This window comes from Planctomycetia bacterium, from assembly GCA_034440135.1.
Classification (GTDB): domain Bacteria; phylum Planctomycetota; class Planctomycetia; order Pirellulales; family JALHLM01; genus JALHLM01.
Genome location: JAWXBP010000072.1, coordinates 1 through 57,671 on the forward strand (window position 1 = coordinate 1; position 57,671 = coordinate 57,671).

Consider the following 57,671-nt stretch of genomic DNA (forward strand, 5'->3'; position numbering starts at 1 on the left):
CGCTCAGCTAGCGAGTTTGACGCGTCGGTCGACCGTATACCGGTCGTCAGACGTGTGGTATTCTCGAATTATGGGGAAAATGAAGCCTAGGGCGGTCGCGGGCGTTGACGAATATCGCCAAGCGTTGCGCGGAGCCGGGCTGCGCAGCACCGCCGCCCGAATTGCCGTGCTGGAGCATCTCAGTCAGGCGCGAGCACCGAGAAGCCACGCCGAGATCGCGGAGATCCTGGAACCGATGGGCTTCGATCGGGCCACCGCCTATCGCAACCTGATCGATTTGACCGAAGCCGGGTTGGTTTCGCGCACCGAACTGGGCGACCATGTCTGGCGCTTCGAGATGCGCCGACCCGGCCACGATCACGACAACGAGCACCCGCATTTCGTGTGCGTCGATTGCGGCGAGGTCTCCTGCCTCCCGGACGTGCAGGTGAATATTTCTCCGTCGCCCGGCACCAAGCGTTCAGGGATCAGCGACGTGACGGAAGTTCTCCTCCGCGGGCACTGCGGGCGCTGCTCGTAGAATTTCTGAAGGAACGGCCGAATCTCGAATCCGGCCGTGGCTGGCAACCGTAATTTTGGCGATAGCGCTGCGCCTTGAAAGGCGCTCCCGCCACTGGTTTGGCGAACTGCCCCCTCTATTCACCAGGAGTTGCCCCATGAAACGCATGATGTCGCTGGCGTGCGCCGTCGTAGCGTTGTTGACTTGGTCGACCCACGGCCAGGCCGCCATTGTGAAATATGAGGTGCTGCTCGACGGCCATCAGGAAGTCGACTCCAGCGGCAATCCGGACAAAGGCGATCTCGACGGCACCGGTTTCGCGCAACTGTGGGTCGATTCCGAAGCGCTGTCGATCGATTGGAACATCACTGCCGAAAACATCGAGTTCCCGCTGATCGGAGCCCACATCCACGAATCTCCGGCTGGCACAAATGGCTCGGTGAAGATCGATTTCGATGCACAGCTGACTGGCAGCGGAAAAGTTGATGCTGACCTGGCGAACCTGTTGGCCAACCCGACCGGGTTCTACGTCAACCTGCACAACAACTCCTTCACCGGCGGCGCGATTCGCGGGCAAATCGGCCAGCCTGTGCCGGAACCAACCTCGCTTGTCTTAGCTGGTTTAGGCTTCGTGGCGCTCGCGCTCTGGCGCAGGAAATAGCGATCCTGCGCTGTGACTACCTGCTGGTCACTTTCAGACCAACCACGGCGACGACCAGCAGGCCGAGGAAGAGAAACCGCAGCGCGTGGCGCGGCTCGTCGAACAGGAACATCCCGAGGATCGACGCGCCGAGCGCGCCGATGCCGACCCAGGCGACGTAGGCCGTGCCGATCGGAATCTCGCGCGTCGCGAGCGACAGCAGGACCATGCTTGTGGCAATGCCCGCGATCGTGAGCAGACTGGGGATCGGCCGGGTGAAGCCGTCGGTGAACTTGAGACCGACCGCCCAACCAGCCTCCAACAATCCGGCGATGATCAAGAGAATCCAGGCCATACCACGACACTCCTAAAGCAAGGAAGCTTGGGGAGCGTCGTCTTCGCATCACCGGGTACGGCGCATCTCGTCCGGGGCCGATGAGTTCGACCGCGAGAATCTTAGCGTACGAACGGTTCAGGTCAACCGCACGGCGTTTATTTTGCCGCAGCCTGCACTTGAGCGGTCTCTGTGACGAAACCCGGCGCGGCGATGAACGATGTCACTTGCGTGCCGTCGGCCGTGTTCCAAACGCGCACTTCGCCGTTGATCGATCCCGTCACGAGCCGATTCGCGGCCGGGTCAAACGCCGCCGATTGCAGCCGGTCGCTGTGGCCCGCATAGGTCCGCACCGCGGCGCGATCGTCGGCCTTGAACTGCCGCGCGTGCGAGTCGGAGGCCACGGTGAAAATCTGACCGCCGGCAGCCAGGATGCGTTGAATCTCCCCTCCGACAGCAACCTCGGCGGCGCGCACGCCGTCCGCGGCGTTCCAGAAATCCATCCTTCCGGCGCGCCCGCCGGCAATCACCTGAGCGCCGTCGGCGCTGAATGCCACGCCGTAAACCGCGTCGCCGTAGTTCGGGTACGTCGCCAGCGCATCGCCGGTCGCGACGTCGAACAACTTCGAGGTCTTATCTCGACTGCCCGAGGCGATCCGCGCTCCGTCGGGGCTAAAGGCAATCGCCGTCACCCAATCGGCGTGGTCCTCGATGGTCGTCGCTTCGCTCCAATCGGCGACTTGATACACACGGATCGCGCGATCCGCGCCGGACACGGCGAGTTTCGTGCCGTCCGGATTGAACGTCACGGCGAAGGCGGTGTCCGCGAAACGGCCGACTTCGCGCACCAGCGCGCCATCTGCCGGATTGTAGACACGCAGCTCTCCGGAAACGCCCGGCGCGCCGCCGGCAGCGGCCAACATCGCACCGTCGGCGGAATAGGCCAGGCCCAGCGTGCGCTCGGCGACATTCGGGATCCGTCGTAACAGTTTGCCGTCCGCCGCGTTCCAGATCGTGATTTCATGGTAGCCGCTGGCTGCGACTTCCTGACCATTGGGAGAGATGGCCACGGCGGTAATCGGCAAGGCAAAGCGATACGCTTCCGGTGGCGCGGCGTGCGTCACTTGGGGTAGATACGATTGCAGCGCGGCCTTGGCGTCGGGCCCATCGAACTTCGCCCCTTCCTCGATCCAGCGCCGAATCAGCGCCCGCTGCTCGGCCGGCAGCGCCTCGGCTTCCTTCGGCATGCGCGCGTCTGCGTCATCGCTTTCGATCAATTCCAGTAAGTAGCTCGCGTCGGGATCGCCAGCTGTCAAAGGATCGGATTCCGTCTCGCCGGGCGAGAGCATCGCGGTGAAGGAGTTCACTCGATATCCCGCCTTCGCCTCGGCCCCGCCGTGACAGCCGGCGCACCGCGCGGCCAGAATCGGCGCAATCTCATTCTTAAACGAGACGTCGGCCGCGAAGGACGGCGAAACCCAGAGCGCCGCAACGGGAATCAAGCAAAGGAAGTGGCGCATGGAATCGGAATGGCAGTGGGGGGAGTAGGTGAAGTAGTTGGTAGGTAAAGTAGTTGGTAGAAGGCCGAGTGAAAACTACTCCACCTACTACCTACTCCACCTACTTCCTAGTGCTGAAATAAAAACTCATTCGCGTTGATCACCGCCCAACAAAGATCTTCCAGAGCGGCAAGGCGATCTCCACTGGCGGCGATGTGCCGGTCGGCGACGGCCAATTCCTGTTCGCTGGGCGGACGACTGAACGCGGACAGATACAACTCGGTGACGATGGCGCGATCGCTCTTGCCAGCGGCCACGAGGGTCCGGAAACGATTGTGCTCGTCCTTCAACTTCGCGTGGACCAACGGGCCGTTAATGAGTTGCAATGCCTGCGAGAGATTCGAATCGGCGCCGCGCTCGCATTGGCAGGCGGTCTCTCGGGCGGGCTGGCCAAAGGTTTTCAGGAACGGATGATCGACGTCCGGGCTGGGCAATTGCGTAGCGCGGATGCCAGCGGGCAACCCAGGGTATTTTTCCGGTACGCCGGTTACCTGGCAGATGGCGTCGAGCAATTGCTCCGCGGTTTGCAGGCGCGTCGCGGTGTGGGACGAGTACTTCACGTCTTGCGCGTTGAAAGAGTTCGTCCGCGAGCTGAGTTGGTACGTGCGGCTGTTGAGAATCGTCCGCAGCGTGTGCTTCCAGTCGAAACCGTGGGCGGCGAAATCCTCGGCCAGCGCATCCAGCAGCGGTGCGTTGGCCGGCGGATTCGAGTCGCGGAAATCGTCGACCGGCTCCACGATGCCGCGCCCCATCAGGTGTCCCCAGATGCGATTCACCGCCACGCGGGCAAAGAACGGATTCTCTGGGCGCGTCAACCATTCGGCGAACGCCTGGCGGCGATCCTCGTCGTCCGGCACTTGCGCGTCGCCGACGAGCGGCAACCACGGCGGCATCTGCTTGCCGGTCCGCGGCTGCACGATCTCACCGCTGCGCGAAGCGAAGACCACCAACTCGTCCGGCACGGAACCGGACTTGCGCGCGACGCGATGAAAGAACGCGCCGATGCCGTAGTAGTTGTCCTGCGTCCACCGCTCGAACGGATGGTTGTGGCACTTGGCGCATTGGATACGCACGCCCAAGAAAACTTGCGAAGTGGTTTCAGTGCATTCGTTGGTGTCCGTCGCCGTGCGATAGTAATTCGCAGCAGGGTTGGCGAATGTGCTGCCGGACGCAGTCAGCAACTCGCGGGCGAATTCATCGTACGGCATGTTCCGCGCGACGGCGCTCACGAGCCAATGATGGAACTTGTGTACGCCCGCCTGGGAAACTCGCTTGTTGCCGAGCTTGAGCAGGTCTCCCCATTTCAGTGCCCAGAACTGCGAGTATTCTGGACGCTCCAGGAGCGCGTCGATCAAGTGGCTGCGCTTCCAAGGATTGGGATCGGACAAGAACGCGCGGGTTTCCTCCGGCGTGGGCAATTCGCCGACCACGTCCAGATGGGCGCGGCGGATGAACTCGTCGTCGGTGCAAAGATCGGACGGCAGAATCTGCATCAGGCGCAGCTTGTCGAACACATGCTGGTCGACAAAGTTGTTTTCCTTGGGATCGTTCCAGGCGAAGCCTTCCACGTCCCGCAGGAACGTCATCCGCGACGTTTCCATGTGCTCCAAATAGCGAACGAGAATCGCCGCTTCGCCGCGATCCTTGGCTTGCACCTGGCCGCGGACGTCGGCCGAAGCCACCGCTTCGTCGGAGCTGGAATACACGGCCACGTCGGTGATATCGCGGACCGAGCCATCCGAAAAATGGGCCAGCGCGATGATTTGTTGCGTCGTCGCCGGATAGTGCAGCGTGCGGGCGGGCGGATAGACTTCGATTCGCACGCAGCGCGGGCGTTCTGGAGTATCGACGCGTCCGCCTTCGGCAATCCAATCATGCAGCAACGCATAGGCCGGATCGCTTGGCTGAAGCTTTTGCCCGCCGCCATGCGTGACGGCCATCGTCGGTTTTTGCAGGACGAGGCTATTCGACGGTTCCAGCAGATTCACGCGACGCTGATGATCTTCCTGCGTCAATGTGTAGATATCGAGCGCCGCGTCGTAGGCTCGCAGGGACAGCCGAAAGCCCCCCTTGCCGCTGGGAGATCCATGGCAAGCGCCGGAGTTGCAGCCTTGCTTGGAGAGCGCGACTAAGGCGCCGTATTGAAAAGAAACTGGCTCCCGGGCGGCCTGCCCCAGCACCTCGACGGGAACCAGTGTTTCTTGGCCATTGACGGTAACTCGGATATCCGCGACGCCATCCGCAACCGGACGGACGATGCCCTGATCAATCGTCGCAATCGCGGGGTTCGTGGATTCGAACGTGGCGACGTCCGTGAGATCGCGCGTTTGTCCCGCGGCGTTCACGCCGGTGACCACGAGATGCATCGCACGCCGCGCGGATTCCAGCTTAATTTGTGGCGGAAAAACCTCAATCCGCGCCACGTCGTCCAGCGTCGCCGCCGTTTCGTCGGCATGCGTCGTCGCCACGAGCGCCAGCGACAGCATGGCGCCGCAGCAGGCAATCGCAGTGACCTTCAGGACGGAACGCGTGCATCGTCGCATGTGGGCATCCTTCGATTCTGGCGGACAGGCCCGAAAACATTCGAGCAGGACGAAGCGGACGAACTATTCTGTTTTCGCAGCTACGGTGATCGTGATTGGCGTACGTGTGACAACCGCCTGGCCTTTGACTTCACTGGCGGCGATCAGCGCTACGCCGTCGAAGGCGCCGGCCGCAGCCTCGTCCGTGGCCGTTAACGGCAACTCGATTTCTTGCTGATCAGCGGCAACGGTTACCTCACCCGAAGATGTCACGCCTGGCGGCAAGTTGGTGAGCGAAACGCGCACCGGCGCGGCGTCGCCAAAGCGCGTGATCTGCACCTTCAAGGGAGACGATGCGCCAGCCGTCAACGGCGCGGCCTGTTCTCCACGGGCTTGCAACGGATCGACCACCTGGAACGGCACGTCGGCCAGCACAATTCTCTGCGGCTGATTGCGGAACGTGGCCTGACCCACGAGTTGCAGCGGATAGGGCGTATCACTCAGCAGCGCGGGTCCGGTGAGCACGACGGCAACCTCGCTCTGTCCCTTTTCCAGCGGCTTGATATCGGCGGTCACGCCCGGCGGCAGCCCTTCCAACGATAACGCGATGCCATCCTCGAATCCGTTCAGCCGCTCGCTCTTGATCGTGAACGTGCTCGCGCCGACCAAGCGCGGGAAGGCGATGCTTTCGCGGTCGAGCGCGAGTTTGAAAAAGTCGGGAAACACCGGCCCGACGCCCAAGCCCAGCACGCCGTTGAGCGCCGCGGGCGGATAGGCCAGTCCATTAAAGGCGGCGGTCAGCAGCGGCCGCGTCTGCGCGACGACGGCCAGCGCCTTACCGCCCAGTTCCGCGCGGCCCACGATCTGCGCCGGCGTAAACCGGCCCGGTTCGATGGACGGGGGCAGTGTGATTTGCAAATTTGTTTCGTTCTGACCCTCAGCGATCACGTTACCGGCAAGCTGCACGCCATCCCCGAGACCTTCAAGCGCTAGCGTGATCGGACCGTTGTATTCCTTGCGCGCGGACGTGACCTTCGTGACCAGCACTCCGCCGCGCGGGACATCCCATTTATCGGCTTCGGCCGTCAGCGTGAAGCCGGGCTCGAACGGAATGACTTCCACGCGGTACGTAAACTCCGGCCCAGCGCGACGATAGAGCTCGTCAACGACGATGCGATAGTCGCCATCCGCCGGCGACTGAAATTCCAATTCCCGATCGCCGCCACCGGAGTTTTCCAGTTCCGCGATCGTCCCGCCGTCGGCGTTCAGAATCCGCACCGATAAATCGGCGGGCGAGCCGAGACTCCGCGTTTGGAGCCTTAAGGTGTAGCGCGTTCCGGCGGCGGCATGAAACATGAACCGGTCGCGATCGCGCGCGGAATTCATGCGGCCGTTGATCGCGCCGGGCAATGCCACCGCGTTCGAAGCGTCGAGCGCATCGTTCGGCTCGGTCTCGACGAACTCATCCCAATCGCTCGACGCCACCATGACAGCCGTCGAACCGGCGCCGTCCGGAAGCTTCACGCCCATCGGCACGGCGGAGTTGGAACAATCGGCCGCGAGCGCCAAGGTCATTGGGCCCATCCCGGCGATGGAATTCCCGGCTGCTTCGAGTTGCGATTCACGACCTTTGCGAGCGGCGAGCGGAAACGTGGTCGACACCAGCGGGAAATTACCAATCCGCAAGCGGTAGCGATGCGCGTCGCCCCCTTGGTAGCGAATGTCGCGAATCTCCAGCGTGTAATCCCCTTCGGCCGGCACATCGAACGCGAACCGACAATCTGGACCCAGGCTGGGGTCGTCGTCGGCGTAAACCAATTCGCGTCCCGCGGCATCTAAAAGTCGAACGACTGGATCGAGCGCGAAGCCAAGCCGTCGCGCCACGGCTTCGACGGTGATCCGGGCGCCAGCTGTCGCATGGATGCGATAGTAGTCCGATTGTTCCGCGTCGATCTTGCCATCCACGGCGATGGGGAACGAGAGCGTTTGCGCGACGTCAAAGGTATTGTTCTGATTGTTCTCGGCGACGCTCGGCAAATCATCGACCATGATCAGCCGCAGGTTGGAAATCCCCTCGGTGGTCCCGATTCGTAGGCCCGCGATTCCGACCGGCGTTTCCGGCGGGACGTCCAAGCGGTACGAAACTTGCGCAGGTTGCGTGCCATTCTCCGCGACGTCGGGCGTTAGCGTCTGCGTAGCCGCGAAGCTCGTCCAAACCCCAGTGCTGCCGGCGAGTGCGCCGCCGTGGAGCGTGACATCGGTCGTGACGCCCGGCTGGACCGCCAGCGGCATCGTGTGCGTCAGCGTCGGCGGATCGCCGAACGCCGCCCCGCACACGAGCGATAAGCCGACGATAGCGCAGCAGAAAGGGCGCGCGAGGCTCATCAGGCACTCCGATCGAAAAACGGTCAGGGCGGGCGCGAAAAAACGACGGAACAGTCAGGTAGGCGTTCAGGCGGGTGGGAGAAGTTGTCGCCCGGCGACAATCGTTCGTCTCTCGGCAGCTGTTCCGCAAACTCAGCCAAGGGACGCCGACGGGCGAAATCTCCTCCAGGTAGCCCTGACGGTAACCGTGATATCAACGAAAGTCAATGCAATGCCCCCTCTGGAGGGTTGTTCGGCGGGCCGCGGCCGTTAAGCAATAAGCCCAGGGAAGGCCTCGGAGACTTCTCTATCACCAACGACATCGGTGGCCTTCCCTGGGCTTGGCGAAATCGGTGTCAATTCCAAGGTTCCCCCACGAACTCGACTTAACGCCGGCTGACGGACATAATCGAAGGGCGTGGCGTCGAGATCCGCTCAGCCGCGTGTTTTGATCCTCACGATGGATGAACGCGTGATGCGAAAACTGCAGACTGGCGCAGTGTTCTGTTGGGTGTTACTCGGCGCTGGGTGCGCGCCAGTAATGGCCTGGGCAGCCGACGAGATCGATCGCGCCGCGCTGGAACAGGCGTTCACCGGCGACATCGCCCCAATTCTGGAACGGCACTGCGCGGATTGCCACAACGCCGACGCCCCGGAACACGAGTTGGACCTCTCCAGCCTGGCCGGCGCGTTGAAAGGAGGCGTCTCCGGGCCGGCCGTCGCTCCGGGCCGCGCCGCCGAGAGTATGGTGCATCGCTTCGTCCAGCTGGACGGCGACCCGCACATGCCGCCCGAAGGACAATTGAATGCGACCGAAATCGCCACGCTCGCCAAATGGATCGACAGCCTGCCGGCGTCGCTCGCCTCGGCGGAAAAAAAAATCCGCGATGAAGATCGCGCTCATTGGTCCTATCTGCCCGTCGTGCGTCACGAGCCGCCCAGCGTTTCCAACCCCGACTGGGTGCGCAATGCGATCGACGCCTTCGTCTTGGCCGGTTTGGACCAAGCCGAACTAAGCCCGTCGCCGGAAGCGACGAAGTTAGCCCTCGTTCGCCGCGCCACGTTCGACTTGATCGGCCTGCCGCCGACGCCGGAGGAAGTGCAATCATTCCTAGCGGATGAATCGCCGGACGCCTACGAAAAACTGATCGATCGACTCCTGGCGAGCGAGCACTACGGCGAACGTTGGGGTCGGCACTGGCTGGATGTCGCGCGGTACGCCGACTCGGACGGCTTCGAGTTCGATATGGACCGGCCGCAGGCGTACAAGTATCGCGACTACGTGATTCGCTCCTTCAACGAAGACAAGCCCTACGATCGGTTCATCGAAGAACAGATCGCCGGCGATGAAATCGCGCCGGGCAATCAAGACGCGCTCATCGCTACGGCGTTCCTGCGAAACGGGCCGACGATCGACAACCAGAAGAACGAAAAGATTCGCCTCGACGAGTTGGACGACGTCGTCTCGACAACGAGCGCCGTCGTCATGGGGCTGACCGTCGGTTGCGCTCGCTGCCACGACCATAAGTACGACGCCATCCCGCAGCGCGACTATTACCGCATGCTGGCCGTGTTCAACAGCATGGAACGGGAGATGGTCGACGACGTGATGTGCGTTCAGGATATCGGCCGCAACCCGCGCGAGACGCACGTGTTGTTGCGCGGCGAGCCGCACATGAAAGGCGACGTCGTCGAGCCAGGCGTGTTGAGCGTGCTGGAAACGCTGCCGGTGCAATTCCCCGAATCGCCGGAACACGCCGCTTCGACGGGTCGACGCGCAACATTGGCGCATTGGCTTGCGCGGCCGGAGAACCCACTCACCGCGCGGGTGATGGCCAACCGCATCTGGCACTATCACTTCGGCCAAGGGCTGGTCCGCACGCCCAGCGACTATGGCGTGCGTGGCGAGCGCCCCACGCATCCGGAGTTACTTGATTGGCTGGCTAGCGAGTTCGTCGCCGGCGGCTGGCGCATGAAGCCGCTGCATCGGCAGATCATGCTCTCGAGCACGTATCGCCAGGCCTCCGTGCAGGACGTGGAAAAGTCCAAGCACGATCCGCAGAACGTTTGGTTGTGGCGCTTCCCGCTCAAGCGCAACGAAGCCGAGGTGATTCGCGACACGATTCTCTCCGTTGCGGGCACGCTCAACACGCAAATGTTCGGCCCCGGCGTCCATCCGCGGATCGACCCGAGCGTCATCGCCACGGGCTCGACGAGCAAATGGCCCGTCGTGGAAAAAGAAGGCCCCGAGCAATGGCGCCGCAGCGTGTACGTGTTCGTCAAACGCTCGGTGCTGGTGCCCATGCTCGAAGGCTTTGACGCCCCGAACGCGACCACGACCTGCGACCGTCGCTTAGTGACGACGGTGCCGACGCAGTCGCTGCAACTGATGAACAACGTCTTCGGTAACGACCAGGCGCTCTTGATGGCCCAGCGGCTGCGCCGCGAGGCCGGCGCGGAACTGCCAGCCCAAATCGACCGCGCCTACTGGCTCGCCTTCCAACGCCCCGTGACAGACGGGCAACGGGCCGCGGCCGTGGAATTCGTTCAAGCCGAGACCGAGCAGCACGTAGCTAGGCTAAAGGACGACGCCTCGGTTTACGAAGCCGACCGCGCGAACGTCGCGGCGGAACGAGCGCTGGCGGACTTTTGCCATGTGCTGCTCAATGCGAATGAGTTTGTGTATGTGGAGTAGCAAGTGGCCGAACAGGTTATGTTTCATTACACCGACGAGGCTGGTTTCAAGGCTATCTCGTCACAGATCGCCTGGACTTTCTTGGCCGGGCAGCCGCCGGGAGGGCGACCGATTGGCGCTTACTTTACTACGAAAAATCCGCAGTTTCCACGACTATTCAAGTTGGCCATACCGCGGTGGAAACGGGCGTACGTATTCGCTTTTGCCGACGTGAGTGATCTCAAGGGATTAAGTGGCGGACGCGGTGAGTACGTTTTTTATTCTCCAACCGACTACACTGTAGATGTGACGCGTCAACGATTTTGTGGGAGGGTCGAACTATGGAAATCGGCGGAACCGACGTGATCTTTGCCGTTCCAGCGGAATTGGACGCCTTGTCCATAACCGTTGAGCGCTCAGTGGCTCTTTGGCCGCAGTGCGTGGTCGTGGACGACGCAGATGGATTCATGCACCGCGGACAACACTTTCATTTAATGATGCGGCGAGATCGTGAAGAGCATCTTATCTTCCGCGACGTCAATGCTAAGACTTCCTGGGAAGATGAAGGCTGCACGGAAAGCAATGCTGCTGACATGCTGCAATTCATCTCACGCCCCGTAGCAGGTGACGCCGCACTACAAGAAGTCACTCTCGTCTACTTCAGCAATCGAGAGGCAATCCGCGAGTTGGTGGAAAACATCCGAGCAAATCTAACGTCGCAGCCCCAATCGCCGTCAATGCGAACACGCACGTAGAACAAATCGCCACAGTCGCCTTTCGCTCCGCGAAAGGGCGCTCTTTCGCGGAGCGAAAGGCGACCATGACGAGCGACTACTCAAACGCAACGCAATTCCAGCATTTTCATGTCAAACAATCAATCCAACTCCCAACGCTGCAACTGGGGCCAATGGCCCACGATCTGGAACCGGCGCAAATTCCTGCAAACCACCGGCGGCGGCTTTGCCTCGCTGGGCTTGCAATATTTGCTCGGTCGAGAGGGCAAGCTCGCGGCCGATGACCGCGCAGCGCTCAATCCCCTCGCGCCGCGGCCGCCGCATCATGCGCCGAAGGCGAAGAGCGTGATCTTTCTTTTTCTTTACGGCGGGCCGAGCCAGGTCGATACGTTCGATCCCAAGCCGGAACTCGAAACCTGGCACGGGCAGCCAATCCCGGTCTTCAAGGCCGAGGACGCCTTCTTCGGTGACACCAAGCCGACCGCGTTCAAAACGCCGTACACGTTCGCCAAGTATGGCGAGTCTGGCCTGACCGTCTCGAACATGTTTCCCGAGATCGCCAAGTGCGCCGACGATTTGTGCGTGATCCGTTCGATGTACTGCGAATCGAACAACCATGCCCCGGCGCTCTTCCAGATGAACACCGGGTTCCTGATTCCCGGGCGGCCCTCGATGGGTTCCTGGGTTACGTATGGGCTCGGCGCGGAGACCGATCGCCTGCCGGCGTTCGTCGTGATGTGGGATCATCGTGGCGGTCCGATCGGCGGCGCGCAGAATTGGTCGTCCGGCTTCCTGCCAGCCGCGTACCAGGCCACGCCGCTCCGGAGCCAGGGCGATCCGATCGTCGATCTCAAACCGCCGAGCAACATCTCGCCGGAACAACAGCTTGCGCGATTGAAGCTGCTCGCGAAGCTCAATGAAGAACATCTCGCTGAACATCCCGGCGAATTGGATTTGGCGGCGCGGATCGCCAGCTACGAGTTGGCGTATCGAATGCAAATGGCCGCGCCGGAAGTGATCGACATCGAGCAAGAGACCGCGGAAACGCACCAGCTTTACGGCATCGACCAGCCGGTCAGCTCGTATTTCGGCAAGCAATGCCTGATGGCCCGGCGAATGGTCGAGCAAGGCGTGCGGTTCATCCAGCTTTACTCCGGCGGCGGGCATCAACAAGAAAGCTGGGACGCCCACTTCGGCATCAAGGAGAACATGGACCTGCATTGCCCGGAGATCGACCGGCCCATCTACGGGCTGCTCACGGATCTCAAACAGCGCGGGCTACTCGATGAGACGCTCGTCATCTGGGGCGGCGAGTTCGGTCGCATGCCGACGAACCAAGGCTCGGTGGGCCGGGACCACAACCCGCGCGGCTTCACGATGTGGCTGGCCGGCGGCGGCGTGAAAGGCGGCATGACCTACGGCGCCACGGACGAATTCGGCTACGCGGCCGTCGAAAACCGCGTCTCATTGCCGGACCTGCACGCGACGTGCCTGCACCTGCTGGGCCTCGATCATCTCCGCCTCACCTACCGCCACATGAGCCGCGACATGCGTTTGACGGATGTGAGCGGGACGGTATTGCATGAGTTGCTGGCGTAGTCATGACTAAACCATTTCTTAAAGGCGCAATTCCTGCGTTGGCGGAGGAATTGCGAACTCTGCTTGTCGAGGAAGGAGAACCCGAACTCGCGGAGCAGGTGCCGCAGCTACAGATTGTTGACCGTTGCAGGTGCGGGTGTACTTCTTGCGCGACGATCTATACTGTGCTTCGTCCGACAAATGGTTGGAAAGAGCCGCACCGGAACGTCATGCTCTCTTGTTGCACGGGATATCTCATCCTCGATGTTGTGGAAGGAAACATTGTGTGCATCGAAGTGCTCGACAGGGATGACTATCGTCGGAAGCTGGATGAGGTGCTACCCTTAGCAGCCTCGTCTTCTTGAGTCGCCATCTTCTCGATTTCTAGTTCGACCACGTGCAAAGAATCCTCATCACCGGCGGCGCCGGGTTTATTGGCAGTCACTTGGCCCAGGCGCTCGTCGCTCGGGGTGATCGCGTCACCGCCGTGGATGACGAATCGACCGGCTCGGCCAGCAATCTCGCACCGCTCTTGGGGAATCCAACCTTCACCTACCATCGCGGGACGCTCGCCGATCGCGAGTTGACTCGACGCCTCGTGGCCGATGTCGACGAGGTTTATCACCTGGCCGCGGCGGTCGGCGTGCAACTCATCGCCAGCAGCCCGATTCATACGATCGAGGCCAACGTCTATCTGACGGAGATTTTGCTCGCGGAGCTGCGCCGGCGGCAGGAAGCCGGGGCGAAGGTCAAACTCTTCCTCGCCAGTACCAGCGAGGTTTACGGTAAAAATCCCAAGCCGGAGTGGAATGAGGAAGACGACCTGGTGTTCGGCCCCACGACCCGGGCTCGATGGTCGTACGGCGTCTCGAAGGCGATCGACGAGTTCCTGGCGCTCGCCTATTTTCGGCAACACGGCCTACCGGTCGTCGTGGCGCGGTTTTTCAACGTCGTCGGCCCGCGCCAGACGGGACAATACGGCATGGTGCTTCCGCGACTCGTCGACGCCGCGCTCGCCGGCGGGCCGCTGATCGTCCACGACGACGGCCGGCAAACCCGTTGCTTCGCGCACGTGCGCGACGTCGTGCAAATGGTCTTGGCCTTAATGCGGGAACCCCGCGCCGTCGGCGAAGTGTTCAACTTGGGCAGCGACCAGCCGATCAGCATTCTGGATTTGGCGGAACGCGTGCGAGCAATCGCCAACCCGGCGGCCGGCATCGCGTTCCAAAGCTACGCGGAAGCATTTCCGGCGGATTTTGAGGACGTCCGCGCACGGGTTCCGTGCCTCGACAAACTGCGCGGCGTGATTGGCCAACTCCCGGCGACGCCGCTCGACGAGATCATCCGCGAAGTCGTGGCGTCGAAGCGCTAAAGCGTCGTGCCTCGGTAGCGGAGAGAACGACGCGTGCGCAACGACGGCGCGCGGCTTGGCAACGCCTTCTCCCCGAGGTCAAAGTCCTCGGCTACAGACGAGTGATCGAATCGACGCAAACGAATTACACGTCAATCGCCGGTTGGCCGACGTAGAGCTGCAGCACCTGGCTTTGGACTTTGATCGCGCGGATCAAGACCCAGACTTGTTCCGGGGAGAATTTCTCCGGATCGGAACTGGCGAGGGTTTCCAGCTCTTCGGTCATGGCCGCATGTTGATCCGTCGCGGCTTGGAGACGGAGGCCCATCTCCTGCCAGGCTTGCGTGAGGCGGCCGCTGTCGCCGAGGTCGTCCAAGTTGCCGACATGATTCGCGAGCAGCAGACAGAGCCGCGCCACGTCCCGGGGCAACGCGTCCGGTTGCAGGTTCTCAATGCAATTGGCCAGGTCCTGGCAAGTCAACATGATGTTCCCCTTCTCAGCGGTAATAAGCCCTACAAGTTCTTCGCGGCCGGCCGACCTGGGGTCAGGTCTGAGCCCGTTTAGATCTGTTCCGAAATCTCGCCGCCTGCCTGACGCACGGGTTTGGCATTGGACAAGAACTGCCGCGAACGCGGTCATTCCAATCCCGCTACGTCATCGGCCCTGGAAACTCCGACGCGGAAATCCGCGCTGTCGTTCCCGCCGATAAACAACTTTAGCTCAACTTCGCGCGTCGACCGAAAATTATATTCAAGGCGATCAAGACGTGACGCGCATAGCGATTGTAGAAGTTGTGCCCCCGCCGGGGTACGCGTTACTCAACAGGCGTTTAACGTACGGCGCGTAAGTCGCCGGTGGCGCAATCGGCAGAAGTCGCATGAACAGAATGGTTATTCTTCGCTCACCACTCAGAGGATGGGGGCGGACACTTGGGGTCACGACTAGCCGAATCTCCGAAATACTAGCCCGACGCGCAAGCGAGGGGGAGTCGACGTTGTCCATGAGTACACGCTGTACTCAATTCAAAGCCCGCTCCCCCTCGCTGGCGCGTCGGGTTAGTAGGAGATTGACCGATGGACCGTTTACTTCCGATCCGTCGCAATGGCCGTCACAGTCAGTACCGCCAGGAGGGCGATTTCGCCGGTCATGAGTTTGACGCCGTGCGCGTCGATGAAATCCATCAGCGCCGAACGCGCAGGTCCGGCCGAGGAATGCATCTCCACCGACCGCACATCGCGCAAGGCCAGCACGAAGTAGCAACACGCGGTGATGAAAAACGCCACGCCCACGACGAGCAGCAGGCCATAGGCCCAGTTGATATGCCGCAACGAGCTCGCGAAGTCCTTCACGTGATTCATCACACCGCCCGAAACGTGTCCATTTGCACGAACCAGCGCCACTATTTCAAAACATGCACACTAGCCCGACGCGCAAGCGAGGGGGAGTACACGCGGACCATCGATCGACGTCTACTCCCCCTCGCTGGCGCTAAGGGCTAGTGTGCCGAATTCTTGCCGACGTGCAACGGAGACCTACTGCGAGATCATCTCCTGCACCACGGTCACTTCACGAACTTGCCGCGAGTCCGGTTCGAAAACGCGAATCTTGATCTGAATAGCTTTCACTTCGGCATCGTACGGGGGCGGAGCTTCACGCTCCGAGGGGTCGTCGATGCCGCCAACGGCGACGAGTTGAGTATTGACGTTAGAATTGTCGAGACCGTCGGTCGCCGCGTCAGGTCCGCGCTCATCCCCTGAAGGCACTTGAACCGGCTTTACCGGGTTCAACCAACTATTCACTCGCCAATCGTAATATTGAGCTGGCCAGTGACGAGGTTGAACAAGAATCGGCCCTTGTGCAACTCCATCCTTCTCGTAGTGCGACGAACCAGTGTCGTAGACGCGTGCACGCAAGTCGGGGTCGGGGTCTGCCACGGACTGATCGGATGGAACGCCCCACAATGCTGACAACGGGTTGCCAGCGCGGTGAAATTGAGGATCTGGAAGATTGGGTTTCGTACCTGGTGGATTCGCTTCGTGAGGTGGAAACAGCAAATGCGCTTCAATGCTGTCGTTGGCGTTGAACAGTGTCCAGTTTGGATCAATTGCCCAGCCTAAATCGACAAATGCACCCGTTGAGATGGGCGCACTGTTGTTTACTCCGCTGAGGTAATCTCGCAAACACTGCACGAAGGCGGGATCACCCGGCCCGATTGTCGTGGAATCCGGTGGAGTACCGTCCTGCACACCGATGCGTCGTGGCCGCTGAAAAATTGGCGCGCCCGGATCCCAGACCTTGACATCAAAGCTGACGACGTTCGTTAAAATCACGTCGTCGGAAAAGCGCGAACCATTGTAAATCAATGGCGGCTGCGCCTGCCCCGGTGCGCCGGTGCCGGAGGTAAGGCCACCCGTGGCAGGATCAATTCCTTCCCACTGGCGAGGTTCCAGCCACGGGTCGAACTTCAATCTTGGACGGCTGTTGTCATTGGTCGGGAAACGCACGACTGGTTGACGATCAAATAGGTTCTTGTTTCGATGGACGGGCACGCCTCTTGGAAGTACCACACCCGCCGATGTATGCACTGACGATTCGCCGGGAACGCCGTACGAATCAAAATTCGTCGAATTCGCCGGCAGCCACGCGTAAAAAGGAAGCGGCCACCTGGGATCGGAACACTCACGAAGCGTCGGTAATCTCAGGGCGCCCCACATCCTGGCATCGTGCGGCCAATTCGTTGTCAATCCGGCTGGCGACATGATCAAGGGCGGATGGCCATATCGATTCTCTCGCTTAGTCAAATCTCCCAAACTGTTCGCGACGAGCCGGGGATAGCCCACTGGTTGCGACGTATCGGGGAATGCTTGAGGATCATATTGGCCGCCAGTCTGGCGGACTGAAACATCACTCATCTCGTAATAGCTGTGATTCGCATCGCCCCAAACGCCGTTGTTGGTGAAGATGCTGGCGTCGTAGGTTGGGTCGACCAGCAACACGCGCCGATAAAGCGTGCGCCCGCGCAAGAACCAAGAAACTTCGGCGACGTTCGACTGCGTCTCAACGAGTTGAATTCTTCCACCTGGCCTGAGGATTGGCCCACGCCCGGTGAAGGGCGTGTCCTCCGACCGCGTCGTGAATTGCAGGATATCATCGTTGTCGCCAACGGTTGTGTCGGAACCGAATAACAAGCCCTTGTTGTTGGCCTCATCGATGTCCGATTGCGTCGGCAACGGCTTTCCAACCTCGGACGAAAACTCTGGAGGCGCTCCGTACACAACGGGAACGGTGTCCGCCGGTCCGCAAGGCCCGACCGGGCCTTCAATAATCTCCAGGTACCCCAAACCGTTCGCCGGATCGAGCGGCGGCGCCCCGCGGGCCGTTAGGCCGGCGAGGTCATTCTGGAGCGTGAACTGCGTGGCGCGCAGCGATTCGCTCATTTCGATCGTGGCGCGCGCGTCCGAGATGTTGTTGCTGACGAGCACGAAGATGCCGGCTACCGTGCTCATGAGCAGGAGCGTCAGGCCCGTCGCGACCAGGACTTCGATCAGGGTGAATGCGTGCCGAACGCGCCGCGGACGAGTGCCTCTTCTCGCACCCAGCGCGGAGACAGCCCAAGACATGGCGAATCTCCTCAGAATAGCTGGCGCCGCCCGCTTGCCCGCGGGAGCGTTCCGTTACCTCGCGAGGAATCGCCGCCAGAAAACCGGGCCCAGGCGCGCAACATCCCCGCAACTTCTATTGCAACGAGGAGTTAGGGCCTTGTCAACGGTTTGAGGGGGAGTTTGAAGTTTTCAGTGTTCAGTTTTCAGTCGAAGAGCGACCGACCTGAACGTGTTGTAGCACGGTCTCCCGACCGTGCTACCGGGCCCGACCGAAGGTCTCCAGATCGGCACTCCATTGCGCCAAAGATGGCACGGTCGGGAGACCGTGCCATAACAAAGGGAAACAGTGCCATAACACCTTCTCCCCCAATTCTCCGTGACTCCGTGCTCTCCGTGGTGAACCCCCGGAGTGGACTACGCCGCCCGATTGCGGACTTTATGCCACCAGAGTTTCCAGGTCGGCAGCTTGAGCTGCCGGGGGAGGCGGCCCGCATCGCCGCAGACCAGGGGGTGCGTGTCGAGTTGCAACTTGGCCAGGACGTGCTGCATCCGTGGGTCGTCGGCGATCCGTTGCGGGGCGTCGCCCAGCGCCCGGGCGACATAGGCTCGGTGTTCGGCGGCCGGGCTCTTCGATTGCTCATAGAGAGCACGGATGACTTCTTCTTCGGTGTGCGGGCCGCGGAACGACCAGCCTGGCAGTTGCGGAGGCGTCCGCCGGGTGGCAAGGTAATCGAGGCAGACGCTCGGCTGGACGTCGAACGAGGTCGCTCGCAGCAAGATCTTGGGGCCGATCAGGTGGTGCTCGAAGCCGAGCCGCTCCATCGCCCGCATCAGCTCGCTGGGACGGCGGTTGTAGAAATTGAGCGTGTGGCCGTTGGATTCGTAGATCATAACGGGGGGCTCGCTGCCGCCGAGGAGCTTGCGCATGCCGTCGATGGCTTTGATTTCCGAGCCTTCCACGTCGAGCTTGATGAAATCGACGCGCTTGACGTTCAATTCGGCGAGCAAGTCGTCGACGGTCAGCGCGCGAACTTCGACGCTCTTCGCCTCGTTCTCGGCCGTGGCGACGTGGCCATAGGGGCCGTACGAGAAGAATTTCAAGACGCCGGGGCGATCACTGACCGCGGCATGCACCACCTGCATATTGCGGAAATGATTCCGCTTGACGCTGGCGCGGAGAAGTGACACGTTCTCCGGCGAGGCTTCGACCGCGATCACGCGGCAGCCGGCCGCGGCGGCGGCGAGCGAAAATGTGCCAAGGTGAGCGCCCAAATCGAGCACCGTTTGACCAGGCTTGATCAGCGAGAGCATCAACTCGAGAGGCTTATTCTCGAACACTTGGCCGCCGGCAAAATGCTGCGTAACGGCATCTTCCGCCTGGGCGTTAATGACGATGTCGAATTCAACGCCTTCGGCCACGCGCACATGATGGCAGGCCGTCGGGCAAGCGGGGGTTTGAGCGGTCATAGACTCCTCCATGAGTCAAGTGCCAATGCACTTCTGATGCCAAATGTCGGGCGTCCTTGCCCAGGTCGAATTCAGTTTTCACCACGGAGTCGAGGGGGCGAATCCTCTGGAATACGTCACGCCGCGAGTTTCGCGGCCTTATGCATGTGGTCGGCGTAGTGGCGGATGACTTCGTCCGGGCGGCCGACCATGCGGATCGTGCCGTGATCGAGCCAAATGACGTGGTTGCACAGGTTGCTGATCGATTTCAGGTCGTGGCTGACCATCACGATCACCTTGGCTTTTTCCATCATCCCGTACATCCGCGCGCGCGCTTTGTCCTGAAATGCCAGATCGCCGGCGCTCAACACTTCGTCCACAAGCAGCACTTCGGGCTCGATCGACGTGGAAATCGAAAACGCCAGGCGGAGCAACATGCCGGAGGAGTAGTATCGCACGGGCATGTCGAGGAACTCGCCTAGCTCGCTGAACTCGGCGATCGATTCAATCTTGCTGCGCACCGTTTTCGGCGTGGCCCCTTGCAGGTAGCTGCGAAAGGCGATGTTTTCCCAACCGTTGGCTTCCATCTCGAAGCCGAGGGTCAATTCGAACAGCGAGCTGATCTGACCTTCGACGATTCTCGTGCCGGAGGTCGGAGGATAAATCCCGGCCAGCATTTTGAGCAGCGTGCTTTTGCCGGCGCCGTTGTGGCCGATCACGCCGACGCGGTCCCCTTCGTGGGCTTCCAGTTGAATGTTGCGGAGCGCGCGCACTTCGGTGATCGGGTTGCGCGACTTCCGAAACATCTGGCGCACGACGAATTCCTTGAACGGCACGCGCCCGCATTGCCGCAGGTGAAACGTGAGGGAGACGTTATCTAAGTGGACGCGCGACATGCTGGGATTCGAATCAAGGTGAGGCGGAAGGCGATCAGTGTTGCTTGGGCCTAGGCTGCTTTCTGGGAGGACTCGTGGGATTTTAGACGCCGCGCCCAGTGCCCCAGCCGCGGATAACGACGCACCAGGCCGCGGAGCCTCGCGGCTACCGGGGCTAAGGGCGACAACGGCTGCAAGCGCAGGACTTCGGCGGTCAGTCGCTGGATGGCTTCGTGCTGCAATTGCATGACGGCCACCTGCTCCTCAATTCTTCGCTGGCATGTCGCACCGATGGCTTCGACCTGGGCAATATGTTCGTAGAGAATGTAGTCGTCGAAGACATTCGGGGGAACGTCAAAATGATGTTGAAGTGCGGCGTCTTCGGAGCGCAGGTAAAAGCGGTTGAGTCCGTCGAAATAGGCGAAGCGGTAATCCGCGTCGAGGAGCAGGTGCTCCCACTCAGAGTGCGTAGTCTCGGTGCGGTGCGGCCGGGTGGCCTCGATGAGAACGACCCTGGGACGGAAACGTCGCCAGTCGGCGCCGTTGAGCACCTGCCGCTCGTAGCCTTCGACGTCGATCGACATGAAATCGATCTGGCCGACGCCGTGGGCCTCGCAAATGCCTTTCAGCGTCCGAATCGGCACGCGGCGGACGTTGAACTCGAAGCCGAAACGAGCGCGATGATCTTCGGCCTCATGGCGCACGAACGTGGATAAGGCCGGCGAACTGGGAAACTCGTAGAACGTCTCCTCCCCGTCGCGGTCGGCCACGGCGACGTTCAGATTGACGTCGCGCGGACGATCTTGCGCCAATAGCGGAAACTTCTCGTTCGGCTCGACGTTGATGCCGTGCCAGCCGAGTTCCGAGAAGTACTTCGTGACGGAACAGTTCTTAGGGTCGTTCGCGCCGACGTCGATATAGAATCCGTGCTGACGCCGCCCGAAGATGCGGGCAAGCAGCACGTCTTCGCGATTCTGAGCGTACGAGATCATCGGCATGGCGCGGTCCCAGTGCGGTTATCGCAGGCAGACTACATATGGAAAATCACACGGCGCTGCAGGCGATGCAAAGCGAAGGTTGCGACGGAGAACATCACCAGCACCGTGACACAGGCGACCAGGTAACTCGACATCGGCGGCGCTTCGCCGGAGATCAACGGGCGGCGCACCGTTTCCAACAACGCAGCCAGCGGGTTGTAATCCGCCATCCAGCCGAGCCCGCGCTGCCGGAGCAGGTCTTCTGGGATGATGATGGGCGTGGCGTAAAAGAGAATCTGTAGCCCGACTTCGAGGATGTGAAAGGTGTCGGGAAAATAGACGTTCGCCAGCCCCGTCAACGTGGCCAGCGACCAGCCAAATACCAGCAGCAGCAGCAGCACGGGAACAACCGTGGGCAGCATGGCGAGATTGTCGAAACCGCGCAGCGCCCACGTGAGCCCGATGACGACCGACAAAGCGATCAGCAAGTGAAAGCCTGCGCCAAGTACGACTCTGAGCGGGTAAATGGCCATCGGCGCGGGATATTGGCGGATGTAGGCCTCGCCCTGGTAAAGGCTTTGCGCCCCCTGCAACGCCGACGCGCTGACGAAGCCCCAGAACGCGAGCCCGCCGAGAATTTGCGGGCCGAGTTCTTTAAGATTCATGCCGAACAGGTTGCAATAGACGGTACAAAGCACTGTGGTCATGGCGATCGGGTTCAGCAGCGACCAGCCGATGCCGAGCATCGATCGCCGGTAGCGCGTTCGCAAGTCCATTCTGACCAGCGAGAACCAGAAATGGCGGCAGCGCCAGATGGAAGTAACGTATGCGTTCATGGGAGTTTCGCCCGGTTTCGATGGCTTGATGAATTCAGTGTCGCAATCCGGCGTTGCTAGGCGGCCTTGGCGTGTGGGAGCGTCGAGGTTGATGAATATTTGCGGTGCAGGACTTCGTTGATGACCTGGCGGTATCCCAGTGCGGCGACCGGGTAGGTGGCATATTGGCGGACCCAGCGTTGCGCGTTGCGACCAAGTTGCGACCTCGCGGCTGGATTTCGCAGCAAGTGTTCCAGCAAGGCGACAAGCTGCGGCACTTCGTTTTCGTCGACGTCGGCCTTCCAGCAGACGTCGTCGGGAAAGTCCGCGAACTGCTGGTAGTTGCTCACGATCAGCGCTTTGCCTTCGCCCAGGGCGCGGATCATCGTCCCGGAGGACTCGCCCATGCTGGGGCCGCGTAGATTGAGAACAACATCGCTCAAGCGAATCAGCGCGTCGAACTCGGCGTCGCTGAGATAGCCGGTGCGAATGACGTGTTCGTCGAGCTTCAGCGCTTGGATACGCTCCTCGATCCGCAATTCCGGATCGAGCGACTCGCCACCGACGACTAGGCGGACGGCGTAACCGCGATCGACCAGACCCCGGATGGCGGCCAGCACGCTGGGAAGTCGCTTGAGTCGATTCTGAAAGCCCATCGTGCTCACGACGAACATGTCCGGCGGAACGCCGAGGCGTTCACGCAGACCGCGTTGCGCCTGCTGATCCTCGTGCTGTGTGCCGGCCCGCGAACAGAGCGGCAACAAGCAAACGTGCGGAATACCCGCCAATTGATCGCCGGCCCAGCGGCTATGGACGATCGTCGCGAGACTACGCTTGAGGATCGCCTGGCACATCGGATAGTCGAAGACATTCGTGTGGCCCGATTGATATTCCTCCGGCGACTTGCCATGGCTCTCGCGCCAAGCCTCGTAGAATAGATGTTCGTCCGGCGTTTTCAGGAAGGCGTGTTGCAGGAATGGATGGATGTTGAAATCGTGCAGCACAGTGACGCCGGGGCAGTGCCGCGCGACGCGATAAATCTCCGTGTGCATCTCGCTGTTGTTGCCCAGGTGGTAGATGGCCGTATCGAAAGAGGCGTGCGCGGCCGTCAAATCCTGGATGGGCCGCACGGGGAGGCCGTAAGTCTCCTGGGCGGAATCCGGCTGCGGTAGAAAAAGCGTGAGGTCGAGGAACTTGCGCAGTTCGTCGACGAGGCCCAGACTGTTATCGGCGATGCCGGAGCGTTGCGGGACCCACGGCGAGGCGTAGGCGACGCGCGGGCGCTGGTCGCCGACGGCTTGAACGGATACGGTTTGTTCGACGGCGATCCAGCGGAACGCGCGGCTGTAGGCCGCGGCCGCGTCAGCCCAATGAAACGTGCGCGCTCGTGCGACAGCGTTTTGTCGCAGCTTCGCGTCGTGTCGCGCGTGCAGGGCGTCGCTCAAGGCTCGGGCCATGTCGCGACGGTCATCAGGCGCGCAATAGAAGGCCAGTTCGCCGGCAACTTCGGGGATCGAAGAGACGCGCGTCGTGACGATCGGCAGGCCGCAGGCCATGGCTTCGAGCACAGGCAGCCCAAAGCCTTCGTAGCGCGACGGGAAAAAGAAAGCCGCCGCGCCGCGATAGAGGCGTGGTAATTCTTCGTCAGCTACGAAGCCCAGCATTTCCAGGCGATCGGCAACGCCCAGCCGCGCGGCCAACGCTTCGTATGCCGCTTTCGATTCCGGCGTGTACGCGCAGGCGACTACGAATCTCAGCGCGGCGTGCTCCTGCGGCGCACCCTGCACGAGCGTGGCGAACGCTTCGAGTGCGCCGTCCATGTTCTTGCGGACATCGAAGCCGCCCATCATCAAGACATAGGGCGACGCATCGTTGACGACCGGCGCACGTCGCGGCTGAAAGCGCGCCAGGTCCACGGCCAGCTGAATCACGCTCGAGCGGTCGGCGACGGTGGAATCGAAGCGAAGGTAGTCCTGGCGGGCGCTTTCCGAGATAAACAGCAGTTGCTCCGCCCACCGAGGCAACGCGCGCAGGCGGCGTAGATATTCGTCGCGCGCGGCGCTCGGCCAGCGATCGAGATACGTCTCGCGCATCGTCCAGGGAATGAGATCGTACACCGTGGCCGCGATCGCCGGTCCCTGGAGTTCGGTCGGCAGCACCACGTTCGGCATCAACGGATTGGCGCACCAATAGACGTCGATCCGGTGTTCGACGCAGGCCTTTTGCAATGCTGCGCTGTAAGTGATGTGCGGGACCGGATCGCCGGCGCGGGGCGGCGCGACCTCGATCTGCCTGACGCGCCGTTGTGCGGCTGGTTTGAGAGGCAGCGGCGAGTGCGCATTCGGCGTCGTGACAAACCACTCAGTGGACGGATCGTGCGTGATCAAATGATTGGCAAGCTGCGTCAACACTACGCCGATGCCGCGCCGGGCTTCGTGCGTGTGGAACGTCTGGCCGTCGATCAAAACGCGCATGATTAGGCGGCTCCCTCGAGGAAGCGGTCGATCACGGCGTCCCAGGCGTATTCGCGTCGCACGAACTGGCGGCCGGCCTTGGCCATGCGCTGCCGGGCGGATTCGTGTTCCCCGATTTTCAGCACGGCGTGGAATTCTTCACTCGCGCCGACCGCCGCGCCGCCGCCACTGCGCCGGCAATGACCGCTGGTCACAGGCGAGCGGGCCGAGACGATGACCGGAATACCGGTCAGCCAAGCCTCCATCACGACGATCGAAAAACTCTCGTTGACGGAGAGATTCACCAGCCCGGCGGCCTGTGCCATGACGAGGTATTTGTCTTGTTCCGGCAGGAAGCCGAGGTCGCGAAAGCCGGACTCTTGCGGCACGAGCGAGGCGTCGCCGCCGCCCAGGAACAACAATTCCTCGCGTCCGCCAGCGGCGCGGTGTTCGCGCATGTAACGGATAACTTCGTTGAGGTTCTTGCCGGGATCCTTGCGGCCGACGTAGACGACGTAGCGCTCGGGAAGTTGATAGCGCCTGCGGACGTCATCGAGCGCGGTTTGATTGTCGAGCGTCGGTTCCAAGCCGGAAGGAAGCTCGCAGCCGACGCCCGCGACCGGCGCTTCGACAAGCTTCCGGCCTAATCGATTGCCGAACAGCCGGATGGCGAGTGACTTTTCCGCTTCACTCAAGAAGCAGTGGCCACTCGCCGCGGCGAACATTTCCGCCGTGGTTTCCCAAAACGCCTGCGGTTCGTCATGCAGGCAAGGCAGGAGCACGAATCGCCCCGCCGCGGCATGACAGGCGGCGTCGACCAAACCTTGCGTGAACGGCAGCCCGACGACGACCCGTCCGACGGAATGCACCCGCACATGGTTCACGAGCGCATCGCTGTTGATCGTATGTGTGACGAACTGCCGCTGCTCTGTAGGCGAAAGTTCCTTGCGCTCGATTAAGCGGGCGTTCATCGCGTGATAACGGTCTTCGCCATCCGTGTTGACGGGAAAGCGGCGTACGGTGACGCCGTGGAGTTGTTCGGCGCCGACGGACAGCGTATTACGCCACCAGTTGTCGAAGGGGGCGCGGCAGCACGTGGTCAGCACTTCCACATCAAAGCCGCGTCGCGCGAGTTGTTCGGCCAACGTACGCGCCGCCACCTCCGCACCGCCAGCGAAGTGGCCGTACCAGGGTGTGACGAAAGTAAAACGTGGCGCTTCCATGCGCTGTGTGGTCGCCCTTTCAATGGCGTGTGGCAAAGACATGCGGCGAAAGCGTCGTACGGCCGCTCGGCGTCGGACCTTCCGTTTTGGAGCTCTCCTGAGTTGCTTGCGTTCGTAACGCGGCCACCGTGCGCTCCAAAAGCTGCACACGGGCTTGCAACTCCAACCGCGCGGCCTCCTCTTCCTTGAGACAGGTCACTGCCGTCCGCAGCGCTTGCAACAGTCCATAGTTGACCTGTCGCTGCGGCGCGGTGACGACGCGGGCGAGATACAAGACCACGCGCGACGTGAACCTCGCCAACCTGCGTTTGAATCGTCCGAAGCGGACGAACTCCGGCACCTGCGTGCCCACGAGCGAAGCGTTGCGTTCGACTTCGGTGAGCTGCGTGAGCACCGCGTCGCGCTTGGCGCTGCACGCACCCGGCGTCGGTCCGCCGAAGATGCCGTGCCGCGAAGCTTCGCCGGCGCCGGAACGAATCTCCAGCAGCAACGTCTCGACGTCGACTTCGGTCGGAATGGCGTCCAGCAAGTGCATGGCAACCGGCCCCTCGACTCAGGATGGGTTAGGCGGCCATACGCTTCGAGCCGCCGTGGCGTCCCGATCGTTGCAACGCCGCGAGATCGGCGTCGACCATCATCGTGACCAACTCGCGGAAACCGACTTCCATCGTCCAGCCCAGCTCGCGCTGCGCCTTGCTGGGGTCGGCCCACAACAGGTCGACTTCCGCCGGGCGATAGAACTTGGGATCCACCGTGACGTAGTCGCGGTAGTCGAGTCCCACGTGGCTGAAGGCGATGGTGACGAACTCTTCGACGCTATGCGTCTCGCCGGTGCCGATGACATAGTCGTCGGCCTCAGGCTGTTGCATCATCAACCACATGGCGCGAACGTAGTCTCCGGCGAAGCCCCAATCGCGCTTGGCCTGCAGGTTGCCGAGCCGCAGCTCGTCCTGCAAACCCAACTTGATGCGGGCCACGGCGTGCGTGATTTTGCGCGTGACGAATTCCAAACCGCGGCGCGGCGATTCGTGATTGAACAGAATGCCCGAACAGGCGAACATTCCGTAGCTTTCGCGATAGTTGACCGTGATCCAGTGCCCGTACACCTTGGCGACGCCGTACGGGCTGCGCGGGTACAGCGGCGTGGTTTCGCGTTGCGGCACTTCTTGCACTTTGCCGAACATCTCACTGGAGCTGGCCTGGTAGAAGCGAATGCCGGTGTCGACCAGACGAATCGCTTCCAGCATCCGGGTGACGCCCAGGCCGGTGCATTCGCCGGTCAGGATCGGCTGGTTCCAACTTGTGGGAACGAAGCTTTGCGCAGCGAGATTGTAGACCTCGTGCGGGCAGATGTCGCGCATCAGGTGGATCAGGCTGGCCTGATCGAGCAGATCGGCTTGATGCAACTGGAGGCGGTCCTTCAAATGCGCGACGCGTTCCAGCGTATCGGTGCTGGCGCGGCGGTGGGCGCCGTGAACTTCGTAGCCTTTGCTGAGCAGAAGCTCGGCGAGATACGAGCCGTCCTGGCCCGTGATCCCGGTGATGAGCGCCGTCCTTGGCATGACCACCCTTGCAGAAGTTTTTTGATGCACGAATCGGCCGCCGTCGCGGAGCGGGACGTGAATCTCGGTGAGCGTTGCGGCCGCGTCGCGCTTCCATACCCGACGCTATGCCGGGGGATCATAATTCGCCGTCGCGCGGCGTGTCAACGTCGGAAAATGATCGAAGTTACGCCAAATTAAACCTCATGCGACTTTGAGCCACGGGTCGATACAGTCGCCGCGGGGACATTCCCGAACTACTCTTCCCCCCAAATCGGATTTGTGGTGACATAGGGCGCTGGCGGTCCCCCGCCCCCCGACGGAACCTGGTGTGACGCGTGATCAACTACGAATTCTAGGTAACTGGCGCGATGCGGGTATTGCTCAACGGCATGTCGATGCTGGGACGCCTGACGGGAGTCGGGCAATACGCCTGGCGCTTGGCGGAGTCGTTGGATCAGCTCCCTGCCGTCGAAGCGGTGGACGTGTTCGAAGGGCGGCGGATCGTGCCGTGGAAATCTTTTCACGCCGGCGCCCAAGCCACGGAACGCGTCGATCGCTATGAGCGTCTGAAGTGCTGGGTGCGCGAACACGCGCCGTTTGCCCGGAACCTGGTCGGCCGCCTGCGTGCCGCCAGCTTCGCGCGGCAGACCCGCGGGCCGCACTGGAACGTCTACCACGAACCCAACTACATTCCCCAGGAATTCGCCGGCGCCACGGTCACGACCGTCTGCGATATGTCGTACTTACGCTGCCCCGAATACTTGCCGCAGGACCGTCTCCGCTGGCTCCGTCAGCGTTTGGAAACCAGCGTGCGCGGCAGCGAGGCGGTGATTGCGATCAGTGAATTCACACGCAGCGAGTTGCTGGATTTGTTCCCGGGACTGGAACCGAAGAAAGTGCATGTCACGCCGCTGGGCGTCGACTTGGAACGGTTCGACGCAACGAGTGACGACGATCAACTCGTGGCGATTCGCGCGCGGCATCGGCTACCGCCGCAATTCATTCTGTATCTCGGCACATTGGAACCGCGCAAAAACTTGCAGGGACTGGTGGCCGCATTCGGCCGTCTGCCGATGCGGTTGCAGCGCGAGTTCCCATTGGTGCTGGCCGGCATGTCCGGCTGGAAGCAACACTACTTTCGCCCGGCGCTCGACGCCCTGCGGCGGCGCGGTTTGGTGCATGAGTTGGGGTACGTGAGCGGAGCGGAGTTGCCGTCGCTGTTGCGCGCGGCGACCGTGTTTTGCTTTCCCAGTATTTACGAAGGGTTTGGGTTGCCGCCGCTGGAAGCGGCCGCGGTGGGCACGCCGGTCGTCGCGAGCAATTCGTCGAGCTTGCCGGAAGTACTGGGAAACGCCGCGGTATACGTCGACCCGTTGAGCGCGGACAGCATTGCCTCGGGACTGCGCGAAGTGTTGGAGAGCCATTCTTTACAGCTGAAACTGCGCGAAGCCGGGCCCGCCCGCGCTCAGCAGTTCACCTGGCGACGCTGCGCGGAGCGCACCGTCGCCGCCTACGAACATGCTGGAGCCTAGGCTTTGTCACAACGGAAATTCAAGAATCAAGATGCTCCTCTGTAGTCGAGGTCTGTGACCTCGGTAGTGCGGAATTCAGCGATTTTCGCCGCCCCACCGAGGTCACAGACCTAGGCTACAGAAGATCGCGCCTCCGATCACTTCGCAAGGAAGCGAATCACGGAAGTTCAAGGATGAATGACAGTACAGTACGAATCGCAAATCCAGCGGTGATCCGGCCGCAGGTCGGGCAAGGAACCTGGCCGCAGCGCGGATCGTCCGCGGCGCGGACGGAATTGCCAGTGGCTGGCGGACAGGGTCGCGTGGTGTTCAAGCGCTGCGTGGACCTGGCGGCCGCTTCGCTGTTGTTGCTCGTGGCCGCGGTCCCCATGGCGCTCGTCGCGGCGTTGGTGCGGCTGACCAGCACCGGCCCTGTATTCTATCAGCAAGAGCGCGTCGGCTTGCACGGCCGCGTGTTTACGCTTTGGAAGTTTCGCACGATGCGGATCGACGCGGAACGTGAAACCGGACCAGTCTGGGCGAAGCGGAACGACCCGCGCCGTACGTTGGTCGGCACGGTATTGCGTCGCTTGTGTATCGACGAACTGCCGCAACTGTTCAACGTTTTGCGCGGCGAGATGAGTCTGATCGGCCCGCGTCCGGAACGGCCGTGCTTTGTCGAAAAGTTTTCGACCGAGATGCCGGAATATCCGCGCCGCCACGCGGTGCTGCCGGGCTTGTCCGGTTGGGCGCAACTGAACGGGCTGCGCGGCGATACGTCGATCGCCGAGCGGTTGGAGTACGATTTGTATTACGTCCGCAATTGGAGTTGGACGTTCGACGTGTACATGATCTTGATGACGCCTTGGCGCGTATTGAACGACAAGAATTCTTGCTGAGCGCCGGCCCAGGCCGCGGCTCGCGAGTGCGGAGATGGTTTCGATGCCTCGCCACGGATGGCTGACGATTTCGTTACTCCTGACGCTGGCCGTCGACGTTTACGTGGCGGCCCGCTCGCCGGCGATTGCGCCGGACGGAGTGACTTTCATCGAAATGGCCCGTGAGCTGCAACGCGCTCCGCTCAACGTGATGCGCGCGCAGGATCAACATCCCGGCTATCCGGCGCTCGTGGTCGGCGCGCATGCGATGTTGGCGCTCGACGGCGCCGATGAGTCACTACGGCCGTCGGCCGGTAAATGGATCGTCGCTGGCAAATTAGTGGCGATCGCCTGCGGTCTGGGTTGCGTCGCGCTCGTGTGGCTGATCGCGCGGCGGATGTACGATCGACACATCGCCGATATTACCTCCCTTTTGGCCGCAGGACTGCCCGTTCTGCGCCAAAACGCCGCCGACGTGCTCAGTGACACGCCGCATCTATGCGCGTATTTGCTTGCCGCATGGTGCCTGCAGGAAGGTTTCGCACGGTCATCGCGACGCTGGTTTCTGGCCGCCGGCATGGCGAGCGGCTGCGCCTTCTGGATTCGTCCCGAAGGACTCAGCGTGGCGATCGTCGGCGGATTTCTCGTTGCGGTGTCGTTCTGCCTGGGACGCCTGCCACGACGTCAGACCGCGCTGTACGGCATGACACTGCTGTGTGGCGTGGGCATGATCGCCGGACCGTACGTGGTGCTGACGGGCAAGTTGACCAGCAAGAAAGATCCACTGGCCGCATCGCAAAAGCCCGTAGCTTACGAGATGCCATTCGTCGATGCGCAGCCCACGCCGAGCGCGAGCGCCGCGCCAACGGTGCAGGTGGCGTCCGCCATCGAAGTGACGCCCGCACCCAGCGGCGACTGGTCCCCGCGCGTCGTCGCCGCCGCAAAAAAATACTTCGTCGAGCTAGGCTACGGCTTCGGCTACGTCGTGTGGATTCCCTGGGCGTTCGGGCATTTTGCTCCTGGGCGGAAGCGGCCGCTGGGTTCATCGCTCGGCCTGCTCGCATCGCTGGCGATGTTGCACTCAGTGCTGCTGATTTGGTTGGCCTTGATGGCCGGCTACCTAGGGCACCGGCATGTGATGCCGATTGTCGGCGTCGCGTTTCCTGCAGCAGCGGCTGGGATTGAATGGTTGGGCCGGCGCGGCGGCGAGTTAGTGCGACGTCCGCATTGGGCCCCGCAATGTGCCTTTGCGATCAGTCTGACGCTCGTGGCGGTCGCGATTCCGTTCAGCATTCGCCAGATTAATTCGGTCGCCAGCCCGATCGTCACGGCCGCGGACTGGATTCGCACGGAATCCTCGTCGCGCCAAACGCTGCTGGCGAACTCGCGCTATCCGCGGTTGTATGCCGAACTGAACGGTCCAATCTTCGGCGTCGACGTCACCGATCTCGGCGGCGCGCTGCAAACAGTGCAACCAGACTTTGTGCTGCTGGACGTCGATACACGCGCCTTTACGCCACCCAGCGCGGCGGAACTGGGCGGCGCCTACGAACCGGCCTTCGAGACGCGCGGCGAGGGAAATCGCACCTGGCACCGCGTACTGGTGTTTCGCCGTGTCTCGCCGACGACTGCCCCGGAGCTACGCGCCTCCGGCCCGAATGGGCTCCGGTAACGGGTCAGCATCGCTTGCCGCGCGATCGACACTTCCGCCAAGCACCGCGAGCCAACGACCTGTTGTGTTCGCCAATGCATGCTTGCGACGCACATCCTCCGCGGCCGCCTTTGATAGCGCGCGCCGCAGTTCTTCATTCAGCACCAGCGTGCGGATGGCATCGAACCAGGAATCGGCGCTGTCGCCCGTGAGGATGCCGGTTTCCAACTGCCGCACCGTGCCGGAATACGCCGGCGCGTCCGAGTAAACGCCCGCCAGGCCGAGCGCACTGTAGTCGAGAAACTTGATCGCACTCTTCGCCGCGTTGAATGGGCAATCGCGGAGCGGCGCGAGTCCGATCTGCCACCGCGCGCGACGCCGCAGCCAACGCACGAAAGCCGGGTACTCGCATCGCGCCGAAGGAATTCGCAGTTTTCGAAACCAGTCGCTGCGATGGCCGAGCGCCACACAGCCAATAACCTCGAAGCGCACGCGATCGCCGAACTCGCGCAGCAACCGCCGCGCCGCTGGCGCCACAATTTCCAAATCCTCGGCGTGCGTGCGCGTGCCCATTAAGAGCATGCGCAGCGGAGAATGCGAGCCGACATCTCGATGATCGCGACCAGGCGTGAACCACAGTTGCTCGTCTACTGCGTTCGGAATGATCTCCACGCGCGACGTGCGCGACTCGAGTGACCTCGCCAATTCTTCGGTGGGGACGCTTACAGCGTCCGCGCTCTTTAGCAGATAATCCAGCGCCGGAAGCAGGCGACGATATCGCCGTCGCTCCGGATGCTGGGAGGGCATCGCCCATAGATCGTCGTCAAGTTCGACGACCAGTCGTTGCCCTCGCCGGCGACACGAGTCGATAACAGCCTTCGCTTGCGAAAGGTCCGCAATGCCCGTGCGCTGAACTAGAACCACCTCTGCATCCGTGGGCGTGGACGCGGCCGCGGCGCCATACGAGAGTTCAATGCGATCCTGCAAAGTTGGATGGCGCAGCGGCAGCAAGACGCGTAGATAAGCAGAGCCGGGCCAGCCCGATGCCGATCGTGGCAAGACGGCGTGGACGCGCAGCACGTCCGCTCGGCGCGTGGTTGGGATTGCGGGCCGCGTCGACATCACGGTGCGTGCCGCGGCGCGCGACGGCCGTTTGTCCAGCAGGCGCTCGAACAATGTCAACTCAGATCGTGCGGCCGATTCAATGGAATAGTTGCGTGCCGTGCGCACGCCGGCGGCCGACAGTTTTGCACGAAGCTCGTGATCTTCTAGCAAGCGTTCGACGACCGCGAGGCAGGCGGATTCATCGCGCGTATCGACAATCAGCGCGTTTTCCTCGGGAACCGCATATTCGCGAACGCCCCCCTCGCTGGGAAGCACGACCGCGGCGCCACAGGCCATCGCTTCCAAGCCTGTTCGGCCGAAGGCCTGGTAGTCGGAAAAGTCCACGCAGATGTCGCATCGCCGCAAGAGATCGGCAACCTGTTCGCGAGTCAATGGGCCATGCCAACGTTCGTTCGCATTGGATTGCGCGGCGAGGTTCGCACATTCCTCGGCCGAAGCGCCAAAATAATGCATCTCAATGCGATCATTGCGCAATTGCAACCTGCGTAGTACGCGCAAGGTACGCACTGCGCCGCGATACGGCGTTCCGGGGCGAATCATCGCGGCAATGCGCAACGGGCCATCGCCCGTGGCGCGATCGGCGGGAAAATACACCGCATGGTCGAGGCTTGCCGACACCGGATGCACTTCGACGCCATGCCGGCGTTGAACCTCGTCGCGAATCCAGGAAGTCTTGGCGAAATGAACCAGACCGGGCAGGCAGCCGTAACTCCGGCGTGCTTCGCGCCAATGCCGCGAATATCGGGCGAAGAACCTGGGCTCGTAGTCCTGTACATAGTACGCCGGCAGAATTGCCGGATGTGCTTGCACAATGCGGCGCAAATCGCGGAGACTGAAATAGACGGTAGCGACCGCGACGTCGAACGCGCCGGCAAATTCAATCAGTTCAGATCGTTCGCGATAAGTAAAAAACAATCCGTCGGCGAACCAGCGCGGGTATTGTCGCCGGAACTCGTCCGCGAAGCGTTCCTCGATCGCCACGACGGCCCGCGCGCCGAGTTGACGCATGCCCATCGCCTCTTGCACGACGGAATGGGCGCCGCCGCCGCCGCCGCGCACGGGCAGAAGAAATAGCACGCTGGGCAGTCTTTTCGTTGCGAGCGAAGTACCGGCTGCGATGCGATTGGCAATCGCCTGACGTACACGTTCTCGCAAGACAGCAAGCGTTGGCTCAATTCGAAGGTATTCGACGGCACTCGCGATAGCAGTCGCGCCATGTTTGCGGCGCAAGGCTACTTGCCCGCGCGCCGTCAATTCCCTGCGCTTCGCGTTACCGTAGCTTTGCGATTTCGCGTGATAGACGTAGGCGTCGTGGGCCACGGCGAGTTGAAAGCCGGCGGCCGCGGCGCGGAGGCAATAGTCAGTCTCCTCACCATAGCCGTCTGGGAACGCGGCGTCGTCGAAGTGTCCGATCGTTTCCCACACGGCGCGTTTCATCGCGAGGCAGAAGCCGTTCAGCAATGGAACGCGAGGATAGGCTCGCTCAGCGACACACGCGAGTGTTTCCGCCACGTCGTTTGCGTTCCAATGTTCTAGCAGCGCATTCACGGCCCAATCGCCGTTGGCTGCGAACCGCTCAGGAACCGACTGCCAACTCGCCGCATTGGAGACCGGCCCCGCGAGGCCGATGTCCGGATGGCTTTCCAAACAGACCAGCAAGCGCCCCATCCAGCGGGGCGTGGCGACGGTATCACTGTTGAGCAGCACGACATAGTCGCCGCGCGCCGCGCGCCAGCCGCGATTCGCGGCGCGCGTGTAGCCTTGTCGTTCATCATTGCGGAGGAGAACCGTGTTGGCTCGTTGGGCCGCGAATTCGCTAAGCAAGGAAGCGCAGTCATCATCCGAGGCATCGTCGACGAGCAGCATCTCGTGCCGAGCATCCGTGTGCGTTGCGAGCGATTTCAGGCACTCCGCCACGCAGGATGCCGCGTTATGCACCGGAATGACAATGCTGGCGAACTTACTTCGATCCAAGGCCGGCAACGCATCGCGCAATGTTGCCGAACTCGCGGCGTCGTGCCTCGATGCCCGCCATTGTTCATGCTGACGGAAGACATCGCGAAACAGTTCCGTCACCAGCGGCGCCGAGCGATCGCGCCGCCACACGGAGATCGCATTGCCGAGCAGGTTCCCCACCCGCCAACGGCGCGTCGCCAGCAGAGCGTCGATACCGCATCTTAGTTGTTCCAGCCAGCAACTCAGAGCGTTCGCATCGCGTTCCGCGCGTTGCAGCTTGTGCTGCGTGTCGCGCAAACGCTGCGCGGCGAGCTGTTCCCTAGCCGTCAATTGCTTTAGTCGATGTTCGCGCTCCGCCAGGCGCGTCGTCAGACGCTGTTCGCGTTTCAGCGCCTTGGTAAGCGCCGCATCGCTCCGATCGAGCCGGCCTGCGCTTCGCGCCGCCATCTCGACTTGTGATCGCAGGATAGTAAGTTGCGCGTCGTTGGGTGTTGCTTCGCCGCAACACTGCGACGGAATGTCGATCTGCGCATTTGGATCGCGCTGATGCTTCGCCGTGAGCACTTCACCCACGCGGTTCCAGTGGGACGCGAGCATCTCGCGTGCCGCGGTTAAGTCAACAGCCGTAGCGATCTTCGCCGCTGTACAGGCTGCTTTCCATGACGTTGCCAGGCAATGCTCCGCGCCGATCTGCCGCAGGAAACCGGAGAATTTTCGCGGGCCGCTGCGTTCTTCGGTGGCCACGCACACGGCGGGGCGGCCGAAGGCGATGGCCGTGATCAAACCGTGCAGCGACGAGCCGAGGTAGCACTCGCACCGGGCGAGGGCCGCGACAATCGCCAGAAACTGATTCGGACCATCGACCACGATAGGCCTTGTACGCATCGAGCTCGCCACGCGACGCGCGAGTTCGTCGTCGCCGTGGCATGGACCAAGCGCCAGCAGTAACGCCGTTGCCTGACGGGCTTCGCAGAGTTGATCGAGCCGCGCGCCAAGTGACTCGATTGATTCACGCAGGTAGCGTTCTTTGACATGAACGGCAATGGTTCGCGTTGCCGGATCGCACTCTGCCAGCAAGGTGCGGTACGCGTCGTCGAGTTGAGCGTCGCTCCAGAGCGCATTCACATCGAGCGCCGTATCTGGGACGACATGAATCGTTGTCTTGACGCCCGATGCGCGTAAATGCACTGCGCTCGTTTCGTCGCGGACCGCGAGGTAGTCGACGCGACCGGTCGCCCCGCGCAATAGTTCTGCGGCGCGGCCATCCAGCGGTCGTGGCACGCCCGGGGCATTCCAGATCAGCGGGGCGGCGTCCCTTGCGGCGAGTTGCGCGGCGCCGAGCCACAGTTCCGCATACGCAGTCTCCGCTAACCAAGGGCGCGATTGGTAAGCTGACAGTTGGGTCGGCAGGGCGTGAACCAGGTGCCCTCCGCCGAGAACAACGGCGTCGAACCGCCCATGTTCGAAGCGCTCGCGAACCGGAATCGTTCGCCGCGCGTCCATCCAGACAGGCTCACCGCCGAGCGGAGAGAAATGCACGAACTCAATCTCAGTCGGCGACGTAACCTGGGCGCGAACGCGCAGTTCGAGAATCAGCGGGAACAACAGGTCGCCGAAGTTGGCGACGTCGAACGTCCCGAAGTGTGCGATGCGCACGTGGCGGCACTCCGTTGCGGCGCGAGTTGGAAGTCGTCAGTGTTCAGTAATTCAATTCAATGTGCGGATTCTTGGCTCAGTGATTCGGTGAGGATTTCCCAGAGGGCGTCGAGGGATTGTGGGATCGATTTCACCCCGGCGAGAGCCGGCATGAAGTTCACGTCGCCGTTCCAGCGCGGCACGATGTGCCAGTGCAGATGGCCCGGCAGGCCGGCGCCGGCGACTCGTCCCAAGTTAACGCCGATGTTGAAGCCCTCCGCGTTCATCAACTTTTCGATCAAGGAGACCATCGCCGTGATTTCTTGCATCAGGCCGAGATGTTCGGCCGCCGTCAATTGGTCGAGGCGGGCTTTGTGGGCCAGCGGCGCGACGAGCAGGTGGCCGTTGTTGTACGGATAGCGATTCAGAACGGTCACGACCGCCTCGCCGCGCCGCACGATCTGGTGTTCGCGATCCGCCCGATCGGCCACCCCGCGACAGATAAAACATTCCCGATCGGCGCCGGGCAACCAATTCAGCTCCGCGGTCGCCCGGGCGGGAGCTTCGGTTTCGCCTTTGATGTAGCCCAATCGCCAGGGGGCCCAAAGTTGTTCGAGACGGGTCATGGGTATCCTGTCGACGGAATCAAGTTGTGCGCGAATCTACCCCCCGCCGCTTGGAGCGGCAAGGGTTGCGGCAATCCGCATTGATGGCCGCTAAGCCCAGGGAAGGCCACCGAAGATCGTTCCATCGCCCTCGATCTCTAGGGCCTTCCCTGGGCTTGGACGACGATTGATCTGTTCGCGACTCACCGCGTTCGCACCTTCCGCTTGAACCGATTTCACTCCCCGATTAGCCTGAGACCATGATTCTGCTCATCGATAACTACGACTCTTTACCTACAACCTCGTGCAGCGGTTGGGAGAAATCGACCCGGCGATCGAGCTCGAAGTGCATCGCAACGACCAGATCACCGTCGACGAGATCGCCGCCCGCAAACCGACCCATTTGATCGTTTCGCCTGGGCCTTGCACGCCGAAAGAGGCGGGCATTTCGTGCGCGGCGATCGAACGCTTCGCCCCACAACTGCCGATCCTGGGCGTTTGCCTGGGGCATCAATCGATCGGCGAAGCGTTTGGCGCGGAAATCGTCCGTGCGCCGAAACTGATGCACGGCAAGACCGACCTCGTACATCACGACAACCGTGGCCTCTACCAGGGCTTAGAAAACCCGTTCCGGGCCACGCGGTATCACAGCCTGATTATTCGGCCTGAGACGCTGAGCGACGATTTCGAAGTCTGCGCCTGGTGCGATTCCCCAGATGTCGGCCGGGAAATCATGGGGGTCCGCCATAAGCGGTATCCACTGCACGGCGTGCAATTTCACCCGGAAAGCTTCCTCACGGATTGCGGCATCGAACTCCTCCGCCGCTTCATCCTGCTTTAGCCGAGGTCTGTGACTGCGCGTTCCTCACATCTCGGAAGGAACCACGAAAGGCACGAAAGACACGAACGTCTTGGATATTTGGCACGGTTGTGGTGGCCAATCCATGGCCGACTTTCGAGCCGACATCTAGTCGGTTCTTTCGACGACGCCCCTGCTTTAAATCGCGTTCGTGCCTTTCGTATTTTTCGTGGTTGCCTCCGGATTCCCGAATAAAGAGAAGATAGTCCGTCGAGGTCTGTCACATGGACTAAAGCGATTGCATCACTGTGCCCAGACAATGAACAGGGTCTGCTTAATCTCTTCGCGGCAGCCTTGGCATGGCACGGCGTTCTCAATGGCCTGCTGACTTGACGGCACGTCACAAGTCGTTAGCCAACAGCAACTTGAGAAAATGTTCCGAATCACTCTCAAGTTCGGCACATCGCTTGCTTTTCTGCTGTGCCGTGGGCGCGCGATGCGCGGATAGCGAGCGAGGCGCCTCGCTCGCTGATCCGCGTCGCTCCTGGAAACAAGAAGACGAGACGAACGCATTCTCCCTACTCCGACCGCCGGGTGGTCCGGCGGTGTCTGACGAGGCTTGGCTCTTGCCTGGGCCAGAAGGTTGCCCCGTTGGCTTGGATGGACGCTCCGCCTAGTCCATCCAAGCCAGGGGCTTCTTTCTTTCTGGATGCCGCGTTGGTGCAGCGGATTGGACACCCGCTGCGGAGACCGAACGATGAACGCGGCCTGACGACTTGGGCATCCCAGCCATGCGTCAGGCCGCCTTCATTACCACTTCGCCTTGAGCCTGCCGCGCTGGTGGGCTACGATCAGTTAGACGCTTTGCCAAGTTCGCATTCCGCCGACAGGTTTCGCTCTTTGTCATGAAGCTGATTATCGCCATCATCCAGCCGAGCCGTTTGGAAGCCGTGAAGGCCGCATTGACGGAAGTCGAGGTGTTCCGGCTCACGGTGATGGACGTGCAGGGCTTCGGCCGGCAAAAAGGGCACACCGAGGTCTACCGCGGCCACGAATTCACGGTCAACCTACTCCGCAAGGTACAGCTCCAGATCGCCGTCAACGACGATTTCGTCGAACCGACCGTAAACGCCATCATCAAGGGCGGCCGTTCAGGCGAAACCGGCAATATCGGCGACGGCAAGATCTTCGTGCTGCCGCTGGAGGATTGCATTCGCATCCGCACGGGCGAGCGCGGCAAAGAAGCCATCTAGCCGGTCGCATCGCGACCAGCCGATTTCGCTCCGCAATGGTTGCCGAACCTTCGCAACCCATACCGCCTGCGCAGCTTATCGCGTTATTCTCGGAATCCGCGGCAAAATCGAATTCCGTCGCTTGATCGGCGACAGATCACGCGGATAATTCCACGAGATTTGGCCCAGAATTGGCTCAAGTTTCGCTTACCAATGAACCGACAGCCATCGCCCTAACGTATGTTTGGGGAACGTCGGTGCGCGTGGCGCAAATTGGGGCACGCTGAGAACGGCTACTTGCGAGGAATTGCTACCATGAAAAACACGCTTCTGTTGGCGGCCGTCTTGGGCCTGAGCTTCACGGGCGGCGCCGCTTCGGCGCAATCGGCGGTCGAGGTCTACAGTCCGATCGTCGAATCGACCGTCACCACAGTCCCGTCGGAGACAGTCGTTACGTATTCGCCGATCCTCGAAGGAACGACCACGGCGACCACCGTCGAGGCTTGGCGTCCCGTGACGAATTATAGCCCAGTCGTGACGGCATCGCCGACCTACACGACGACCTACAGCCCGGTGGTGAATTACGCCACGCCGGTGACGACCTATCGCGCGGCGACCAGCTATGCCGTGCCCGTGACCGCTTACCGGCCCGTGACGACGTACAGCCCCGTCGTCAACTACGCTTACAGCCCGGTCGTCGCCTATAGCCCGGTGGTGTCGTACGCTCAGCCGGTCAGCGCGTACTACTATCCTGGCGCGGTGGTCAGCACGAAGGTGTACTACCCGGGCCAGCCGATCCGAAATTTCTTCCGCGCGATCACGCCGTAAGATCGCGGAGACCAACCGAATCAGCCCTGCCAAGCGCGGGGCTTTTTCTTGCGCTGTTAGAACAACGCTCCCCTCACCAAGAAGTTGACGGCTATGTGGGAACAACTCGGAATTACGTCACCGGATTTCGCGCAGCTCGGGCAACTGTCAGTTCGCCTCGTCGTGGCGTGCGCTTTGGCGGCGATCCTGGGCTTGGAACGTGAAGCCCGCGGAAGACAGGCCGGACTTCGCACCCATATGTTGGTCGCGTTGGGCTCGGCGCTGTTCACGGCCATTCCGTTGCAATCCGGCGCGGCCAGCGTGGGCGAGATCGTGAAGGGGATTACCGCGGGCATTGGCTTTCTGGGCGCAGGTGCAATCCTCAAGCAAGAATCAGCCAAACGCATCAGCGGCATCACGACAGCGGCCGGCAGCTGGACGACAGCCGGGATCGGCTTCACCGCCGGCGCCGGCTTCATCGGCTCAGCGATCGTGGCGACCGTGTTGGCGTGGCTGATTCTTTATCCGCTCGACGGCGTCGCCGATCCATTACGGGACGACAATCTGCCGCCGGAAGAAACGAAGCCGAAGCAACACGCCTAAGTTCACTCCTTCCGCGGCGGTAATGCTCGTTGCACTTCCTGCAAGACGTCGAGTTGGATGCGCTGAATCTCCAACAGCCGTTGCCATTGGTGCGTGAGCAGCATATCGAGCTTGGCATGTAAATGGCGGATTTCGAGTTCCGCCTTGAGGTTCACGCGGTAGTCGTGTTCCGCCCGCATCCGGTCGCGGTCTTCCTGCCGTCGCTGGCTCATCAGGATCAACGGCGCTTGCACCGCCGCCAGGCACGATAGCGCCAGGTTCAGCAGAATGAACGGAAAGGGATCGAATGGCTTGGTCAAGAGCATCGCATTCACCGCCATCCAAGCCACACAAACCGCCGCGAACGAACTAATGAACCACCAACTGCCGCCAAAAGTGGCGACCTTGTCCGCGACGCGCTCGCCCAACGTCAATTCACGATCAAATGCCTCGTTCAGATTCTGCGAAAGCAATTCCTGCTCGCGCAAACTGCGCAAGACTTCGCTCTCCAACGACGAAAGTTCGCCGCGCTCGCTTTCCAGGGTGTCGCGAATGTACTCGTGGCGAAATCGGTCCAGGTCCGTCTGGCAGATGTAGCCGGTTGCAGCCCAACGCGTGCCAGATTGCTCGATCAGTTTCACGACCGTCGGGCTGACCAGCGCGCCCGGCGTCAGCTCGCCGATTGGCTTGGCTTGCCCACAGACCTGGCACGTTTCAGTATTGGGCATTGCGACGTTCTTTTGCTCGGCGAGTCGGCGGTGCTTGGGTTGGCAATAACGGTGGGTGGCTGGGGTCGAATGTACTCGCTCGCCCCCAGCTCGCTAGACCTGGGGGCGAGCGAGTACATTCGACCCCAGCCACCCAGGATTTCCAAGCACTTGCGATCGTAGTATCGGGCCCGACGTTCCTGCCTCGGCTGGTGCGAATGCGCGACTTGCCCGGCGGTGCGCGGCGAATTCTAATGCCTATCAAGTTGCCGGCCGGTTCCTGGTTTTCGCCGTCATTCATCAAGGTGCTCGCATCATGCAGATCGCTCGTTCCGCGTTCGTCGCGCTCCTTTTTTTGGCCGGTTTCGCCTGGCAATCCCCCGCGCAGGACGCGGACCCCGCCCGTCCAGCCGCCGTGGAAACGGCCGAAGTGCCGGTGATTCCCTCGGAGGTCTTCGAGCGGATGCGGCAATACCAGGACGTCCGCACGGCCACGTTCCAAGGCTGGTCGCCGGACGGCGCCGGCATGCTCGTCGCCACGCGGTTTGGCAACACGAATCAATTGCATCGCGTCTACACGCCGGGCGGACGGCGCGAGCAGATCACGTTTTTCCCCGAACCGGCCTCCGGCAAGATTCTGCCCGGCAAGTCGGATCAAGACGTGCTCGTGGTCATGAGCCAAGGGGGCAATGAAAACGACCAGTTCTATTGGCTCGATCGCCAGGCCAGCAAAGTTACGCTGCTCACTGACGGCAAATCGCGCAACGTGCCGGGGCCAGTGCAGGAAGACGGCGCGCTACTCGTCTACGGCAGCAATTTGCGAAATGGGCGCGACACCGATATCTACGTCGCCAATCCGCGCACGCCGGGCTCATCGCGCATGGTGATGCAAACCAACGGCGAATTCTACAACTTGAATTCATTGTCGAAAGACGGCTCGAAGCTGCTGATCAATCACTACGTCTCAATCAACGAAACGCACCCAGCACTCTTGATCGTCAAGAGTGGCGAAAAGCAGCCGCTTCCTCTACCGAACGAGTCGAAAAACGCGCCTGGCGCCAAAGTAGCGTTCGGCAGTTTGGCGTTCAATCAGGACGCGACCAAGGCCTTCGTCACCTGCGATGCGCGCGGCGAGTTTCAACAACTGGCGGAAGTTGATTTGACGACTGGCGAGTATCGTTGGCTTAGCGAGGATATCGCCTGGGATATCGACGCGCTCGAAGTCGATCCCGAGACCGGCGTGTTGGCGTTCACCGCGAACGTCGATGGCTCCAACGAATTGTATCTCTACGACGGCCAGCAGATTCGTAAGATCGAGACGCCGCTCGGGATCATCGCGGGATTGGAATTCTCCCCGGACGGCAGCCGGCTCGGCTTCACGCTCAGCAAGCCGACCGCGCCGAGCGACGCCTATTCGATCGACCTGCAATCGGGCGATCTCGTGCAATGGACCTACAGCGAAGCCGGCGGATTGAATCCCGAACGCTTCATCGCCCCGTCGCGCATTCGCTTCAAAAGCTTCGACCAACGCGAGATTCCGGCATATTACTTCCGGCCGAAGCAAGAGGACGCCGCCGCCCGCGCTCCAGTCGTGATCTACATCCACGGCGGGCCGGAGGCGCAGTACACGCCGCTCTTCAACGGCCTGATTCAATATTTCGCCGTCGAACAAGGCATCGCTGTGCTGGCCCCGAACGTCCGCGGCTCGGCCGGGTATGGCAAGACCTACCTCACGCTCGACAACGCCGAGAAGCGCGAGGAAAGCGTCAAGGACATCGGCGCGCTGCTCGATTGGATCAAAGCCCAGCCGGAACTCGACGGCGAACGCGTCTCGGTGATGGGCGGCTCCTACGGCGGCTACATGGTGCTCGCCTCGCTGGTGAATTTCCCGGAACGCATCCGCGCCGGCGTCGACATCGTCGGCATCGGCAACTTCATCACCTTCCTGGAGCGCACGCAACCATATCGCCAGGACCTCCGCCGCGCCGAATACGGCGACGAACGCGACCCGGCGATGCGAGCCCACTTCGAAAAGATCAACCCCAGCAACCGCGTCGCCGACATCCGCTCGGCGCTACTAGTCGCGCACGGCAAAAACGACCCGCGCGTCCCATTCTTCGAAGCCGAACAAATGGCCGCCCAAGCCCGCACCCAAGGCCGCCCCGTCTGGACCGTCTACGCCAACAACGAAGGCCACGGCTTCCAGAAAAAAGACAACCGCGATTACCTGAACGCGGCGATCGCGCTGTTCCTGGAGGCGGAGTTGAAGAAGTAAGCCATTGTTGTGGCACGGTCTCCCGACCGTGCCACGGGGGCTGCGTTATGCGCGGAACGGGAGACCTTCGGTCGGGCAGATGACACGGTCGGGAGACTTGTCAGCAGCGGTCGGGCGTGCTATCCCTGCGATTGGAACGGGCCGCGGCGGCGTGACGGTCAGGCAGCCTAGCGTCCCGCAACGTCAAACACCGTGGGGTACGCCATGTTGGCTCGTGCGTTAGGTCTGTTGGTTATCATCTCGGTCCTGTCGACGCAGTCTGGCATTGCCGGCCAGATCAGCTTGGATCGCTCGTGGGCAGGACGACTCTCAATCACAATCGGTGGTTTGGGCGGACAATACGTCGACGCTGTCCGCATTCCCGCCAGTCTGCATTCTGTACTCGATGACGTAAGCGACACGTTCACAATCCAGTCGCTCGTCTAAGACGAAATCGACATGGCGGGCAGCACAAGGGTCGATTACACACATGTTGAAACGTATCCGCCGTACGACTTTCCCAACAATGAGCCTGGATTGATCACATATCATGAGACGTTCAACTTGGACCGAATTGCGTGTCACATCTCGCGATACGAGGATCTCGAGCCATCCCAATTATTCTACTCCGAAGACGGGGTATGGACATCATCTCCGATTTTTCCGAATTATGACGACAATCTTTTCGTTGAGGTCGGGTTCACGTATTCGGCGACGGTTTATGAGACGACCAATAGTTTTTCCGGTGTGATCGAATTTGTGTTCGGACCTCCTCTGCTGCCGACATTCGAACTTTCTCCTGGCGATGACTATCCGTCGAGCCTGCAATTCGGTGCAATTCGGACAATTCGTTCGGAGAGCAAGACTATTCTTCCTACCGTTGGCTTGCCATTCACCCTGACCGCAAGTTTCGCCAGCGTTCCAGAGCCGTCAACGCTGAGCATCGCGACCCTGGCGGCGGCGACGCTTGCAATTGTGCTACGAACGAAAATCGCGCGCCAGAGTTGACGCCGCCACCATGTCAGGCACGTCCCTGGCGATCATTTGGGACGTTGACGGAATACTCTTTCGGGCCGCGCCATCACCTTCGTCCACGGTGCCTGACCTACCGCGTGGCCCCGACAAATCGAACTACAACCTTATCTCCCCCAGCGCAAACCGCTCAAACTCATCCGCTCCAATTAGCAAGCAACGCTGCGCCGTCGCCAACCGCGCCGCCGACGGATGAAACCGGGCGTTGGTGATGATCGCCGCGGCGTGGCATTGACGTTGCTTTTGCGCGGCGACTACCGCGCGCACCGCCGTGTCGGGAATCGTGCGTTCCGAAGTGTTGGCCTGGATCGCCACGCGATGAGGCCCGAACTCGGCGATCAGGTCGATGCCCGACTCGGCGCTTTTACGCTGTAGTTGCACCACCGCGCCGAGGGCCAGGAGCATTTCGGCCAGATAGTCGACCCAATCCTGGCCGCGCAGCGCGCGCCAATCGCGGCGGAGGAGCTGCGTGCGGCGGGCTTTCGCCGCGGCCCGCAGGGCGTCGCGCTCGACGACGTATTTGCGCAGGTTTTCCGTCGTGGCCTGCAGCGCGCGTTCGATCGACGCGCTGGTTTCTTGCTCGGCGGCTTCCTCTTTGCGATGCGCGGCGAGCCGCCCCGGGTTCGGAAAAAAAAGCAGCGCAGCGCACGTCAGGCCCGCCAGGCCCGCCGCCACGGCGAACGCCACCAGGCCGATGAGCATGGAATCGCTGATCAGATGCGCGACAATCAGCACGGGCGCCGCGCAGGTCGCCGGAACGACTAGCATCACGCCCCAGGGCCAAAGTTCATACTGCTCGCCCGGGGAGCGAAAGCGCTCGGCGGCGTGGAAGTAACGCCTGCGCCAACGCGAAATCCAGCCGGGCTGGATGAGCTTCCGCTGCTGCTCGAAAATCTCATCCCGCTGGCGTTCGAGGCGCGCGATGGTCGCCTCGACGAATTCGAGTTGCCGCTCCAGCTCGAAATCCTGGGGAACGACGTGCATATTCGACCTACGACGTGCGCAATTCCCGTAGCGAAACGAGCGTCCGCGAGGTGATACCGGGGGGTGCGTGCCTAGAACAGTTTAATTCCGCGACGCATGGCCGTCACCAGCGTTAATTGTGCCGGTTTCTGATCGCAAATTCATTGACACCTCATCCACCGGCAGGCAGAATCGCGGTATCCTTTTCACCTTGAATCGCATCGTCGATTTGGCAGCTGTTGGGGCAAGTAGATGAGTGGCCGGGGAGCGGCACGTCGCGGCCAGCGACTCGTCCGCTGGATCATTGGCGTCGCCGCAGCAACCTTTACCGGGGATTTGTCCGGCGGAGTGATCCGTCACGATCGTGCAGACTCCGAGTACCGCGCTCTGGCAAATTTGCCGGAATATCAGGCGGTTGGCCAGGTGCGTTCCATGATCGGCGGCAGCGGCCGCCTTTGCTCCGGGACGTTGATCGCCCCGAATTGGGTGCTCACCGCCGCCCATTGTTTGACGAACACGCCGACCGACAGCGTTTTTTACCGCAATTTCGGCGTCAGTCTGGACGCCAAGCGGTTGATTGTTCACCCGCAATTCAACGGTTCCGCCGCGAATGGCTACGACGTCGGGCTGATCGAACTCGCGGAGCCGAGCGAGCTGGTGACGCCTGCCCAACGGATGCGGGACCTTGTGCCGTTGGGGGCCGAAGCGACGATCGTCGGCTACGGGCTGACCGGCACCGGATTGACCGGCTCCATCGTCGGTACGCACGGCACAAAGCGGGCGGGGCGGAATATCGTCGATCGAAACGGCACAAGCATCTTGGATGAAAACGAACGCCCTTATCCGGAGTTCATGTTGTTCAGCGATTTCGACAATCCTTTGGACGAGACGGATAGCCTCTGGGGAGACGCCGCGCCGCTGGACTTGGAATATCAGACCGCGGGGGGCGATAGCGGTGGCGGCTGGTACATCGACTATGACGGCCGCGCGCGATTGTACGCCGTGCATTCCGTGGGCCTCAGCTTCGATGAAGGCGTCGACAACAACTACGGCGACGCCGCCGGCGGCACGCGCGTCACGCGGTTCAATAGTTGGATCGACCAACAGCTGGTCGATACGTACTGGATGAATCCGACCGGCGGGGCCTATGAGGACCCGGAAAACTGGTCGAGCGCCGCCACGCCGAGCGCCGGCGCGAACCTGCGATTTGCCTTTCCGCACGACTACGCCGTGGCGCTGGCGGGGAACCAACAGGCGGAGCGCTGGACGCTCGACGCGGGCGACGTTGATTTCCAACTGGTGGAGGGCGATCTGCAACTTGGCGACTGGAGCATCGCCGCGGGCGCGAGCGCGAAGTTGGAAGTCGCGGCGAATCACGTAGCAGCGGTTCATGGAGGCTTGAATGGCGCGGGGAAAGTGGCAAAGGCCGGCGCTGGCATGATGCTGCTGTCGGGCGCCGGGAACAGCGTCGGACAGCTGGATATACAGGAAGGCGGCTTTCAACTTGCCGACGGAGCGTCGCTGATCACGGAGAATATCGCGTGGGGATCGGCCGGAGCGACAAGCGTTGAATTGGGAACGAATGCATCGCTTGAATCGCCATCGCCGCTGTTTGTGGAGACCAACGTAGTGGTGACGCTAGGCGAGGGTGCGCTGTTGCGAACGCCGACGCTCACTCAGGCGGGACGATTGGCGATCGGGGCGAGTCAGACGGTGCTCGATGGCTCGCTCGTGCAGACGGAAACGGCAACTACCTCGATCGACGTGGCGGCGCTATTGCTGGAGGACGCCGGCGCGGCGCTCACGGTGGACGACGCGGCGACCATCGGCGGCACGCTGCGCCTGTCCCTGCCGAGGCGCTTCACGCTGCTGGACGATCGCGTGGTCACGCTGATGAGCGTTTCCGGTGAATTCAGCGGGCAGTTTTCCCATGTCGAATGGGACTATCTACCGTGGGGCCTGGATTACTCACTGAAATACGAGGAGCATACCGTTTCGCTCACCCTCCTAGGACCGGGCGGCGTCTGGCGACTGGAAGGCGACGCAATCCGCGATTTCGACGTGGCCATATGGGACCTCAACGACGTCCGCAGTCACTTCGGCGAGGCGACGAGCCGCGGCGACATGAACGGCGACGGCCGCGTGGATCTGGCGGACTTGAATGCCGTGCGAAATAGCTTCGGGAGGCGGAGTGGCGGCGCTTTCAGACTGGTGCCGGAGCCGGGGAGTTGGCTGCTTGCGATCGTCGCCGCGACCGCGTGTCTGATACTTACCCGACGCGTAAGCGCGGGGAAGACGACGTGATTTTTAAGCGCGATGCGAAGCCGGGAATCATAGTCGTCTCCCCCTCGCTGGCGCTGCGGGTCGGTGTGCGTGATTCCTCGGTTTGCCAATGGCTAAGCTCCGAGCGCGCTGAATAGCGTCCCGGAGCAAAGCGATGCAAACTGTAATCATGCGGCAGCGCTCGCGCCGCTAGTTGATTTGCAATACTTCATGCCAGTTTTTGTTTCCTTCCTGGTGCTTCGTGGCGGCCGATAGCTTGGCCTCGCAGCGCTTCAGCTCGATGGCGGCGCGCTTCACGGCCAGTTCGGCCAGTCGCATTCTGCTGGCCGAGTACCCGCCTTCCTTGGCGATTTTCCACTTCGGTCTGCTTCTCTTCCAAAGTGACCTTCGCCAATTCCACGTCGGACCGAAGCATCGCTAGGTCTTCGTCGCTCGCTCCGGCGAGGACATTGGGATCCCAATCTTTAACGATCTGCGTCGTATTGACGGCCACCGGCTGCGCGACTTCGATTCGCGTTCGGAGATCGTCCCCCAATACTTCGCGGGAGGTCGTTTGCGCCGGCTCGGCAAACATGACTTCAGACGTGTCCGCTGACTTAGTGAGAACCTTGTTCACAAGCATGTCGAATCCGAGTTGAATGGCTTGCGGCTGCTGACCGTTCTGATTGACGGTCAGCACGAGGTTGCCGTCGTCCGTGCGGCGGATTTCAATTGTCGAGCCGTCCTGCAGCTTGATCGTTTGCTCCGCCGCAGGGACTAGTTTCAGGGCCGCAGGGACTCGTTTCACGGCGTTGAATTGCGCCACGTCTTGCAAAACTGCCGTGGCGCCGCTGACTGCATCTGCGTTTTGATTGCCGTTCTGCGCGACGTTATCCGCCGAACCAGCTTGGCTGACCAGGAACAGTTCCTGGATGCCACGAATCTCGCTCAGCACGGGCACGACCGTTTGCAGGCCTTCGCCGACCGTGACTGTCGTCGTGGGAGTGCCTTCCGGGGCCGGGGGCGCGTCAGCACTGGTGGCGGCCGTGGAGGATTCCCTAGTCGCCGTTTCCGCGTTGTCAGCCCCTGGGTAGCCCCAAGTCAGGCCGGGCAGGGCCACGGTCGCCAACGTCGCGGCGAGCGCCAGCCCGCCGAGCGACAAGCGTCCGTTGGCGCGATTGTCAAAGACCATCGTCAATCTCCTCTCCAAAAAGCGTCGGGAAAACGTGCCTGCGCCGAACGCCGGCGCAAGCGACATCGGTTGCGCGGAAGTCGTCGACATCGTCAACAACCGCCGCGCGTAATCGGAGCGCGCCTGTTCCGCGCCGGAGAGTGCCATCGCGTCACAGGCCAACTCGCGGGTTTCGCGGAGTTGCCGGCGCAGATACCAGGCGAATGGATTCCACCAATGCATCGCGAGCGCCAGGAGCTCCAGGTAGACCACGAGATGGTCGCGCCGCGCGACGTGCGCCAACTCATGGGCAATGATACCGTCGCTGGCCACGATGATTTCCGGCGCGCGCAAGGCGTCCGGCCAAACGAGCCGAGGACGGCCCAGGCAGCAAATCAACGGCGACGCAACTCGCTGAGAAAACGCCGAGGCGACCGGCCGAACCCGCAGACGTTTCGCCGCTTGGCGTACCGCCACGACCAAAGTTGGCGATGGAGCGCCGGCGGTGCGCAGCACGTGCGATTGCCGCGCGATCGAGCGCAGCGCGAACGCGGCCACAGCCAAGGCGCCGACCGTCCAAAGTGCGAACGCGGATTGCATGTAGATCGACCAATCCGTCGGTCCTGGCCCGTGTACGGGTTCAATCTGAACTGCCGTGGGCTGCAAGGCCGCCAGTTCCGCGTCGGCCAGCAAATCAATCGCTTCCATCTCTACTGTGAATGGCGTGGCATCGTGAGAGGCGACCACCGCAATCTGCTGCGAATCGTCGCACCATGCGGAGCGCGCGGAACGGATGGCGTCTTGCGCCGACCAGGGCCAACGCACCAGCGGCGGCGCGACGAGTTTCAACAGCAACAACATCCACAACAGATGTTGCACCGCCGGTCGCGAACGAAAAAGCCAACACGCCGCCCACACAAACGGCGTCAACAGTGCGACGGAAACGGTGTTCTGCGCCAGCCACCAAAGCAGTGCGTTCATGGTCGACCCGCGGTTTCGAACTTGAGTTGTGCCGCCCTAGCGTTTTTTCCGCTCTTCCGCCAAGCGCGCAGAAAGTTGTTCCACGAGCTTCTGCAATTCGGCGATCTCCTTCGGCTTCAGCTTCTGCCGCTCGGTGAACGCCAACAACAACGGGGCCCATTGGCCGTCGCAGAGGTCGTCGGCCAGTTCGCCCATACGTTGTACGAGCAGTTCCTCGCGCGAGACCGAGGCGCGGAACACAAAGGCGAAACCGGACTTGTCGCTGGCGACGTAACCCTTCTTCTCCAGCCGCTGCAGCAGCGTAATCACGGTCGACCGCGCCCAATCCAGCGCCGCACCGGTCAACCGCTCATGCACCTCGCGCACAGAACCCGCCCCGTGGTCCCAAAGCGCAAGCATGACCTCGCGTTCGGCGTCGCTAATCGACGCCCTGGCATCGGGAGACATGGGGATAACCGCTCCTGAAACAGAAGGCCGCTTGTTTACATCATGTCAACAGCGGCATCTTATCTACGCGGTGTAGACAAGTCAAGAGCGGCGAAAAGAATTCTCAGGGTGAATCAGCTTTCGACTGTGGGAGGGGTCTCCGACGCCGATGAAACGGACGCGAGCGCTGCATTTCAGGGCGCTTTGCTTGTGAAAACAGGCAGCCCCGTCGGCGTCGGAGACGCCTCCCACAGTCGTTCCATTTACATAGGTTGAATCACTGGCCACACTTCAAGATGGGTTCGATACGGAACGTGGCACGATCTTCAACTGAACAGCTCCGGTTCAATTAGCTTCATGTATCGGTTCGCATAGAACAGGTCGGGCTGCTGGTAACGCGGACGCGACCGAATATCGAACTGCGGATCCTTTGGATTCTCCAAATCAAAGAGGACCAGGCCGAGGCCGAATACCTGACAAAGCGCGTCCAAACGAGCAATTTCATCGTCGGGCACCTTGTTTGACACGACAAGGTAAACTTTGTGGCTAAACAGGCAATAAGCGCATGCTTGGCCAAATGCCGTGACAAGTTCGTTGACGTCTGGCTTCACTTCCGCAGAAACGATCTCAACCGGCGCCTGAATGATGTCGCTGCGTTTCGATTCTCGTTTTCCGATCACATCGAGTGTTCCCCATTTGTCACGGAATTTCTTTCCGCCAAGCGCAATTGCTTTGGTGCATTCCTCGACTTCGTTGACCAACCATTCCGCAAACGGTTCGTAGAATTCGTCTTCGCGAACTCTTTTGGGCTGAGGCGGAATCAGCTCTTCCTTAAGCTGGTCAGAATCGGGATCGCGAAACTTCGTTAGCCGGAATAAACCGCGCGACGGCTTGTAGACCTTTTCAGGGAATTGCTCGTCCAGGTTTCATACTTTTCCGTGAACCGTGTTTTTCTTGAAGGTTCCGTCGTGCGTGAGAACCCATCGAACGAGTTCGGAATAGCGCAGTCCCTCAGGGTTGCCTTCAAGAGCTTCCAGTGCCGCGGCGACGATCCTGTTGGAGATGTTTGACATTTTGATGCCTGGTTCCAATCGGTTTCTGGCCTGCTTCGTATTCGAGTCCACTCAGCAAGCGCCGCAACCGGCGAGTCGGATGAGCTGCGTGCGAGCTGAATCGCCGCTTCCTCCGAGCGTTAACGCTCCGATTCGCTAAACCTTCTCCCAACTCCCCTCGCGCGCACTCTTCAGCACCGCGTCACAAACCTGTTGCGTCTCCAGCGCGTCGCGGAAGCTCGGCCCGGCTGGCTTGCCGGTGGCGAGTCCTTCGAGGAAGTCGGCTACTTGATGAACGAAGCTGTGCTCATAGCCGATTTGCAGGCCTGGCACCCACCAGTGGTCCATGTAGGGGTGTTCGCCGCCGTGGTCGGTGACGTGGATCGAGCGCCAGGCGCGGAGCTTGCTTTCGTCGTTGTGATCGAAGTAGCTCAAGCGGTGCAGGTCGTGCAGGTCCCAGGCGATCGACGCCTTTTCGCCGTTGATCTCGAACGTGTACAGCGCCTTGTGTCCGCGCGCGTATCGGGTCGACTCGAACGTCGCCAGCGAGCCGTTCTTGAACCGCGCGAGGAATGCGCAGGCGTCGTCGATGCCGACCTTTTCTACCTTGCCGGTGAGATTGTGTTTGCGCTCCTTGATGAACGTCTCGGTCATCGCGGAGACGGTGTCGATCGAACCGTTGAGCCACAGCGCCGTGTCGATGCAATGCGCGAGCAAATCGCCCGTCACGCCGGAGCCGGCCGCGTTGACGTCCAGTCGCCAGAGCGCCTCACCGCCTTGCGGCAAGTCGGTCGAGATCGTCCAGTCCTGCAAGAAGACCGCGCGGTAGTGAAAGATGCGGCCCAGGCGACCTTCGTCGATCAGCTGCTTGGCCATCGTCACGGCCGGCACGCGGCGGTAGTTGTACCAGACGATGTTCGGCACGCCCGCCTTCTCGACGGCGGCCACCATCTCGGCCCCTTCCTCGGAGTTCATCGCCAGCGGCTTTTCGCAGAGGATCATCTTGCCCGCGGCGGCGGCGGCCAGGGCGATCTCCTTGTGGAGATTGTTCGGCGTGCAGATATCGACGGCGTCGATGTCCTTCCGCGCGATCAGCTTCTTCCAATCGGTCTCGACCGACTCGTACCCCCAGGTATCGGCGAACGCCTTGGCCTTCTCGGCATCCCGGGCACAGACGGCCTTCAGGACCGGCTGGTACTCCAGGTTGAAAAAGTTGTTGACTCGGCGATACGCATTCGAATGGGCCTTGCCCATGAAGCCATAGCCGATCATGCCAATATTGAGAGGTTTGGGCATGGAAGATTTCCTTGAAAGACAATTGCCTGGGAGAGCCTGGAATCACCGACGAACGGACGCTAGCTTAACGTCAATTCCAGCCGAGGGAAATGATGGGGATTGTCGCACGCGCCAGCCGATATCCAGCTGATTTTCGCGCCCAGACTTGGCCGGCGACGAGCCTATCATTCCGTTCGGCGCGATTGCCCTCCGTGACACGAGACCGGCTGAATCGCGCGCAAGAAATGTCTCAACGGACCGAATAGATTTTGAACCCAAACCGGAGAGTATGATGGCGGACATTTCCACCAACAGCCAAGTCTCGCTCGGGTGCGGCACACTGATCATCATCGCCCTGATCGTAATGTTCTTCTCCGGCGGGCGCGACACGAAAGACATGCGCACGCAGTTGGAGGCAATGAATCAGAAGCTGGATCGGCTGGAGAAGAAGATCGATGACCTGGCGGGGAAGGTAGGGCAAGAACGCGCCGAGAAGAGGTAGTGTTCCTAACTACGACCTTTTACATGTCGACAGGAACAGCGCGGGTGCCTGGGGCAGAGGTACAGCACGCGCGAAAGCCATGGTCCAAGAAGCTGGGGCTTCGTCTAACTCGTAAACAGAGCGCCACAATGCCCCAGCCGGTTTGACGTGGGTGCTTTAATCCTTCGCCTCAGCCCCAGGCGCCCCACTTAGCGGAAATGCAGAGCACGAGAGAACGCCAATGAGGCGATCGCAGTAGACGTCTATTCCACCCAACCATGCGCGTCCCGCACTTTCACCATCGCTCCCAGGATCGAGTTCCACGTCTCCGGTTTCATCATCACCGCGTTCGGGAACATGCAGCCGTCCCAGCAGATGTGGCGGAACTTTTTCGTGAGTTGGCCTTGTTCGTCGCGGAGCCAGTGGCCGGCGTGTTTGGCGATGTCGAGTTTGCCATTCGGGTCGTCGGCCAGGCAGTGACGGCCCGTCTTGTCGTGGGATCCGGTGCCGTGGACCGTGGCGTCGTTCTGGGCGACATGGAAATCGATCGTCCAAGGTCGCAGTGCCGCGGTGAGTTGCTTGAGGGCGTCGTCGAGCTTCGCGCCGTCTTTCCAATCGTAGTTCGCCGGCAGGATCGCGTCCTCGGGCGCGTTGTAGCCGAGCGTGTAGAGGAGCGTGTGCGCCATGTCGGCCTGAAAGCCGAGCGTCTTCGGGCGATCGACCAGCTCCAGCAGTTGCACCATCCGCCGCCAACTGTGCATACCGCCCCAGCAGATTTCCCCTTCGGCCGCGAGGCGCTCGCCATGTTCGTCGGCGATCTTGCAGGCCTGACGGAACGTCTCGGCGATCTTCTGTTGATTGCCTTCCGGATCGCCGACCCAATCGCCGACGCCGCTCGCGGAGTCGATCCGCACCACGCCGTACGGACGAATCCCCAACTCGCGCAGGTACCGCGCGATGCGGCAGCCTTTTTCCACCTGCTGGAGGAATTGCGTCCGCCCGGCGCCTACGTCCATTGCGGACCCGCCGCCGGTGGGCGGCCAGACCGGCGCGACGACCGAGCCGATCACCAACTTGTGCGCGCGAACTTTGTCGGCGAGCCGTTTCAAATCGTCGTCCGAGGCGTCGATGTCGACATGCGGCGCGAACAGAAACAGATCGACGCCATCAAACTTGACGCCATCCACTTCGGCCGCCGCGGTGAGCGCCAACATGGTGTCGAGATCAATCGCCGGCTCAGAATCAGGACCTTTGCCAACAACGCCCGGCCAGGCGGCGTTGTGAAGCTTGGGGAAGGTATTGGTGTGCGTGGGCATGGCGGTGGGAGGAGGTGTAAGGAGATTGGAGGAGTAAAGGAGTAAAGAATGTCTTGTTGGAGCCGGAAGCGTCAGCCGCTACTTCATGTTCGCGCGGACCCAATCCTGGAACTCGAGCACGATGGACGTGTCGTCAATCTGCCCGCGCTTTTTCAACAGATCGTTGATCACCTGCGAACTGAGCTTGGGAAACGACAGACTAAACGGAATTGGCAGATACTCGGCATCATGGCGGCCAAGGAATGTGATCGCTCCGCTGGAGTGCCGCCAAATCTCCGGTACCATCATCGCCGCATACGTGGGCATGCGTTTCGACGAATTGCTTGTCACATCAATCTCAACGACCAAGTCCGGCGGCGGGTCACGCTGTGGATCGTAGTCTTCCTGTTCGCGAACTGCCCGCTCGTTGGCAATGTAGTACGCTTCGTCCGGCTCAACTCCGCAATCATCCGCTTCCGCAGTCAAAGTAGTGGAGCCAATCGCTTGGATTGGCATTCGCAATTCAAGCGACAACGCCCCGATCATGCGAGCAATCAAAGACTTCGTACGATCGTGCCGCTTGAGCGGGGCCATCATTTCTAAGGTTCCCTGCCAATAGGTATGGCGAACGGAGAAATCCCCCAGCGCTTCGAGGAACCGCTCGTAGTCCTTCCACTCCAGCCCGTAAACCACGGCCCGCATCTCCAGCGTGCCGCGATCGTAGGTGTGCCGCAAATGGCATTCGCCGAGCGCGTCGGTGAGCTTCGTGTAGACGTCCCACGGAACGCCGTGAAGGACGACGAATTCGTCGGATGGGGCGTTTGTCGCGGACATATCGACACCTATACCGTTTGCCGTCAAACTGCCGCGGCTGCTTCGTAGAGCGCGGAGTAGTTGATCCAAGCCAGCAGTCCGGTCAACGCGAATATTATAGCGTAAACGTACGGGCGTTCCTTACTGATAATCGCCGCAATCGCCATGACCAAGAACAGCAACGGCGGGCCGTAAAGTGTAAAGAAGTAGAGGGCGTCAATCGGGCTCCAGGCATGAAAGCGATCTTGAAACGAGATGAACACGAGAATCACGTTTCCCGCAACGTACGCAAGTGCGACGTGATAAAATCGCGGCATGCTTCGCCTCGTTCAATTGTCTGCGACAACGGCCTAGATGCCGGCGTAGGCGTAGTACAGAAACACAAAGTTGAAGTAAGCAGTTGCTGCAAGGATGGCGCCCGCGATCGGCCATTCATACCATTTCGCCTGGTCAACGCGAAGTGCGACCAAGAGCCCGATTCCCAGCACGATTGGCCCGAACCACGTGAAAAATTCAACCACATCCAACGCATCCGGCGGCGACAGTGCCCCCCGAGACGCCGCGATTGCGGCCAAACAAATGCCGCTAAAGTTGCACGCCACGTAAAGCAATGCAAAAACGACCCAGCGCCGCATGATCACACCCTAGTTGTGGCACGGTCTCCCGACCGTGACACTTTTGCGACCGTAGGTCTCCTCCTCTGAATCGTGGCACGGTCGGGAGACCGTGCCACAACGCGCTGCCTGACGCAACGACCCTGGCGGATTTTGACGACGCGCGCAACGCCCTATTTCCTCAAATAATCCCCCACCGACGGCAGCTTCCCATGCACATCCGGCCCGAAATACCGCAGGCCCACCAGCGGTTCGCTCCCGGTGTTTTCAATTTCCACGCCGCGCTTCGCTGCGGTGTGCGTGATGAACACTTCGTCCTCGGTTTCCTGGCCGAAGTGGATCATCGCCGGCGTTTGTAGCGCCAGCTTGCCCATCCGGCCGCGGCCTTGGACCGTGATCCAGCCGCTCGCGCCGGGGTCTTTGAGCGTGCATTTCGCGCCGGGCTCAATGGTCAGTTCCTTGGCGCTGAAGAGTTGTTCGCCGTCGACCTTGCCGTAGACGATCCACTTGTCGGTGTAGCCTTGGCCCGAGGCCGTTTCATCGACGATCGGCTCCAGGTAGTTGTGGTCCTTGAAGTGCGTGTCGACGTTCTTGTCCCAGTCGAGTTGCTCGATGATGAAGTCGAGGTCCTGGTGCTTGTCCTTCGGCACGTCTTTCACGAGCAGCGACCACGGCACTTCGCGCCCTTCGACCAGCGACTGGAACATCCCGAACACGTCGGAGCCCCATTGCGGTTCGTAGGTGCAGAGCGAGCCCGGCGCGTGCAGCACGCCCGGCGGAATCAACCAGCCGGTGCCGCGCTTCAGGCGATACGCGCGGGAGAGATCAAGAATGCCGTTGTCGCCTTGCGCCCAGTTCTCCAGGCACTTGCGCAGTTGCGCCTTCGTGGTGCCTGGCTCCAGGCCCATGAAGGTGTACGCAAAATTGTTGTCGACGTTGTTGTACTGCGGCGGGAAGTAATAGCTCTCCGGCTTCCCTTCCTGGCCAGTCAGCGCGGCGTGCTCGAAGCCCTGGTGCATGTGATGGGGGATCGGCCCCATGTTGTCGAAGAATTTCGAGTAGACCGGCCACTTCTGGAAGCGATCGAACAAGTCGTCGCCGATCAGCCGCACGCCGTCCTCGGCCACCGCGTCCTTGAGCAAGAACTGCTGCGCGCCGAACGTGACAAAGCTCAGCCCCTCGTGCCAGACGCGGCCGTCGTTGGCGGCCTCGGTTGTGCTGGCGAACCACCGCTCGTCGATCCCGCCGCGATGCGCCCCGTAGGCGTACCAATCATTCGGCGCCAGCTTGATCCGCTTCCCAGGATGCAAAAAGCTCCGGGGCACCCAGGTCGGCGTCAGCCGCAACAACCCGTCGCCGGCCTCCATGGCCTGAGCCAGCGGCTTGGCGACACTATCCCCTTTGACAACATTCGAACTGGCGGCCATGGGAGCGGATTCCTAATCGAAGCAAAGTCGAGTGGTGGGCGGAAGTTGCGGCGCAAGCGCCAAGGCCGGCGCACGCAAATGCCCGGCAGCACCCTGTTTTATTCCCCGGTCGGTGGCTTCGCAAGCGGCGGAGAATATGCGAGGCAGCCCATGGCACGACAGCGTGGCTCCCCAGCACTTCAACATTGCCTTGCTGGTGCGTTCGCTGGCTCGGGAATACCTCCAGCCGTCTGCGCATCTAAAGTGATGAATCGAAGTGTTGTTTCTAGTTCACACTACTCGTGTTTGGAGACACGTCGATGGTCGCCCGCATACTGGCAGCATTCCTGCTCATCCCGTCGCTACCTTCGTCCTCCGCGTCGGCCTGCGGCGCCGTTGGCCCTTCCGGCAAGCCCGTGGTGAACGCCGATCAAACTGTCATCCTCATTTGGGACGCCGCGACGAAGACCCAGCATTTCATTCGCCAGGCGTCGTTCAAGAGCGAGGCCGACGACTTCGGATTTCTGGTGCCGACGCCCAGCCTGCCCGAACTCGAAGAATCCGGCAACGATGCGTTTCCATTTCTGCTTAAACTGACTGAGCCGGACAAGCGAAAAGTCTCACGCCCCAGCGGCGGCTTCGGGTGCGGCTGCGGAGGCGCATCGAACCCCGTAACGGCGACGACTGCCGCCGTCGAGGTTGTGGCCGAAAAGCTGGTTGCCGGTTTCCAGGCAGTCGTGCTCAAGGCGGATTCAGTCGACGCGCTCGTCGGCTGGCTCAAAGACCACGGCTACGCCTATTCGCCCGAGATCGAAGCTTGGGCGAAGCTGTATGTCGAGGCCGGGTGGAAGTTCACGACGCTCAAAGTTGCCAAGGACAATCATGGCGATGAGACGAACGTAGCCGCTTCGGCATTGCGCATAAGTTTCCAGACCGACCGACCGCTGTTTCCGTATCGCGAACCGGA

At 61.5% G+C, this 57,671-nt stretch carries 46 protein-coding genes, 1 pseudogene and 1 riboswitch (1 of these 48 running past the window's edge); of the genes and pseudogenes, 19 read left to right on the forward strand and 28 right to left on the reverse strand.

Annotated features, from left to right (window positions below; translation table 11 throughout):
• The first annotated feature begins 79 nt into the window (after positions 1–79).
• Together SGJ19_03925 and SGJ19_03930 are read left to right on the forward strand one after the other, a co-directional pair.
• The gene (locus tag SGJ19_03925; protein ID MDZ4779382.1) at positions 80–520 is read left to right on the forward strand and encodes a transcriptional repressor; all 441 of its coding nucleotides are present in this window, start codon (positions 80–82) and stop codon (positions 518–520) included.
• A gap of 136 nt (positions 521–656) precedes the next feature.
• Positions 657–1,160, forward strand: a complete 504-nt coding sequence (locus SGJ19_03930; protein MDZ4779383.1) for a CHRD domain-containing protein — start codon at positions 657–659, stop codon at positions 1,158–1,160.
• 16 nt (positions 1,161–1,176) lie between these two features.
• Here the strand turns inward: SGJ19_03930 and SGJ19_03935 are convergent, their stop codons facing one another.
• From SGJ19_03935 to SGJ19_03950, 4 genes are all read right to left on the reverse strand, one after another.
• The gene (locus SGJ19_03935; GenBank protein MDZ4779384.1) at positions 1,177–1,494 is read right to left on the reverse strand and encodes a multidrug efflux SMR transporter; all 318 of its coding nucleotides are present in this window, start codon (positions 1,492–1,494) and stop codon (positions 1,177–1,179) included.
• A gap of 31 nt (positions 1,495–1,525) precedes the next feature.
• Positions 1,526–1,590: riboswitch (guanidine-III (ykkC-III) riboswitch) on the reverse strand.
• 41 nt (positions 1,591–1,631) lie between these two features.
• Positions 1,632–2,993, reverse strand: a complete 1,362-nt coding sequence (locus SGJ19_03940; GenBank protein MDZ4779385.1) for a c-type cytochrome domain-containing protein — start codon at positions 2,991–2,993, stop codon at positions 1,632–1,634.
• A gap of 107 nt (positions 2,994–3,100) precedes the next feature.
• Positions 3,101–5,575 (reverse strand): DUF1553 domain-containing protein, encoded by a 2,475-nt coding sequence (locus tag SGJ19_03945; GenBank protein MDZ4779386.1) that lies wholly within the window; start codon positions 5,573–5,575, stop codon positions 3,101–3,103.
• 63 nt (positions 5,576–5,638) lie between these two features.
• Positions 5,639–7,939, reverse strand: a complete 2,301-nt coding sequence (locus SGJ19_03950) for a PPC domain-containing protein (GenBank protein MDZ4779387.1) — start codon at positions 7,937–7,939, stop codon at positions 5,639–5,641.
• Between the two features lie 454 nt (positions 7,940–8,393).
• Here SGJ19_03950 and SGJ19_03955 point away from each other — a divergent pair, with 454 nt between their 5' ends.
• From SGJ19_03955 to SGJ19_03970, 4 genes are all read left to right on the forward strand, one after another.
• Complete coding sequence (locus SGJ19_03955; GenBank protein ID MDZ4779388.1) at positions 8,394–10,613, forward strand: PSD1 and planctomycete cytochrome C domain-containing protein; 2,220 nt, start codon at positions 8,394–8,396, stop codon at positions 10,611–10,613.
• Positions 10,614–10,933: 320 nt separating this feature from the next.
• Positions 10,934–11,347 carry a hypothetical protein gene (locus SGJ19_03960; protein MDZ4779389.1) on the forward strand — a complete coding sequence of 138 codons (414 nt, stop codon included), beginning with the start codon at positions 10,934–10,936 and terminating at the stop codon, positions 11,345–11,347.
• Positions 11,348–11,455: 108 nt separating this feature from the next.
• Positions 11,456–12,925 carry a DUF1501 domain-containing protein gene (locus SGJ19_03965; protein MDZ4779390.1) on the forward strand — a complete coding sequence of 490 codons (1,470 nt, stop codon included), beginning with the start codon at positions 11,456–11,458 and terminating at the stop codon, positions 12,923–12,925.
• Positions 12,926–13,301: 376 nt separating this feature from the next.
• Positions 13,302–14,276 carry an NAD-dependent epimerase/dehydratase family protein gene (locus SGJ19_03970; protein MDZ4779391.1) on the forward strand — a complete coding sequence of 325 codons (975 nt, stop codon included), beginning with the start codon at positions 13,302–13,304 and terminating at the stop codon, positions 14,274–14,276.
• Positions 14,277–14,400: 124 nt separating this feature from the next.
• Here the strand turns inward: SGJ19_03970 and SGJ19_03975 are convergent, their stop codons facing one another.
• From SGJ19_03975 to gmd, 11 genes are all read right to left on the reverse strand, one after another.
• Positions 14,401–14,739: a hypothetical protein gene (locus SGJ19_03975; GenBank protein ID MDZ4779392.1), complete on the reverse strand. Its 339-nt coding sequence runs from the start codon at positions 14,737–14,739 to the stop codon at positions 14,401–14,403.
• 599 nt (positions 14,740–15,338) lie between these two features.
• The gene (locus SGJ19_03980; protein ID MDZ4779393.1) at positions 15,339–15,614 is read right to left on the reverse strand and encodes a hypothetical protein; all 276 of its coding nucleotides are present in this window, start codon (positions 15,612–15,614) and stop codon (positions 15,339–15,341) included.
• Positions 15,615–15,788: 174 nt separating this feature from the next.
• Positions 15,789–17,252: a hypothetical protein gene (locus tag SGJ19_03985; protein MDZ4779394.1), complete on the reverse strand. Its 1,464-nt coding sequence runs from the start codon at positions 17,250–17,252 to the stop codon at positions 15,789–15,791.
• 1,020 nt (positions 17,253–18,272) lie between these two features.
• The gene (locus SGJ19_03990; protein ID MDZ4779395.1) at positions 18,273–19,325 is read right to left on the reverse strand and encodes an FkbM family methyltransferase; all 1,053 of its coding nucleotides are present in this window, start codon (positions 19,323–19,325) and stop codon (positions 18,273–18,275) included.
• 116 nt (positions 19,326–19,441) lie between these two features.
• On the reverse strand, positions 19,442–20,200 hold the full coding sequence (locus tag SGJ19_03995; GenBank protein ID MDZ4779396.1) for an ABC transporter ATP-binding protein: 759 nt from the start codon (positions 20,198–20,200) through the stop codon (positions 19,442–19,444).
• Positions 20,201–20,250: 50 nt separating this feature from the next.
• Positions 20,251–21,177 (reverse strand): FkbM family methyltransferase, encoded by a 927-nt coding sequence (locus tag SGJ19_04000; protein MDZ4779397.1) that lies wholly within the window; start codon positions 21,175–21,177, stop codon positions 20,251–20,253.
• 32 nt (positions 21,178–21,209) lie between these two features.
• Positions 21,210–21,992, reverse strand: a complete 783-nt coding sequence (locus SGJ19_04005) for an ABC transporter permease (protein MDZ4779398.1) — start codon at positions 21,990–21,992, stop codon at positions 21,210–21,212.
• Positions 21,993–22,048: 56 nt separating this feature from the next.
• A complete protein-coding gene (locus tag SGJ19_04010) occupies positions 22,049–24,445 on the reverse strand; it encodes a glycosyltransferase (protein ID MDZ4779399.1) in 2,397 nt (798 codons plus the stop codon).
• Positions 24,446–24,447: 2 nt separating this feature from the next.
• Positions 24,448–25,647 carry a glycosyltransferase family 4 protein gene (locus tag SGJ19_04015; protein ID MDZ4779400.1) on the reverse strand — a complete coding sequence of 400 codons (1,200 nt, stop codon included), beginning with the start codon at positions 25,645–25,647 and terminating at the stop codon, positions 24,448–24,450.
• A gap of 19 nt (positions 25,648–25,666) precedes the next feature.
• Complete coding sequence (locus SGJ19_04020; protein ID MDZ4779401.1) at positions 25,667–26,182, reverse strand: hypothetical protein; 516 nt, start codon at positions 26,180–26,182, stop codon at positions 25,667–25,669.
• Positions 26,183–26,210: 28 nt separating this feature from the next.
• Entirely contained in the window at positions 26,211–27,209 is a 999-nt protein-coding gene (gene gmd, locus SGJ19_04025) for a GDP-mannose 4,6-dehydratase (GenBank protein ID MDZ4779402.1), read from the reverse strand.
• Positions 27,210–27,559: 350 nt separating this feature from the next.
• Between gmd and SGJ19_04030 the strand changes: the two genes are divergently transcribed.
• The 3 genes from SGJ19_04030 (at position 27,560) to SGJ19_04040 (ending at position 31,252) form a co-directional block, all read left to right on the forward strand.
• Positions 27,560–28,723, forward strand: coding sequence for a glycosyltransferase family 1 protein (locus SGJ19_04030; GenBank protein MDZ4779403.1), 1,164 nt, complete (start codon positions 27,560–27,562; stop codon positions 28,721–28,723).
• A gap of 173 nt (positions 28,724–28,896) precedes the next feature.
• Complete coding sequence (locus SGJ19_04035; GenBank protein MDZ4779404.1) at positions 28,897–29,601, forward strand: exopolysaccharide biosynthesis polyprenyl glycosylphosphotransferase; 705 nt, start codon at positions 28,897–28,899, stop codon at positions 29,599–29,601.
• 43 nt (positions 29,602–29,644) lie between these two features.
• Entirely contained in the window at positions 29,645–31,252 is a 1,608-nt protein-coding gene (locus SGJ19_04040; protein ID MDZ4779405.1) for a glycosyltransferase family 39 protein, read from the forward strand.
• Here the strand turns inward: SGJ19_04040 and SGJ19_04045 are convergent.
• Together SGJ19_04045 and SGJ19_04050 are read right to left on the reverse strand one after the other, a co-directional pair.
• Entirely contained in the window at positions 31,220–35,968 is a 4,749-nt protein-coding gene (locus tag SGJ19_04045) for a glycosyltransferase (GenBank protein MDZ4779406.1), read from the reverse strand. The two genes, SGJ19_04040 and SGJ19_04045, sit on opposite strands and share 33 nt — an antisense overlap.
• A 56-nt stretch (positions 35,969–36,024) precedes the next feature.
• Positions 36,025–36,573: an HIT domain-containing protein gene (locus tag SGJ19_04050; protein ID MDZ4779407.1), complete on the reverse strand. Its 549-nt coding sequence runs from the start codon at positions 36,571–36,573 to the stop codon at positions 36,025–36,027.
• A gap of 239 nt (positions 36,574–36,812) precedes the next feature.
• Between SGJ19_04050 and SGJ19_04055 the strand changes: the two are divergent.
• The 4 genes and pseudogenes from SGJ19_04055 (at position 36,813) to SGJ19_04070 (ending at position 39,993) form a co-directional block, all read left to right on the forward strand.
• A pseudogene (locus SGJ19_04055) lies at positions 36,813–37,393 on the forward strand (aminodeoxychorismate/anthranilate synthase component II).
• 863 nt (positions 37,394–38,256) lie between these two features.
• Positions 38,257–38,604 carry a P-II family nitrogen regulator gene (locus SGJ19_04060; GenBank protein ID MDZ4779408.1) on the forward strand — a complete coding sequence of 116 codons (348 nt, stop codon included), beginning with the start codon at positions 38,257–38,259 and terminating at the stop codon, positions 38,602–38,604.
• Positions 38,605–38,898: 294 nt separating this feature from the next.
• Positions 38,899–39,411, forward strand: coding sequence for a hypothetical protein (locus tag SGJ19_04065; GenBank protein ID MDZ4779409.1), 513 nt, complete (start codon positions 38,899–38,901; stop codon positions 39,409–39,411).
• 93 nt (positions 39,412–39,504) lie between these two features.
• Positions 39,505–39,993, forward strand: coding sequence for an MgtC/SapB family protein (locus SGJ19_04070; GenBank protein MDZ4779410.1), 489 nt, complete (start codon positions 39,505–39,507; stop codon positions 39,991–39,993).
• Positions 39,994–39,995: 2 nt separating this feature from the next.
• Here the strand turns inward: SGJ19_04070 and SGJ19_04075 are convergent, their stop codons facing one another.
• Complete coding sequence (locus tag SGJ19_04075) at positions 39,996–40,700, reverse strand: DUF1003 domain-containing protein (protein MDZ4779411.1); 705 nt, start codon at positions 40,698–40,700, stop codon at positions 39,996–39,998.
• A 295-nt stretch (positions 40,701–40,995) separates the two neighbouring features.
• On the opposite strand from SGJ19_04075, the gene SGJ19_04080 reads away from it, so the two are divergent.
• The 3 genes from SGJ19_04080 (at position 40,996) to SGJ19_04090 (ending at position 43,941) form a co-directional block, all read left to right on the forward strand.
• A complete protein-coding gene (locus tag SGJ19_04080) occupies positions 40,996–42,954 on the forward strand; it encodes a S9 family peptidase (GenBank protein MDZ4779412.1) in 1,959 nt (652 codons plus the stop codon).
• A gap of 204 nt (positions 42,955–43,158) precedes the next feature.
• Positions 43,159–43,380 (forward strand): hypothetical protein, encoded by a 222-nt coding sequence (locus SGJ19_04085; protein MDZ4779413.1) that lies wholly within the window; start codon positions 43,159–43,161, stop codon positions 43,378–43,380.
• A 12-nt stretch (positions 43,381–43,392) separates the two neighbouring features.
• A complete protein-coding gene (locus SGJ19_04090) occupies positions 43,393–43,941 on the forward strand; it encodes a hypothetical protein (GenBank protein ID MDZ4779414.1) in 549 nt (182 codons plus the stop codon).
• A 123-nt stretch (positions 43,942–44,064) separates the two neighbouring features.
• Here the strand turns inward: SGJ19_04090 and SGJ19_04095 are convergent, their stop codons facing one another.
• Positions 44,065–44,949, reverse strand: coding sequence for a restriction endonuclease (locus SGJ19_04095; GenBank protein MDZ4779415.1), 885 nt, complete (start codon positions 44,947–44,949; stop codon positions 44,065–44,067).
• A gap of 231 nt (positions 44,950–45,180) precedes the next feature.
• Between SGJ19_04095 and SGJ19_04100 the strand changes: the two genes are divergently transcribed.
• On the forward strand, positions 45,181–47,232 hold the full coding sequence (locus SGJ19_04100) for a trypsin-like serine protease (GenBank protein ID MDZ4779416.1): 2,052 nt from the start codon (positions 45,181–45,183) through the stop codon (positions 47,230–47,232).
• Positions 47,233–47,419: 187 nt separating this feature from the next.
• Here the strand turns inward: SGJ19_04100 and SGJ19_04105 are convergent, their stop codons facing one another.
• From SGJ19_04105 to SGJ19_04120, 4 genes are all read right to left on the reverse strand, one after another.
• A complete protein-coding gene (locus tag SGJ19_04105; protein ID MDZ4779417.1) occupies positions 47,420–49,342 on the reverse strand; it encodes a M56 family metallopeptidase in 1,923 nt (640 codons plus the stop codon).
• Between the two features lie 36 nt (positions 49,343–49,378).
• A complete protein-coding gene (locus SGJ19_04110; protein ID MDZ4779418.1) occupies positions 49,379–49,789 on the reverse strand; it encodes a BlaI/MecI/CopY family transcriptional regulator in 411 nt (136 codons plus the stop codon).
• 305 nt (positions 49,790–50,094) lie between these two features.
• Complete coding sequence (locus SGJ19_04115) at positions 50,095–50,529, reverse strand: hypothetical protein (protein MDZ4779419.1); 435 nt, start codon at positions 50,527–50,529, stop codon at positions 50,095–50,097.
• Positions 50,530–50,976: 447 nt separating this feature from the next.
• Positions 50,977–52,116, reverse strand: a complete 1,140-nt coding sequence (locus SGJ19_04120; GenBank protein ID MDZ4779420.1) for a Gfo/Idh/MocA family oxidoreductase — start codon at positions 52,114–52,116, stop codon at positions 50,977–50,979.
• Between the two features lie 271 nt (positions 52,117–52,387).
• Here SGJ19_04120 and SGJ19_04125 point away from each other — a divergent pair, with 271 nt between their 5' ends.
• Entirely contained in the window at positions 52,388–52,597 is a 210-nt protein-coding gene (locus tag SGJ19_04125) for a hypothetical protein (GenBank protein MDZ4779421.1), read from the forward strand.
• 242 nt (positions 52,598–52,839) lie between these two features.
• Here the strand turns inward: SGJ19_04125 and SGJ19_04130 are convergent, their stop codons facing one another.
• The 5 genes from SGJ19_04130 to SGJ19_04150 form a co-directional block, all read right to left on the reverse strand.
• A complete protein-coding gene (locus SGJ19_04130; GenBank protein ID MDZ4779422.1) occupies positions 52,840–53,892 on the reverse strand; it encodes a TIM barrel protein in 1,053 nt (350 codons plus the stop codon).
• 78 nt (positions 53,893–53,970) lie between these two features.
• Complete coding sequence (locus SGJ19_04135) at positions 53,971–54,705, reverse strand: Uma2 family endonuclease (protein MDZ4779423.1); 735 nt, start codon at positions 54,703–54,705, stop codon at positions 53,971–53,973.
• 23 nt (positions 54,706–54,728) lie between these two features.
• The gene (locus SGJ19_04140) at positions 54,729–55,001 is read right to left on the reverse strand and encodes a hypothetical protein (GenBank protein ID MDZ4779424.1); all 273 of its coding nucleotides are present in this window, start codon (positions 54,999–55,001) and stop codon (positions 54,729–54,731) included.
• Positions 55,002–55,034: 33 nt separating this feature from the next.
• A complete protein-coding gene (locus tag SGJ19_04145) occupies positions 55,035–55,319 on the reverse strand; it encodes a hypothetical protein (GenBank protein ID MDZ4779425.1) in 285 nt (94 codons plus the stop codon).
• 152 nt (positions 55,320–55,471) lie between these two features.
• A complete protein-coding gene (locus SGJ19_04150) occupies positions 55,472–56,725 on the reverse strand; it encodes a hypothetical protein (GenBank protein MDZ4779426.1) in 1,254 nt (417 codons plus the stop codon).
• A gap of 299 nt (positions 56,726–57,024) precedes the next feature.
• On the opposite strand from SGJ19_04150, the gene SGJ19_04155 reads away from it, so the two are divergent.
• Positions 57,025–57,671: the 5' portion of a DUF2330 domain-containing protein gene (locus SGJ19_04155; protein ID MDZ4779427.1), read on the forward strand. It continues 421 nt past the right edge of the window; 647 of the gene's 1,068 nt are visible here — the first part of the coding sequence; the start codon lies at positions 57,025–57,027; its stop codon lies off the right edge, out of view.

What these genes read in the sequence shown, in the direction of transcription:
- SGJ19_03925 (MDZ4779382.1), top strand. Translation starts at nt 80, where the DNA reads ATGAAGCCTAGGGCGGTCGCGGGCGTTGACGAATATCGCCAAGCGTTG.
- SGJ19_03930 (MDZ4779383.1), top strand. Translation starts at nt 657, where the DNA reads ATGAAACGCATGATGTCGCTGGCGTGCGCCGTCGTAGCGTTGTTGACT.
- SGJ19_03935 (MDZ4779384.1), bottom strand. Translation starts at nt 1,494, where the DNA reads ATGGCCTGGATTCTCTTGATCATCGCCGGATTGTTGGAGGCTGGTTGG.
- SGJ19_03940 (MDZ4779385.1), bottom strand. Translation starts at nt 2,993, where the DNA reads ATGCGCCACTTCCTTTGCTTGATTCCCGTTGCGGCGCTCTGGGTTTCG.
- SGJ19_03945 (MDZ4779386.1), bottom strand. Translation starts at nt 5,575, where the DNA reads ATGCGACGATGCACGCGTTCCGTCCTGAAGGTCACTGCGATTGCCTGC.
- SGJ19_03950 (MDZ4779387.1), bottom strand. Translation starts at nt 7,939, where the DNA reads ATGAGCCTCGCGCGCCCTTTCTGCTGCGCTATCGTCGGCTTATCGCTC.
- SGJ19_03955 (MDZ4779388.1), top strand. Translation starts at nt 8,394, where the DNA reads ATGCGAAAACTGCAGACTGGCGCAGTGTTCTGTTGGGTGTTACTCGGC.
- SGJ19_03960 (MDZ4779389.1), top strand. Translation starts at nt 10,934, where the DNA reads ATGGAAATCGGCGGAACCGACGTGATCTTTGCCGTTCCAGCGGAATTG.
- SGJ19_03965 (MDZ4779390.1), top strand. Translation starts at nt 11,456, where the DNA reads ATGTCAAACAATCAATCCAACTCCCAACGCTGCAACTGGGGCCAATGG.
- SGJ19_03975 (MDZ4779392.1), bottom strand. Translation starts at nt 14,739, where the DNA reads ATGTTGACTTGCCAGGACCTGGCCAATTGCATTGAGAACCTGCAACCG.
- SGJ19_03980 (MDZ4779393.1), bottom strand. Translation starts at nt 15,614, where the DNA reads ATGAATCACGTGAAGGACTTCGCGAGCTCGTTGCGGCATATCAACTGG.
- SGJ19_03990 (MDZ4779395.1), bottom strand. Translation starts at nt 19,325, where the DNA reads ATGACCGCTCAAACCCCCGCTTGCCCGACGGCCTGCCATCATGTGCGC.
- SGJ19_03995 (MDZ4779396.1), bottom strand. Translation starts at nt 20,200, where the DNA reads ATGTCGCGCGTCCACTTAGATAACGTCTCCCTCACGTTTCACCTGCGG.
- SGJ19_04000 (MDZ4779397.1), bottom strand. Translation starts at nt 21,177, where the DNA reads ATGCCGATGATCTCGTACGCTCAGAATCGCGAAGACGTGCTGCTTGCC.
- SGJ19_04005 (MDZ4779398.1), bottom strand. Translation starts at nt 21,992, where the DNA reads ATGAACGCATACGTTACTTCCATCTGGCGCTGCCGCCATTTCTGGTTC.
- SGJ19_04010 (MDZ4779399.1), bottom strand. Translation starts at nt 24,445, where the DNA reads ATGCGCGTTTTGATCGACGGCCAGACGTTCCACACGCACGAAGCCCGG.
- SGJ19_04015 (MDZ4779400.1), bottom strand. Translation starts at nt 25,647, where the DNA reads ATGGAAGCGCCACGTTTTACTTTCGTCACACCCTGGTACGGCCACTTC.
- SGJ19_04020 (MDZ4779401.1), bottom strand. Translation starts at nt 26,182, where the DNA reads ATGCACTTGCTGGACGCCATTCCGACCGAAGTCGACGTCGAGACGTTG.
- gmd (MDZ4779402.1), bottom strand. Translation starts at nt 27,209, where the DNA reads ATGCCAAGGACGGCGCTCATCACCGGGATCACGGGCCAGGACGGCTCG.
- SGJ19_04030 (MDZ4779403.1), top strand. Translation starts at nt 27,560, where the DNA reads ATGCGGGTATTGCTCAACGGCATGTCGATGCTGGGACGCCTGACGGGA.
- SGJ19_04035 (MDZ4779404.1), top strand. Translation starts at nt 28,897, where the DNA reads ATGAATGACAGTACAGTACGAATCGCAAATCCAGCGGTGATCCGGCCG.
- SGJ19_04040 (MDZ4779405.1), top strand. Translation starts at nt 29,645, where the DNA reads ATGCCTCGCCACGGATGGCTGACGATTTCGTTACTCCTGACGCTGGCC.
- SGJ19_04050 (MDZ4779407.1), bottom strand. Translation starts at nt 36,573, where the DNA reads ATGACCCGTCTCGAACAACTTTGGGCCCCCTGGCGATTGGGCTACATC.
- SGJ19_04060 (MDZ4779408.1), top strand. Translation starts at nt 38,257, where the DNA reads ATGAAGCTGATTATCGCCATCATCCAGCCGAGCCGTTTGGAAGCCGTG.
- SGJ19_04065 (MDZ4779409.1), top strand. Translation starts at nt 38,899, where the DNA reads ATGAAAAACACGCTTCTGTTGGCGGCCGTCTTGGGCCTGAGCTTCACG.
- SGJ19_04070 (MDZ4779410.1), top strand. Translation starts at nt 39,505, where the DNA reads ATGTGGGAACAACTCGGAATTACGTCACCGGATTTCGCGCAGCTCGGG.
- SGJ19_04075 (MDZ4779411.1), bottom strand. Translation starts at nt 40,700, where the DNA reads ATGCCCAATACTGAAACGTGCCAGGTCTGTGGGCAAGCCAAGCCAATC.
- SGJ19_04080 (MDZ4779412.1), top strand. Translation starts at nt 40,996, where the DNA reads ATGCAGATCGCTCGTTCCGCGTTCGTCGCGCTCCTTTTTTTGGCCGGT.
- SGJ19_04085 (MDZ4779413.1), top strand. Translation starts at nt 43,159, where the DNA reads ATGTTGGCTCGTGCGTTAGGTCTGTTGGTTATCATCTCGGTCCTGTCG.
- SGJ19_04090 (MDZ4779414.1), top strand. Translation starts at nt 43,393, where the DNA reads ATGGCGGGCAGCACAAGGGTCGATTACACACATGTTGAAACGTATCCG.
- SGJ19_04095 (MDZ4779415.1), bottom strand. Translation starts at nt 44,949, where the DNA reads ATGCACGTCGTTCCCCAGGATTTCGAGCTGGAGCGGCAACTCGAATTC.
- SGJ19_04100 (MDZ4779416.1), top strand. Translation starts at nt 45,181, where the DNA reads ATGAGTGGCCGGGGAGCGGCACGTCGCGGCCAGCGACTCGTCCGCTGG.
- SGJ19_04105 (MDZ4779417.1), bottom strand. Translation starts at nt 49,342, where the DNA reads ATGAACGCACTGCTTTGGTGGCTGGCGCAGAACACCGTTTCCGTCGCA.
- SGJ19_04110 (MDZ4779418.1), bottom strand. Translation starts at nt 49,789, where the DNA reads ATGTCTCCCGATGCCAGGGCGTCGATTAGCGACGCCGAACGCGAGGTC.
- SGJ19_04120 (MDZ4779420.1), bottom strand. Translation starts at nt 52,116, where the DNA reads ATGCCCAAACCTCTCAATATTGGCATGATCGGCTATGGCTTCATGGGC.
- SGJ19_04125 (MDZ4779421.1), top strand. Translation starts at nt 52,388, where the DNA reads ATGGCGGACATTTCCACCAACAGCCAAGTCTCGCTCGGGTGCGGCACA.
- SGJ19_04130 (MDZ4779422.1), bottom strand. Translation starts at nt 53,892, where the DNA reads ATGCCCACGCACACCAATACCTTCCCCAAGCTTCACAACGCCGCCTGG.
- SGJ19_04135 (MDZ4779423.1), bottom strand. Translation starts at nt 54,705, where the DNA reads ATGTCCGCGACAAACGCCCCATCCGACGAATTCGTCGTCCTTCACGGC.
- SGJ19_04140 (MDZ4779424.1), bottom strand. Translation starts at nt 55,001, where the DNA reads ATGCCGCGATTTTATCACGTCGCACTTGCGTACGTTGCGGGAAACGTG.
- SGJ19_04145 (MDZ4779425.1), bottom strand. Translation starts at nt 55,319, where the DNA reads ATGCGGCGCTGGGTCGTTTTTGCATTGCTTTACGTGGCGTGCAACTTT.
- SGJ19_04150 (MDZ4779426.1), bottom strand. Translation starts at nt 56,725, where the DNA reads ATGGCCGCCAGTTCGAATGTTGTCAAAGGGGATAGTGTCGCCAAGCCG.